At 43.1% G+C, this 57,671-nt stretch carries 59 protein-coding genes, 1 tRNA gene and 4 pseudogenes (1 of these 64 running past the window's edge); 26 read left to right on the top strand and 38 right to left on the bottom strand.

Features of this window, described 5'->3' with window-relative positions:
* Together AAC155_RS16135 and AAC155_RS16130 are read left to right on the top strand one after the other, a co-directional pair.
* Nucleotides 1-809 carry the 3' portion of a Bcr/CflA family efflux MFS transporter gene (locus tag AAC155_RS16135; protein WP_113043306.1) on the top strand. The gene continues 373 nt to the left of window position 1, outside the view, so only the last 809 of its 1,182 coding nucleotides appear in the window; its start codon lies beyond the left edge, outside the window; it ends in the stop codon at nucleotides 807-809.
* A 32-nt stretch (nucleotides 810-841) separates the two neighbouring features.
* The gene (locus AAC155_RS16130; RefSeq protein ID WP_113043305.1) at nucleotides 842-1,630 is read left to right on the top strand and encodes an SDR family oxidoreductase; all 789 of its coding nucleotides are present in this window, start codon (nucleotides 842-844) and stop codon (nucleotides 1,628-1,630) included.
* A gap of 654 nt (nucleotides 1,631-2,284) precedes the next feature.
* On the opposite strand, the gene AAC155_RS16125 is transcribed toward AAC155_RS16130, so the two are convergent.
* The 6 genes from AAC155_RS16125 to AAC155_RS16100 form a co-directional block, all read right to left on the bottom strand.
* On the bottom strand, nucleotides 2,285-2,422 hold the full coding sequence (locus AAC155_RS16125; protein ID WP_158536582.1) for a hypothetical protein: 138 nt from the start codon (nucleotides 2,420-2,422) through the stop codon (nucleotides 2,285-2,287).
* Between the two features lie 927 nt (nucleotides 2,423-3,349).
* Entirely contained in the window at nucleotides 3,350-4,099 is a 750-nt protein-coding gene (locus tag AAC155_RS16120) for a creatininase family protein (protein WP_113043304.1), read from the bottom strand.
* Nucleotides 4,100-4,116: 17 nt separating this feature from the next.
* Nucleotides 4,117-4,986 carry a dihydroorotate dehydrogenase gene (locus AAC155_RS16115; protein ID WP_113043303.1) on the bottom strand — a complete coding sequence of 290 codons (870 nt, stop codon included), beginning with the start codon at nucleotides 4,984-4,986 and terminating at the stop codon, nucleotides 4,117-4,119.
* 107 nt (nucleotides 4,987-5,093) lie between these two features.
* Nucleotides 5,094-5,582 carry a hypothetical protein gene (locus AAC155_RS16110; protein WP_113043302.1) on the bottom strand — a complete coding sequence of 163 codons (489 nt, stop codon included), beginning with the start codon at nucleotides 5,580-5,582 and terminating at the stop codon, nucleotides 5,094-5,096.
* A 129-nt stretch (nucleotides 5,583-5,711) separates the two neighbouring features.
* Nucleotides 5,712-7,637 carry an aminotransferase class III-fold pyridoxal phosphate-dependent enzyme gene (locus AAC155_RS16105; RefSeq protein WP_262978105.1) on the bottom strand — a complete coding sequence of 642 codons (1,926 nt, stop codon included), beginning with the start codon at nucleotides 7,635-7,637 and terminating at the stop codon, nucleotides 5,712-5,714.
* A complete protein-coding gene (locus AAC155_RS16100; protein WP_262405173.1) occupies nucleotides 7,631-7,801 on the bottom strand; it encodes a beta-ketoacyl synthase N-terminal-like domain-containing protein in 171 nt (56 codons plus the stop codon). The genes AAC155_RS16105 and AAC155_RS16100 overlap by 7 nt, the downstream gene beginning before the upstream one ends.
* A gap of 644 nt (nucleotides 7,802-8,445) precedes the next feature.
* Between AAC155_RS16100 and AAC155_RS16095 the strand changes: the two are divergent.
* Nucleotides 8,446-8,562, top strand: a pseudogene (locus AAC155_RS16095) (transposase); the annotation flags it as partial.
* 40 nt (nucleotides 8,563-8,602) lie between these two features.
* On the opposite strand, the pseudogene AAC155_RS16090 reads toward AAC155_RS16095, so the two are convergent.
* Nucleotides 8,603-8,768, bottom strand: a pseudogene (locus tag AAC155_RS16090) (RNA-guided endonuclease TnpB family protein); the annotation flags it as partial.
* A 1,201-nt stretch (nucleotides 8,769-9,969) separates the two neighbouring features.
* On the opposite strand from AAC155_RS16090, the pseudogene AAC155_RS16085 reads away from it, so the two are divergent.
* From AAC155_RS16085 to AAC155_RS16075, 3 genes and pseudogenes are all read left to right on the top strand, one after another.
* Nucleotides 9,970-10,374 (top strand): annotated as a pseudogene (locus tag AAC155_RS16085) (hypothetical protein); the annotation flags it as partial.
* A 131-nt stretch (nucleotides 10,375-10,505) separates the two neighbouring features.
* Nucleotides 10,506-10,925: a hypothetical protein gene (locus AAC155_RS16080; protein ID WP_228903204.1), complete on the top strand. Its 420-nt coding sequence runs from the start codon at nucleotides 10,506-10,508 to the stop codon at nucleotides 10,923-10,925.
* Entirely contained in the window at nucleotides 10,915-11,316 is a 402-nt protein-coding gene (locus AAC155_RS16075) for a DUF1240 domain-containing protein (protein WP_113043301.1), read from the top strand. The genes AAC155_RS16080 and AAC155_RS16075 overlap by 11 nt, the downstream gene beginning before the upstream one ends.
* Before the next feature lie 351 nt (nucleotides 11,317-11,667).
* On the opposite strand, the gene nqrM is transcribed toward AAC155_RS16075, so the two are convergent.
* The 8 genes from nqrM to AAC155_RS16035 form a co-directional block, all read right to left on the bottom strand.
* Complete coding sequence (gene nqrM / locus AAC155_RS16070; protein WP_113043300.1) at nucleotides 11,668-11,895, bottom strand: (Na+)-NQR maturation NqrM; 228 nt, start codon at nucleotides 11,893-11,895, stop codon at nucleotides 11,668-11,670.
* A 13-nt stretch (nucleotides 11,896-11,908) separates the two neighbouring features.
* Nucleotides 11,909-12,937: an FAD:protein FMN transferase gene (locus AAC155_RS16065; protein ID WP_113043299.1), complete on the bottom strand. Its 1,029-nt coding sequence runs from the start codon at nucleotides 12,935-12,937 to the stop codon at nucleotides 11,909-11,911.
* Between the two features lie 79 nt (nucleotides 12,938-13,016).
* Nucleotides 13,017-14,243 (bottom strand): NADH:ubiquinone reductase (Na(+)-transporting) subunit F, encoded by a 1,227-nt coding sequence (gene nqrF, locus AAC155_RS16060; RefSeq protein ID WP_113043298.1) that lies wholly within the window; start codon nucleotides 14,241-14,243, stop codon nucleotides 13,017-13,019.
* A 15-nt stretch (nucleotides 14,244-14,258) separates the two neighbouring features.
* Nucleotides 14,259-14,855, bottom strand: a complete 597-nt coding sequence (gene nqrE, locus AAC155_RS16055; RefSeq protein ID WP_112878722.1) for an NADH:ubiquinone reductase (Na(+)-transporting) subunit E — start codon at nucleotides 14,853-14,855, stop codon at nucleotides 14,259-14,261.
* 7 nt (nucleotides 14,856-14,862) lie between these two features.
* On the bottom strand, nucleotides 14,863-15,492 hold the full coding sequence (locus AAC155_RS16050; protein WP_112878723.1) for an NADH:ubiquinone reductase (Na(+)-transporting) subunit D: 630 nt from the start codon (nucleotides 15,490-15,492) through the stop codon (nucleotides 14,863-14,865).
* Nucleotides 15,485-16,282, bottom strand: a complete 798-nt coding sequence (locus AAC155_RS16045) for a Na(+)-translocating NADH-quinone reductase subunit C (protein ID WP_113043297.1) — start codon at nucleotides 16,280-16,282, stop codon at nucleotides 15,485-15,487. Before AAC155_RS16045 ends, AAC155_RS16050 begins: the two co-directional genes overlap by 8 nt.
* Nucleotides 16,275-17,513 carry an NADH:ubiquinone reductase (Na(+)-transporting) subunit B gene (locus AAC155_RS16040; RefSeq protein ID WP_113043296.1) on the bottom strand — a complete coding sequence of 413 codons (1,239 nt, stop codon included), beginning with the start codon at nucleotides 17,511-17,513 and terminating at the stop codon, nucleotides 16,275-16,277. Before AAC155_RS16040 ends, AAC155_RS16045 begins: the two co-directional genes overlap by 8 nt.
* 4 nt (nucleotides 17,514-17,517) lie before the next feature.
* Entirely contained in the window at nucleotides 17,518-18,861 is a 1,344-nt protein-coding gene (locus AAC155_RS16035; protein WP_113043295.1) for a Na(+)-translocating NADH-quinone reductase subunit A, read from the bottom strand.
* 408 nt (nucleotides 18,862-19,269) lie between these two features.
* Between AAC155_RS16035 and AAC155_RS16030 the strand changes: the two genes are divergently transcribed.
* Complete coding sequence (locus tag AAC155_RS16030; protein WP_113043294.1) at nucleotides 19,270-20,004, top strand: L,D-transpeptidase family protein; 735 nt, start codon at nucleotides 19,270-19,272, stop codon at nucleotides 20,002-20,004.
* Here the strand turns inward: AAC155_RS16030 and AAC155_RS16025 are convergent.
* On the bottom strand, nucleotides 19,975-20,742 hold the full coding sequence (locus tag AAC155_RS16025) for a class II glutamine amidotransferase (RefSeq protein ID WP_112878728.1): 768 nt from the start codon (nucleotides 20,740-20,742) through the stop codon (nucleotides 19,975-19,977). The two genes, AAC155_RS16030 and AAC155_RS16025, sit on opposite strands and share 30 nt — an antisense overlap.
* Nucleotides 20,743-20,892: 150 nt before the next feature.
* Nucleotides 20,893-21,474 carry a D-sedoheptulose 7-phosphate isomerase gene (lpcA, locus tag AAC155_RS16020; protein WP_113043293.1) on the bottom strand — a complete coding sequence of 194 codons (582 nt, stop codon included), beginning with the start codon at nucleotides 21,472-21,474 and terminating at the stop codon, nucleotides 20,893-20,895.
* A gap of 260 nt (nucleotides 21,475-21,734) precedes the next feature.
* Between lpcA and fadE the strand changes: the two genes are divergently transcribed.
* A complete protein-coding gene (fadE, locus tag AAC155_RS16015; RefSeq protein WP_113043292.1) occupies nucleotides 21,735-24,170 on the top strand; it encodes an acyl-CoA dehydrogenase FadE in 2,436 nt (811 codons plus the stop codon).
* Nucleotides 24,171-24,242: 72 nt separating this feature from the next.
* Here fadE and lysA read toward each other — a convergent pair whose 3' ends face one another.
* Nucleotides 24,243-25,535: a diaminopimelate decarboxylase gene (gene lysA / locus AAC155_RS16010; RefSeq protein ID WP_113043291.1), complete on the bottom strand. Its 1,293-nt coding sequence runs from the start codon at nucleotides 25,533-25,535 to the stop codon at nucleotides 24,243-24,245.
* A gap of 124 nt (nucleotides 25,536-25,659) precedes the next feature.
* Here lysA and AAC155_RS16005 point away from each other — a divergent pair, with 124 nt between their 5' ends.
* Nucleotides 25,660-26,595, top strand: a complete 936-nt coding sequence (locus AAC155_RS16005; RefSeq protein WP_113043290.1) for a LysR family transcriptional regulator — start codon at nucleotides 25,660-25,662, stop codon at nucleotides 26,593-26,595.
* On the opposite strand, the gene AAC155_RS16000 is transcribed toward AAC155_RS16005, so the two are convergent.
* Nucleotides 26,578-27,492, bottom strand: coding sequence for a LysR family transcriptional regulator (locus AAC155_RS16000; RefSeq protein WP_011145516.1), 915 nt, complete (start codon nucleotides 27,490-27,492; stop codon nucleotides 26,578-26,580). The genes AAC155_RS16005 and AAC155_RS16000 overlap by 18 nt on opposite strands.
* 105 nt (nucleotides 27,493-27,597) lie before the next feature.
* On the opposite strand from AAC155_RS16000, the gene AAC155_RS15995 reads away from it, so the two are divergent.
* Entirely contained in the window at nucleotides 27,598-28,482 is an 885-nt protein-coding gene (locus tag AAC155_RS15995) for an MBL fold metallo-hydrolase (RefSeq protein WP_113043289.1), read from the top strand.
* Between the two features lie 31 nt (nucleotides 28,483-28,513).
* Nucleotides 28,514-29,155, top strand: coding sequence for a DsbA family protein (locus AAC155_RS15990; protein WP_113043288.1), 642 nt, complete (start codon nucleotides 28,514-28,516; stop codon nucleotides 29,153-29,155).
* Between the two features lie 51 nt (nucleotides 29,156-29,206).
* Here AAC155_RS15990 and AAC155_RS15985 read toward each other — a convergent pair whose 3' ends face one another.
* Nucleotides 29,207-29,893, bottom strand: coding sequence for a prepilin peptidase (locus AAC155_RS15985; protein WP_113043287.1), 687 nt, complete (start codon nucleotides 29,891-29,893; stop codon nucleotides 29,207-29,209).
* A gap of 279 nt (nucleotides 29,894-30,172) precedes the next feature.
* Between AAC155_RS15985 and rsmE the strand changes: the two genes are divergently transcribed.
* From rsmE to ruvX, 4 genes are all read left to right on the top strand, one after another.
* Complete coding sequence (gene rsmE / locus AAC155_RS15980; RefSeq protein ID WP_113043286.1) at nucleotides 30,173-30,904, top strand: 16S rRNA (uracil(1498)-N(3))-methyltransferase; 732 nt, start codon at nucleotides 30,173-30,175, stop codon at nucleotides 30,902-30,904.
* Between the two features lie 9 nt (nucleotides 30,905-30,913).
* Nucleotides 30,914-31,864 carry a glutathione synthase gene (gene gshB / locus AAC155_RS15975; RefSeq protein ID WP_113043285.1) on the top strand — a complete coding sequence of 317 codons (951 nt, stop codon included), beginning with the start codon at nucleotides 30,914-30,916 and terminating at the stop codon, nucleotides 31,862-31,864.
* 109 nt (nucleotides 31,865-31,973) lie between these two features.
* Nucleotides 31,974-32,537 (top strand): YqgE/AlgH family protein, encoded by a 564-nt coding sequence (locus AAC155_RS15970; RefSeq protein WP_113043284.1) that lies wholly within the window; start codon nucleotides 31,974-31,976, stop codon nucleotides 32,535-32,537.
* Complete coding sequence (gene ruvX / locus AAC155_RS15965; protein WP_113043283.1) at nucleotides 32,538-32,957, top strand: Holliday junction resolvase RuvX; 420 nt, start codon at nucleotides 32,538-32,540, stop codon at nucleotides 32,955-32,957. It begins immediately after the preceding gene.
* A 27-nt stretch (nucleotides 32,958-32,984) separates the two neighbouring features.
* On the opposite strand, the gene AAC155_RS15960 is transcribed toward ruvX, so the two are convergent.
* Nucleotides 32,985-34,022 carry a type IV pilus twitching motility protein PilT gene (locus tag AAC155_RS15960; RefSeq protein WP_113043282.1) on the bottom strand — a complete coding sequence of 346 codons (1,038 nt, stop codon included), beginning with the start codon at nucleotides 34,020-34,022 and terminating at the stop codon, nucleotides 32,985-32,987.
* 21 nt (nucleotides 34,023-34,043) lie between these two features.
* Here AAC155_RS15960 and AAC155_RS15955 point away from each other — a divergent pair, with 21 nt between their 5' ends.
* The 6 genes from AAC155_RS15955 (at nucleotide 34,044) to AAC155_RS15930 (ending at nucleotide 39,108) form a co-directional block, all read left to right on the top strand.
* A complete protein-coding gene (locus AAC155_RS15955) occupies nucleotides 34,044-34,739 on the top strand; it encodes a YggS family pyridoxal phosphate-dependent enzyme (protein ID WP_113043281.1) in 696 nt (231 codons plus the stop codon).
* A 25-nt stretch (nucleotides 34,740-34,764) separates the two neighbouring features.
* Complete coding sequence (gene proC / locus AAC155_RS15950) at nucleotides 34,765-35,586, top strand: pyrroline-5-carboxylate reductase (RefSeq protein WP_113043280.1); 822 nt, start codon at nucleotides 34,765-34,767, stop codon at nucleotides 35,584-35,586.
* An 18-nt stretch (nucleotides 35,587-35,604) separates the two neighbouring features.
* Nucleotides 35,605-36,153, top strand: a complete 549-nt coding sequence (locus AAC155_RS15945; RefSeq protein WP_113043279.1) for a YggT family protein — start codon at nucleotides 35,605-35,607, stop codon at nucleotides 36,151-36,153.
* Between the two features lie 26 nt (nucleotides 36,154-36,179).
* Nucleotides 36,180-36,773: an XTP/dITP diphosphatase gene (locus AAC155_RS15940; protein WP_113043278.1), complete on the top strand. Its 594-nt coding sequence runs from the start codon at nucleotides 36,180-36,182 to the stop codon at nucleotides 36,771-36,773.
* On the top strand, nucleotides 36,766-37,896 hold the full coding sequence (gene hemW, locus AAC155_RS15935) for a radical SAM family heme chaperone HemW (protein WP_113043277.1): 1,131 nt from the start codon (nucleotides 36,766-36,768) through the stop codon (nucleotides 37,894-37,896). Before AAC155_RS15940 ends, hemW begins: the two co-directional genes overlap by 8 nt.
* 549 nt (nucleotides 37,897-38,445) lie before the next feature.
* Nucleotides 38,446-39,108 carry a hypothetical protein gene (locus AAC155_RS15930; protein ID WP_113043276.1) on the top strand — a complete coding sequence of 221 codons (663 nt, stop codon included), beginning with the start codon at nucleotides 38,446-38,448 and terminating at the stop codon, nucleotides 39,106-39,108.
* Between the two features lie 496 nt (nucleotides 39,109-39,604).
* On the opposite strand, the gene AAC155_RS15925 is transcribed toward AAC155_RS15930, so the two are convergent.
* From AAC155_RS15925 to trmB, 5 genes are all read right to left on the bottom strand, one after another.
* Entirely contained in the window at nucleotides 39,605-40,555 is a 951-nt protein-coding gene (locus AAC155_RS15925) for a siderophore ABC transporter substrate-binding protein (RefSeq protein ID WP_113043275.1), read from the bottom strand.
* Between the two features lie 117 nt (nucleotides 40,556-40,672).
* Nucleotides 40,673-41,395, bottom strand: coding sequence for a YggN family protein (locus AAC155_RS15920; RefSeq protein ID WP_113043274.1), 723 nt, complete (start codon nucleotides 41,393-41,395; stop codon nucleotides 40,673-40,675).
* 28 nt (nucleotides 41,396-41,423) lie between these two features.
* Nucleotides 41,424-42,350, bottom strand: coding sequence for a glutaminase B (gene glsB / locus AAC155_RS15915; protein WP_113043273.1), 927 nt, complete (start codon nucleotides 42,348-42,350; stop codon nucleotides 41,424-41,426).
* A gap of 205 nt (nucleotides 42,351-42,555) precedes the next feature.
* Complete coding sequence (locus AAC155_RS15910; protein WP_113043272.1) at nucleotides 42,556-42,882, bottom strand: YggL family protein; 327 nt, start codon at nucleotides 42,880-42,882, stop codon at nucleotides 42,556-42,558.
* A complete protein-coding gene (gene trmB, locus AAC155_RS15905; protein ID WP_113043271.1) occupies nucleotides 42,882-43,601 on the bottom strand; it encodes a tRNA (guanosine(46)-N7)-methyltransferase TrmB in 720 nt (239 codons plus the stop codon). The genes AAC155_RS15910 and trmB overlap by 1 nt, the downstream gene beginning before the upstream one ends.
* Before the next feature lie 241 nt (nucleotides 43,602-43,842).
* Here trmB and mutY point away from each other — a divergent pair, with 241 nt between their 5' ends.
* The 4 genes from mutY (at nucleotide 43,843) to AAC155_RS15885 (ending at nucleotide 46,559) form a co-directional block, all read left to right on the top strand.
* A complete protein-coding gene (gene mutY / locus AAC155_RS15900) occupies nucleotides 43,843-44,883 on the top strand; it encodes an A/G-specific adenine glycosylase (RefSeq protein WP_113043269.1) in 1,041 nt (346 codons plus the stop codon).
* Nucleotides 44,884-44,913: 30 nt separating this feature from the next.
* Complete coding sequence (locus AAC155_RS15895) at nucleotides 44,914-45,186, top strand: oxidative damage protection protein (protein WP_112896809.1); 273 nt, start codon at nucleotides 44,914-44,916, stop codon at nucleotides 45,184-45,186.
* Nucleotides 45,187-45,249: 63 nt separating this feature from the next.
* On the top strand, nucleotides 45,250-46,323 hold the full coding sequence (gene mltC, locus AAC155_RS15890; RefSeq protein ID WP_112878762.1) for a membrane-bound lytic murein transglycosylase MltC: 1,074 nt from the start codon (nucleotides 45,250-45,252) through the stop codon (nucleotides 46,321-46,323).
* A gap of 160 nt (nucleotides 46,324-46,483) precedes the next feature.
* Nucleotides 46,484-46,559: transfer RNA gene (locus AAC155_RS15885), tRNA-Phe, on the top strand.
* Between the two features lie 378 nt (nucleotides 46,560-46,937).
* Here the strand turns inward: AAC155_RS15885 and AAC155_RS15880 are convergent.
* The 12 genes and pseudogenes from AAC155_RS15880 to AAC155_RS15825 all read right to left on the bottom strand — a co-directional run bounded on the left by AAC155_RS15880 (nucleotide 46,938) and on the right by AAC155_RS15825 (nucleotide 56,211).
* Nucleotides 46,938-47,939, bottom strand: a pseudogene (locus AAC155_RS15880) (tyrosine-type recombinase/integrase).
* A gap of 78 nt (nucleotides 47,940-48,017) precedes the next feature.
* Nucleotides 48,018-49,181: a helicase/relaxase domain-containing protein gene (locus AAC155_RS15875; protein ID WP_324251142.1), complete on the bottom strand. Its 1,164-nt coding sequence runs from the start codon at nucleotides 49,179-49,181 to the stop codon at nucleotides 48,018-48,020.
* 5 nt (nucleotides 49,182-49,186) lie between these two features.
* The gene (locus tag AAC155_RS15870) at nucleotides 49,187-49,480 is read right to left on the bottom strand and encodes a TraI domain-containing protein (RefSeq protein ID WP_324251143.1); all 294 of its coding nucleotides are present in this window, start codon (nucleotides 49,478-49,480) and stop codon (nucleotides 49,187-49,189) included.
* Between the two features lie 500 nt (nucleotides 49,481-49,980).
* On the bottom strand, nucleotides 49,981-50,907 hold the full coding sequence (locus AAC155_RS15865) for a DUF1281 domain-containing protein (RefSeq protein ID WP_113043268.1): 927 nt from the start codon (nucleotides 50,905-50,907) through the stop codon (nucleotides 49,981-49,983).
* A gap of 128 nt (nucleotides 50,908-51,035) precedes the next feature.
* Nucleotides 51,036-51,224 (bottom strand): hypothetical protein, encoded by a 189-nt coding sequence (locus tag AAC155_RS15860; RefSeq protein WP_082300852.1) that lies wholly within the window; start codon nucleotides 51,222-51,224, stop codon nucleotides 51,036-51,038.
* An 88-nt stretch (nucleotides 51,225-51,312) separates the two neighbouring features.
* Nucleotides 51,313-51,645, bottom strand: coding sequence for a DUF3085 domain-containing protein (locus tag AAC155_RS15855; protein ID WP_065391120.1), 333 nt, complete (start codon nucleotides 51,643-51,645; stop codon nucleotides 51,313-51,315).
* A gap of 65 nt (nucleotides 51,646-51,710) precedes the next feature.
* Nucleotides 51,711-52,622 carry a hypothetical protein gene (locus AAC155_RS15850; RefSeq protein ID WP_113043267.1) on the bottom strand — a complete coding sequence of 304 codons (912 nt, stop codon included), beginning with the start codon at nucleotides 52,620-52,622 and terminating at the stop codon, nucleotides 51,711-51,713.
* Nucleotides 52,623-52,723: 101 nt separating this feature from the next.
* Nucleotides 52,724-54,682 (bottom strand): ArdC-like ssDNA-binding domain-containing protein, encoded by a 1,959-nt coding sequence (locus AAC155_RS15845; protein ID WP_229015708.1) that lies wholly within the window; start codon nucleotides 54,680-54,682, stop codon nucleotides 52,724-52,726.
* 70 nt (nucleotides 54,683-54,752) lie between these two features.
* Nucleotides 54,753-55,226 carry a hypothetical protein gene (locus tag AAC155_RS15840; RefSeq protein WP_113043265.1) on the bottom strand — a complete coding sequence of 158 codons (474 nt, stop codon included), beginning with the start codon at nucleotides 55,224-55,226 and terminating at the stop codon, nucleotides 54,753-54,755.
* Between the two features lie 76 nt (nucleotides 55,227-55,302).
* On the bottom strand, nucleotides 55,303-55,560 hold the full coding sequence (locus AAC155_RS15835) for a hypothetical protein (protein ID WP_228901437.1): 258 nt from the start codon (nucleotides 55,558-55,560) through the stop codon (nucleotides 55,303-55,305).
* 38 nt (nucleotides 55,561-55,598) lie between these two features.
* Entirely contained in the window at nucleotides 55,599-55,976 is a 378-nt protein-coding gene (locus tag AAC155_RS15830; protein WP_113043263.1) for a hypothetical protein, read from the bottom strand.
* 13 nt (nucleotides 55,977-55,989) lie between these two features.
* Nucleotides 55,990-56,211, bottom strand: a complete 222-nt coding sequence (locus AAC155_RS15825) for a hypothetical protein (protein WP_036776922.1) — start codon at nucleotides 56,209-56,211, stop codon at nucleotides 55,990-55,992.
* Nucleotides 56,212-56,355: 144 nt separating this feature from the next.
* Between AAC155_RS15825 and AAC155_RS15820 the strand changes: the two genes are divergently transcribed.
* Nucleotides 56,356-57,671 (top strand): IS4 family transposase (locus tag AAC155_RS15820; RefSeq protein ID WP_113043262.1); only part of this gene is annotated, 1,316 nt, incomplete at its 3' end.

The raw sequence follows: 57,671 nt of genomic DNA, 5'->3' as shown, positions 1-57,671 counted from the left end.
AGACGGAATTATCAAAATCACTGGCAATTTTTTCTATGGCATCACAAGTTTCTCCTGCTTTTGCCCCCATTATTGGGGGATATATCACAGAGTATCTGCCGTGGAAATTTAATTTTATCGCGTTAGCCATCATGATGTTATTAGGTGCGATTTTTGTCAAAATGACACTGCCGGAAACATCTCCGATGAGATCAAGTCGCAATGGTAGACTGGCTGGTTTTCGAATTTTATTATCAGATGTTAATTTTGTTGTATACAGTGTTGTCTCTGCTGTCTTATTTGCCATTACCATTGGTTATTTTACTGCCAGTCCTTTCGTATTCCAGACCCAATTTGGGTTATCGTCATCACAGAACGGATATTTGTTTATAATCTATTCCGCTGGAATTGTAATAGGTTCATTGTTAACAAAAAAAGGATTATCACACGCTACACCTGAATACATTCTTAAAATATCTTTGCCATTATTACTGTCATTCACGGTAATAGCGCTCATTTTTATTCACTTCACTCAGATATTATCAATTGGCTTCATCATTATTTATAGTTTAGCAATAGGGTTGGGATGTGGGCTATCTTCCCCTTTATTACTCGGGATAAGTTTACATGGTCATCCTGAATTATCAGGAACGGGTAGCGCTTTGCAGGGGGCACTCAAAATGGCCGGAGCCGCTATTGTATTATGGTTTTTCTCCAGTGGTCATACAACGACTGCGACTGGCTTGATGTGGGGACTTTTTGCTCTTGCTCTGATTTGTTTCATTTTAATAGCTTGTACCCAGTATTGGGTGTCTGAAACAGAAAACTGATGTTTGTAGAACTATTCTTATATGGAGAGAATATGGATCTTAAAATAACGGGGCGTTGGGCTGTTATATGTGCAGCCAGCGAAGGTCTGGGCTTTGCTTGCGCAGCGGCGTTAGTTGCAGAAGGTGTAAATGTTGTTATTAACGCACGACGAACTGAACAATTGGAAATGGCAGCGCTACAGTTGCAAGAGATAAATTCAGCCGTGTCGATAAGATGGATATCGGGTGATATAACTCAACCGGAAACACAAGAGGCAGTGTTAACAGCTTCACCTATGGTGGATATCCTTATCACAAATGCAGGAGGGCCGCCAACAGGTCATTTTTCTGAATGGAGTCATGATATATGGTATCAGGCAATTAACACCAATATGCTTACACCAATAACTCTGATCCAAGCAGTGATCAATAAAATGGCTGACCGTAGTTTTGGACGCATCATTAATATTACTTCTGGTACAGTTAAAGCACCTCAAAATGAGTTGGGATTATCAAATGGAGCACGAGGTGGGCTAACAACTTTCGTTAGTGGTTTGGCAAAATCTCATTTATTGATGAGAAATAATGTCACTATAAATAATCTATTACCCGGAGCATTCGAGACTCAGCGCTTGAGACAAACATTTAAACAAAAAGCATTAAGATATGGTGATTCACCGGAAAATATGGCAATGCAACGTAGCCAGAAAATTCCCGCAGGAAGATTTGGAATTCCAGAAGAATTTGGAGCCTGTTGTGCATTTTTATGTAGTACCCATGCCGGTTATATAACAGGACAAAATATTCTTATCGACGGAGGCGCTTATCCCGGTGTCTTTTAGCCAAATGATGTCGTGAGTTTTCAGAACAGTGAACGTGAAATTGTGACAGGCACCTTGATGTGCCTGAACAAAAAATCAGTCACAGTTCATACTGAAAATGGCATTCACTGGAATTAATCGGTATAAAATTTTAATCGGTATTTTTACCACTTTCGATGTCTGCTTTCTGTTAAGTTTAATCATACCCGCTATTCATTTTTACTGATCATAATAATCACTTATCTGTTTAATCATTCATTCTTTTTTATCCATTATTTCCCAACGCGCACTAATACTGACCGGCAATCTTGAGTGGTTTTAATAAGTCGTTACCCTTTATGTTTTTTCGGATAATCAACTCATTTTTCAGATTTTAAATCCTACTAAATTAACCATTTTACCTAATTTTTTATTGCGTTATTTTTATAGCTTTTCTCGTAAAATAACAACGAAAAAGCATCTGAATATCCTCCTGTTAGTTATATAAAATCTTTAATAGCTCCGTATTATCACTTTTAAAGTGTTGTATCAGGTTAAGTAAACGTAAAATAATCGGAGGATAACATTGCCGATAAATGTATTAAATATGACAGAGAGTCAGCCGTTTTTAGCCACTCTGTATTTTTTAAATCTGGCATTAATGAATGCACCTGTTTTTTTTCAATCCTTAACTAATCACCGATAAAAAGCATTTTCAATTGTCCAGAAGTGAAAATGCAAGTAAAAAGATAAGCTGAACCATGTTAAAAAGATGATATACCCGTCATCTTTCAAGTTGCCTCTTTGTTGGCTGCACTCGCTCACCCCGGTCACATAGTTATCTATGCTCCCGGGGATTCACTCCCTTGCCGCCGCGATGCATCTTGAAATCCATAGGGTATAAGCTGAATCTGGAACCGGTAAATAATTCTATTTTCCACCTCGTATTTAACGATGCCATTTTCATTAAATTGATACTTTCCATTAAACTGATACTTAGGTTTTTTCAATTTTACTTTAATAATTCTATATTCATTTTTCTACACTTAAAAAACAGAGAGAGTAAATGGTGTGTTAATGACATTAAAATTAAAGCATATTTCTTTAATCATTTTTAATGCTGTTAATCTGGTTAACCTAAAATCTTATCCGCTTTCTTTAACGATTATCTCTGATTTTCCGTAAACTTCTTACAGCCCTGTAAAATAAACTTAAAATCTGCTTTTCCTGTTTTTTTCTCTTCCAATGCTAATATAGCATCGAATTTTTATCCGCAGAAAAAGAATCTTAACCACTTCTTTTTACCTTTGATGATTAAAGTTTTTACCTGTTTTTTCATAATACGTTTACCATTTCTTTCCCGATTTTAAAACCACACTGATAGACAAAAACAGCTTTTCTTAACACCTGCTTTATCAGGAAAAGGAAATCCCACTTTTACAACTATTTTGAAAATAGTCAAAGCGCTTGGATTAAGATTTGAGTTACAATCTACTAACGTTAATATTTAAATCTAAGCTTTAACATATTGGTCACCTTTAAATCTTCAATGATAATCATGGTGTGGTTTTTTCTGATTGTCATGATGACTTTATGCAGGTCGTCGCAGCAAATATTAGCAACACGGGTATACAGAAAACTGCGCCTTATAATCTTCCCCTGAAAGACAAAGTTTTAAGGCGCACCCTGATAATAGAAAGCAATAAATTTTTCCCCAGCAACCAAAACAAAATCGAAAAGAGACAACGATATTACGACTGATTAATCCGCAGTAACCAGTTCCAATATTTGCTGCCTGACATGCTCGAAAATGAGTTCGCCAATCTCCGCACTCGAACCGGATGTTTTAGAAAGAACGCCTCTCGTTGAAAATTCTTTTTTAATCGGCACTTGATAGATCCCAGCACGTGGAGGTTTATCGTGATCAGGTCGCTCAGCTCTCACTAAATCCGGGCGTAAATGCAACATTAAACTCGTTTCTGTTAACCCTGCATGCTCAGCATGCCAACCGGGAAAATCAATTAAATGTTCACGCGTCCAGTCATCAGACACCAAACTCCACCAGCTAAATACGATAACGGAACGATCGTTAAAATGTCCCTCCGCCCGTAATGCGTCTACCGCTTCGAAAATAAAACCTTCATTCTCAAAATGACCATTAATGATCACCAGTTGCTTAAAGGGTAATGAGCACAAGCTCTTAATTGTTTGGCTGATATAAGCAGTAAATGTTGATCCGTCTAGGTAAATCGTGCCAGGAAATTCAAGTCCACCCCCACTTTGTGGCAATGATCTGGCAGACACTGGCTGTACCGGCAAGGTGAATCCATTAATATCCTCCGCCAACACGCGGGCAAAGGCTTCTGGGATCACTGAATCCACATTCAACGGCAGATGAGGCCCATGCTGCTCAATCCCGCCAATCGGCCATATCAATGTCTTACCTTCAACCGCGGCTAAGACCTGCTCACTGGTCAGTTCCGCAAATTCTCTAATTTTATTATTATTCATAATGTTATCCTTTTTCCTCATACTTTTTCTGACGTCATGACTTGCGTATATTCATGAACAATGCGCTGCAATGTTTTATACATATGCCGATGAAGCGCGGTGTAAACCTGCACCGTATTCGCCCCTGCCAGTAGGTATTCATGAACATCATTGCCATCCTGTACGCCTCCCGACCCAAGTATTGGAATCGTCACCCCTCGCTTACGCAGGTTATAAATAGCGGCAAGCACCATTGGTTTGATCCCTGGCCCAGAGTATCCGCAAACCCCATTAAGCAGCGCTTCGCCATTCGCTGTGTCGAATGCAATGCCTGAAATGGTATCGCTCAACGTTATCGCATCAGCCCCCCCTTCTACCGCAGCTTGAACACGCCCATACAAATTATCGCCAAGCGAGAGTTTGACCGCAAAAGGGGTGTCCGTTCGCTCTTCCACCGCTTTGGTGTAGTTGAATACTCGTTCTGGTGTATCTTCCGTGAAGTCGTCCGCATGCAAGCATGAAATGCCTAACTCCAAAGGGGCATCGGTCACTTCCGAGATACGAACAGCCAATGAACCTAACGCCTCAGGTGATTCAGCGTGGATAGAAACTATCACCGGAAGTTGTTCTTCCTTAAATTCACGGAGAAGCATTAACCAATATTCAACGGTTTTCTTCGAATACGTCGTATTGTTCAGCATCCCTGTACTGAACAAATAGGTCTTTTCTGTATGCAATTTTTCTGAGCGCGGGTAAATCGTTTTTGTCACGACTGCCCCTGCGCCGTGAGCGATAAACTGGCGAATATTTTTAGCTTGATCAGAAAGTAGACCCGACCCAACAATAATTGGGTTTTTTATCTTCATTCCTAAAACATCATAGGTTGATTCAATAACTCGATTTTCCATCGTAACTCCACAAATTACCCATTCAAGCAAACTCGCTATTAACCCGCCTTTCAATTCAATAGAAAGTCAATGGAAAGGCGGTATATCCTCAAAAAGATGATCAATAGCTATTCAACTGCAAAATTCCTGAAAATCTCGCCAATCTGTCCCGGATTTTGACGAAAATCGTGAATATCCAATTTCGACAAATTGCAAATATGCTCTAATCCCTTTAACAAATGACTACCACCATTCACAATCGGTAGTTGAGTGATTAATAAGACGGGCCGTTTCAGAGCAGAGGCCCAACCAAGTTCAATATGTGTACCGTCAGTACGCAGTAATTCATCACCTTGATGAACCGGAAGAATGGGCATGAAAAAATCACACTGCCGCATCCATTGGAAATCCCGTTTCGATACCATATCTGGCGTATAACTGGGTGTATCAATGCCAAATTTCTCAGTCAAATGCGCCGAAAATACATTACCATTCAGTGCCTTAACCGTGTTAATCGCCAGTTGGATCGTCGTTCTCAACTCCTCATGAAAACCGTTATCACAAATTGCAAATTGAATCGGCCCACCAATGAAAACACTTTTATTTGCCAACGGCATAACGTTCCCCTTAATTTTCATTACTCAACAGACTATGAGCCGTCGTTTCAGAGCATCGAACTCGGCACAGCCAGAAGATAGGATGCTTAATAATTCAATAAGTTATCACTCACAACAGGCCAGTTTGTTCTAGCTATATCGAGGAAGCAGGTTGTTTTCCTCAAGTTCATCTAAGCTATCTACAAATGCCAAATAAACTTTTTCCAGATGAGTGTCATCATGTGCATCGGATATAAACCAGCAACGCCATTCCCAGATATAAACCCCTCTCATCAACAGGTTGTAGTAAAGCAAATCCATGTTGTCGCGATGTATTAATCTAAAAAATGAGGAAAACGATCTTGCCTCGATAGGAACCCGACGGCTTAAGAACAGTTGGTTCAAACGTGAAACAAATGATTCAGTACGCTGAGTCAGTACTTTGGTAAAAGTTTCCCCTCGCCTCTTGATCTCCTGCAAAGTGGCTTTCGCTGCGGTCATGCAAAGCGGATGTTGAAAATAGGTCCCACCAAAGAATGTCGGCTCCGCTGCGGGGAAACTATCATCGTTGAAATTCCAGTTTCCACCATCAATCGAATCAAGCATATTCTTCCTACCCGTAATGACGCCCAGAGGCATTCCACCACCTATCGTTTTGCCATAGGTCACAATATCCGCTTCAATGCCGAATAACCCCTGGACACCCGCTGGATGAACTCTGAAACCTGTCACGATTTCGTCAAATATCAGCAGAATATCTAACTCCCTGGTCACTTGACGCAAACGTCGCAAATAATCTGGATTGCTAAGCCCTGGGTCACGCGTGGGTATAGGTTCTACCAGCACCGCGGCGATATCGGTTCTATTGGTTTTGAGAAACTCAATGGCCTCATTGGAGCCAAACCCAAACACCGAAACATCAGCAACCATATTTTCAGGTATACCCACCGAAATGGGTTTTGTCGCATTAACTTCATCATATTCACCAGCTCTAGCCAGTACGGCATCCCAATGTCCGTGGTAACTGCTAGAAAAGAGCACAATATGATTACGGCGAGTAAGCGTTCGTGCTGCCCGAACCGCATTCATCACCGCTTCCGTTCCACTATTGACGAAAGCAACGCGATCCATGCCGGTAATCTCTTTGATAAGTTCAGCCACTTCTAAACCTATCTCATGCCGAGTTCCCAAACCAAAACTGTTGTCTATTTGCTGAGTGAGCGCTTTAACTACAAAGGGTGGGCTATGGCCAAACAAATGCGCACCGAACCCCATCGTCATATCAATGTAATCATTACCATCAATATCCTTGACAACAGGGCCGGCAAACTTGGTGCAGACAATCGGGTAAAGTAGCTCTTTTATGGAGGGTTTAAAGCCAATTCCAGAACGGCTATCTGCAATATTTTTACGTACCGCTACCGAATGAATTTTTGATTTAATCGTTCGCTCGTTATATTTAGATATGAATGAAGCCAGATACTTTTTTCTCTCCTCAGATTCAATCGATGATGCACTTCTTGACATCCATTGGAAAAGGCGTTCTTTCTTAACCGGTGGAATATTGGGTGTATCGGATTGTTCAGACCTTTTTTCTTGATCAGCCAAGGCGGGTTGAGTGACCGAATGGTTATCTGCCGTAACCTTATTTTTATCCGCCATCAAGATATATTCACTGAGTTGACGAACCGTTTGTAATTCTGCGAAAAATTGCCGCACTGAAAGTTTTATACCAAATCGTTTATGGATGGGCTCCAATGCTTCGAATAACAAGAGTGATTCCGCACCCAATTCAACCAACGGTATTTCTAGTTCTATCTCTTCTTTCGGTAAACCAAATGTTTCTGCAAAAATAGCGATTATTTCTCTCTGAATAATTTCAATATCACTCATATCAACCTCACTTTCCTCAAAATGAAGACGATCTCTACCGGTTTTACTGTTGCAAGCCATATGCACAGCCACTAGTGAACCTGAGCAAAAAGTGCCTACGCTGACAGCAGGCCCTAAACAGTTGAGTTTATACGCCATACGCGTTGCCAAAGCATCTACAGAACTTCCACCAAACATCAGCATGGCGTCAGCAGAAGAGGGGGCAGCGTCGGTACATCGGCTTGCCAGGTACTCCGACGAGAACCGATAAAAACTGAACAGAGCCCTGCATCTGCCCCGCTGGAATAACCGCTAAGTTCCAGCGCCTTATGGCAAACCTCCAGACAAATCCGTTGCTGAGGGTCCATGACCCCCACCCTCTGGCTAAGCCAGCCTCATTACGGAGAGGGCAAAGTTTGTGCTTGGTGTTACTCCATCAATCAACGGCTTATCAGAAATAGCGTTTCAACTTTTCAACCAATCAACAATGATCATGATCCAGAGAAAGGCTGTGCTCTACTTATGCAACTATAAAAGATGAAGAATGACAGGTATGCTATTGATACATAAATTAAAATTTCTATTCATATAATTGCCCTAACTGAACACGCATAATCTTCACCTTTCCATTGCAAGCCCTACGATTAAAACGTTGTGCAGACTCCACACTCTTCTGCATGCAAACTAGTCGGATAACACAGCGTTTACTTTTGACTACCAGAGAAAGCGAACATGCAGAGTAAAAAAACGGGAATTAATAGCCCGGCTACCCCGCATGGAATGATAATTAGCGTCATTTACTCAGAGACTAAAAACACAGTGACGATTTTAAAAGTAGCAATAAAAAAAGAAACCTCCACGAATCAATCCAAATATTTGAGCTAAGCCAAAATAATTAATATATTATTACTATTAAATAAGTAATCTGATTAACGTCTTGCTTTAACCATACCCTCACTTTCCGGCTTTTATGAATGCCATAGTTATCTAAAATCAATGTTATGTGACTGCTCCCCGCCGTAAAACGGGTGTCGCACAGCGAGGGAAAACCCGTACCGGCTGGTTTTATGGCTTTAAACTTCATCTGGTTATCAATGATTGTGGTGAACTTTTGGCAGTTAAGTTGACCTAAGGAAATAAAGATGAGCGTCATCCTGTCAAAACGCTGGTACAAGGGTTAACAGGGATGGCTTTACTGGCGCTTCCATGCCGTCATTGCAGAGTATTGAGGCGTAAATACTTGCCTGTTGCAATGCGAGTGATTGTCATGCTTTTCACTTCCCCGTTAATTTCACGATGCAGCTGGGCTTCTACCGGCGGTAATTTCGGGATTTTTTTGCCACTGCCAGCAAAGGCTTCAGGTCTTTACGCGGGTTTATGTTGACGTAAACGTGTTATTGTCAAAATAACCTCCAATCAATGTGCAACTTATCTCACATATTGATTATTATCACATAGTTTCACAAAATCACACCCCGCTCGTCGAACTGGATTAACCCAATTACAAAAATATAAAATTATATTAAAACGTTTAATAGGGTGAACCTCATGATGGAAAAAGAACAATAACGTTTATCAGATTACAGATTAAAAACATAGGCGCTCCATTAATACCATATTTTAAAAAGAGACAACGTGACTAAAAACGGTTTTATTTTCTGGCATGTTTAATGCGCTTATCTGTCACAATGCTAACCCTCTGTCTATTTTACATTTATCTAACCGACCTGAAAATTTAAAAGCACTAATATAAAGAGATTAAAGCTTTATAGAAAAGATCGATTTAAATCAATAAATTAACTTTTCAGATAAATAGTAAATCGCATTTAATCGAAAGCTATTAAACATTAAAAGAAAATTGAAAAAATCAGCGAGAAAAAGAATATAATCTAAAATAGGTTCATATTAAAGTGTTTTCTTGCCGTTATTTTACAAAGAAACCATAAAAAATAGTAAAACGATTAATTTAGCCGGATTTAAACCCTAAAAAATAAGGAATTATCTGAAAGAACATAAAGGGCTATCTTTATATCATCAGACTATTTAATCACTGATTTATGAAGATAAACCATGATGATTAAACTTGAAAAAAAAGCGTTTCTGCCCGAAAAAAAGGTAAATAAAAAGGTGATTTTAATACCGAATACCTTTTTTAAAGCTCATAGGCTTTTATTTACCTGTTCGAGTTAATAGTTTCACTTATTAACGATGGTTGGGATAACAGAATTTAAAGCATTTATTTATCATTTTCACACTTATATTTATTCCCGTCTTGTCAGGTTAAATCACTTGTGAGTGTGTGGCTTTTTTCCATTACTCAGTTTGAAACCTTTAAGTAACTTGAACCTATGGGCGTTGCGCTTATCCAACTTTTTGCTATTATGTAACCAATTTGGATTTTTTTTACGCAACGATGTTATACTCAAATCGGAAACTCCGTCCGTTAAATACCGATGTGACGACTTTTGATTTTAAGAATATTAAAGGAAACTTCACGATGACACATAAAAGACACAGCCCCTCTTGGGAAGGCTATATGGGAGATTTTCTAAGAGGTAATGTTGGGATTAATCACTTAAATCCCCAATATCAATTCTTTGATGCTATTGGTTTTGAGAAACAGTTAAACGAGAATACAACGTATATTGCGTTACTATCCTTAGAGGAAGCGAAAGATGTTTTAGAGGATATTGATTCTCCAAAAGCAAAAAGCCCATTTATGAAGAAAATGTTTTCGGTTGCCGATCCTATATCACCCTATGCAGGTAATATACGTGATGCTTTCGACTTTATAAATGTAGTAGGAGAATTTAAAAAATTAGGGATTAAAGCCACAGAGTATGTTGGCAAAAATGGGCAAAGATATATTAAAATTTCAGGTCATGCGGGGCTTAGAAAAATCATCACCGCTTCAAGATACAGTGCTTCTAACATGAAGATTATATACCCTATGGATTTCAAGATGCATCGCGACGGCAAGGGAGTGAATCCCCGGGAGCATAGGTAACTATGTGACCGGGGTGAGCGAGTGCAGCCAACAAAGAGGCAACTTGAAAGACGACGGGTATATCTATGGGGATAGGGCAACAGGGAACAGATAGTGGCATAGTTAAGGGAGTTAAATTCAATATCTTATTCTCCGCAGCTTATCGAGCGGTTGAATACATCTTTAAGGATGAATACACACTGGCTGATTTCTTAGGAAATATTTCAGTAGATATGGCAAAAGCAGCAGTGGCAGCCTTTACTTCTTGGGTTATTGGGGCTGTTCTCTCAGCTTTCTTTGTGGCTGGTGGTAGTGTAATTGCTGTGGCTGGTATTATGCTTGCTGTTGGTATTGCAACGGCATCTATACTTGATTCTATAGATAAAAAATTCAAAATTAGTGAAGCTGTTATTAATTTGATCAAAAAAGAAATAGAAAGAAAACCAAAAACGCCAGAAGCTAATTTCAATCAATTTCTTCATAACTGGGGGAATTATGGTAAATAAAAAAAAGATTATGCATATCATTGGCGCTTTTGCTATTTTTACTTTAGCGCTATCAGGTTTATTTTTAACTGGGGGAAACTTAGTTTCTTTAATTAAAATGGAAGATAAAATAACATTCTCAGGTCCTGTTTTTATAATGTTCTTTTCTTTTCCTCTGCTTTCATATAGCATGATTTTTGTTATTTTTTTTAATATAACAGGCCGTTGCCCAAAATATCACGATAATTTTATTAACTTTTTTGGGATGATAACTGTCATCTCATTTTTTTCGAGTTTTCCCCTATCTTTCTATGTAGATTACAAATTAAAAAGCGAGAATTATTTGGTATGTGAAAGAATATCCTGGGCGTCACCTAATACCTATGTAAAAGATATTAAGCTATGTGATTAATATTATCTTATTTAATTTATTCATAACTGGGGTAACTTTGGCATCTATTTTTCGCAAGGATTTATTAAACTAACCCCTGTCGATTAAATAGTTTTAAAAGGTACAATTAAATAATCTGAATTTCATATTTATATGAATTCAGGTTGCTCACTTTATTTTAAATCCTATATTAACGGAGTGTGCATTTAAAAAACCCTTCACAGTAAACCGCTTAATGTGAAGGGAATTTTATCAAACTAGCATCTCTACTTTTTATTTACTTTATCTCAAACTACGCGAAATCCCCCTACTAAAAATTCGCTTTGCTCTCAATTAGCATTCAAGAAGGAGTATTACGCAGACTTGTTAAACTCAGATAATCCGATGTTTCTCTAATTGAACCTGCCGCGCCGCTTCACGCGCCATACGTTTCTTACGGGCATCACAAGGTTCTGGACAATCACATACTTTCTCTACGCCAATACTGCTTAAACCACCGCAGCTCCCTTGTATACTCTTACGTTTAATCATATAGCCCAACGACATTCCCGCAAAAGCCAGCAGGAAAAAAACGAAGGCGGCAATAAATATTTTTAGCACTTCCTTCCCCTTCTCATTGATTTTTCTGTAGGTATGGCTCAAAGGCTTTACTATAACGCTCTTCAAAACCATTTTTCGTTTTTATAATCATAAAAACCGGGATATTCAGATTTTCTGCAATTTTCATCCCTTTTTCCGGCCCTAAAACATTCAGTCCAGTCGAAAGCCCATCAGCATTCATACAAGCTGGAGCAATCACTGTAATAGAAACTAAATTATGAGAAATAGGGCTCCCCGTTTTTGGATCAATTGTATGTGAATAGCGCACACCATCTTGTTCAAAGTAATTACGGTAATCACCAGAAGTCGCTATCGACATATTCCCAGGCATTATCACTTCCTGAGCATTTTGTGCCATGCCAGTGTCAGATGGCTTTTCAATCGCAATCCGCCACGGCAGATCTTTACCACTATGGCCTGATGTACGGACTTCACCGCCAATATCAACCATATAATCTTTGATATTCTGCGATTCCAGATATTCAGCAACAACATCTACGCCATAACCTTTAGCGATAGATGATAAATCGATATACAGTTCTGGAACGGTTTTAATCAGGTTATTACCTTCTACCACCAGTTTATCAATCCCAGTCCATTCACGGCGTTTTTCCAGTTCGCTTGCAGAAGGTGCTTTCGTCACGTGCCCCTCAGGACCAAATCCCCATAAATTAACCAATGGGCCAACCGTTACATCCAACGCGCCATCCGTCAATTTATTAATGTAGATCGCTTCTTTAACCACTTTGGCTGTCGCGGCTGATACCGGGAATGGCCGATCAATTTGACGGCTTTGATTAAAACGACTCAATTCAGAATCAGGGCGATATGTCGACATCTGGTCGTTAACCTCTTCCAGCAAACGATCTATCTCTTTTTGCAGAGCTTCTGGCGAAGGCGCCGACGAACCCGTGACAAATTTAATGGAATAGTAAGTCCCCATTGTTTGCCCATGAATATTTTTCTGCTCCAGACCATCGCATGCCGCCAGCAGCAGTACTGCAAATATTAACGCTATCCAGCTACTTATCTTTTTACGCACAGTTAATTACTCTTTCCAAATTGTTAGCGCCCACAAAATTGTGGGCGCCAGTCATAAAAATCAAACTATTTATGGCCTATCAGCCACCGAAATCATCCAACATGATGTTTTCATCCTCGACACCAAGATCTTTCAACATCTTGATCACCGCAGCATTCATAACCGGAGGCCCACACATGTAAAACTCACAATCTTCTGGAGCCGGATGATCCCTCAAATAATTCTCATACAGAACATTATGGATAAAGCCGGTGTGACCATCCCAGTTATCTTCTGGCAGTGCATCAGATAGGGCTACATTCCAGGTAAAGTTTTCATTTTCAGCCGCCAGTTGATCGAAATCCTCTGTATAGAACATTTCACGTTTAGAACGGGCGCCATACCAGAAGCTAATCTTACGTTTGGAATTCAATCGCTTAAGCTGATCAAAGATATGAGAACGCATTGGCGCCATACCTGCGCCACCACCGATGAAGATCATTTCCGCATCAGTATTTTTCGCGAAAAATTCACCGAATGGACCAGAAATAGTCACTTTATCACCGGGCTTTAGTGACCAAATATAAGAAGACATAATTCCCGGCGGCGCTTCTGAATTTTTTGGCGGCGGCGTCGCAATACGAACGTTAAGCATGATAATTCCGCGTTCTTCTGGATAGTTTGCCATTGAGTAAGCACGAACTGTTGGCTCTTTCACCTCAGAAACAAAACGGAACAAATTAAATTTATCCCAATCCTCACGGTATTCTTTCGGCACATCATAATCCTCGTAACGAGCAATATGTGGCTGCGCTTCAATCTGGATATAACCACCTGCACGGAAAGGCACAACTTCCCCATCAGGGATCTTCAATTTTAGCTCTTTAATGAAAGTGGCTTTGTTATCGTTGGAGATAACTTCACATTCCCATTTCTTAACACCGAATATCTCTTCCGGTAACTTAATTTTCAGGTCCTGTTTTACATTGACCTGACAAGCCAGACGGCAACCCTCTTTCGCTTCACGTTTACTAATGTGAGAAAGTTCTGTTGGCAGAATGTCGCCACCGCCATCTTTAATCTTTACGCGACACTGACCACAAGAGCCACCACCACCACAAGCAGAAGAGACAAAAATCCCCTGGCTTGACAACATATTTAGCAATTTATCACCGGCAGGAGCGGTAAAGCTCTTTTCCGGATCACCATTAACTTCAACCCTAATATCCCCAGTGTTAACTAACTTTGATTTTGCGAACAAAATCAGCGCCGTCAGTACCAACACAATTAGGGTAAACATCACTACGCCTAAAATTATTATATCCATGAACGCTTCTCGCCCTTATAACTGCACACCAGAGAAGGACATAAAACCCAATGCCATCAAACCCGTAGTGACAAAGGTGATCCCCAATCCTTTCAGCCCTGCCGGAACATCAGCATATTTCATTTTTTCACGGATAGAAGCTAGCAGAACAATCGCCAACATCCAGCCTATACCTGAGCCAAAACCATATACAACGGATTCCGAAAAACTATAATCACGCTGCGCCATGAAAGAGACACCACCAAAAATTGCACAGTTAACGGTAATCAGTGGTAAAAAAATGCCGAGCGCGTTATAGAGTGAAGGGAAATAACGATCAAGGATCATTTCAAGAATCTGAACTAATGCAGCAATCACGCCAATAAAAGTAATAAAGTTTAGGAAACTGAGATCAACCCCTTCAACCAATGCACCGTCACGCAATACCAAGTTATACACCAGGTTGTTGGCAGGAACAGAGATCCCCAAAACCACCGTGACGGCAATACCCAGACCAAACGCCGTTGTGACGTTTTTCGATACGGCCAAAAAAGTGCACATACCGAGGAAGAAAGCCAACGCCATATTCTCAATAAAAACGGCGCGAACAAACAGGCTTATAAAATGTTCCATGCTGTCATTACTCCTTCTCAACCTGAGCCGGTTTCAAAGTCCTCAGACCCCAAATCAGCATACCAATAATGAAAAACGCGCTAGGGGCTAACAGGAACAAACCATTAGGCTGATACCAACCGCCATTCTGTACCGACTCCATCACAGTAATTCCAAACAGTTTGCCGGAACCAAACAACTCACGCAGGAAACCAACCATTACCAAAATAACACCGTAACCCAGACCATTACCGATACCATCCATAAAGCTCTCAATGGGTGGAGATTTCATCGCATAGGCTTCCGCACGTCCCATCACGATGCAGTTAGTAATGATAAGGCCAACAAATACCGACAACTGCTTGGAAATTTCATAAGCATAAGCCTGCAAAATCTGATCTACCACGATAACCAGTGATGCAATAATAGCCATCTGGACGATGATTCGCACACTGCCAGGGATGTAATGACGGATCAACGAGATAAAAAAGCTGGAAAAGGCAGTAACCAATGTTACCGCTATTGTCATTACCAACGCCGTTTCTAACTTGGTTGTTACCGCCAGCGCTGAGCAAATCCCCAGAACCTGCAATGCAATCGGGTTATTATCCAAGAGTGGCCCAAGAAGGACTCGCTTTATTTCTTTACTATCAGCCATCTTTCAACGCTCCTTCGCGTACTTTTTTCAGGAACGGACCAAAACCGTTATCCCCTAACCAGAAATTAAACATATTCTGGACACCGGCAGAGGTGAGAGTCGCACCAGACAAGCCATCAACACCATAAGGGTCATCGGCAGCAGCCCCGCCACGAACAATTTTGATCGCCGGATTGCCTTCATCGTTATACAGTTTTTTACCTATCCACTTTTTACGCCATTGTGGGTTATCCACTTCTCCCCCCAATCCCGGCGTTTCGCCATGTGAATAATAAGTGATACCGCGAGCCGTTTTGCCGTCTACATCAACGGAGATAAAAGCATGCATAACAGACCACAGGCCAGAACCATAAATAGGCAGAACGATTTCGCGAGTTTTACCCTGTTCATTCTTCACCAGATAGACCTCGGCCATATTGGCGCGACGGCGAATTTTCGCCAAATCCTTTTCAGGTGGTAATGCAATACTGGTATCATCACTGCGCAACGCATCGTTCAGGTTAAACTTGCTCTGACTGCTTTCAAGCGTTGCCGTCTCCAGATTCAATAACTCAGTTTTAATGCGGCTTTTGAACGCTTCTTTAACCTCATCGGCACTCATCTGTGGATTGAGTAACCCCGCAACATCGAGGATATTACGCTGTTTATCCAGCAATTTTTGTTCCTGTTGCTGAGATTTCAGCCCTACCGCAGAACCTGCTACCACAATTGAGCAAACGAGACATAGCACAAAAACAACGATAAATGTTCTGCCGATGCTGTCATTATTTTTTGGTTTATCATTAGCCACGGGCTTTTCTCCGCTTAATATTGGCCTGCACTACCAGATAATCAAACAATGGCGCAAACAGGTTTGCGAACAGAATCGCCAGCATCATACCTTCCGGGTATGCCGGGTTAACAACTCTGATCAGAACGCACATTACACCAATCAGAACGCCGTACCACCATTTACCTTTATCGGTAAATGAAGCAGACACTGGATCGGTCGCCATAAAAATCATACCAAAAGCAAAACCCCCCAGAACCATATGCCAATACCACGGCATAGCAAACAGTGGGTTAGTATCTGAACCGATAGCGTTAAATAAGTAGGAAGCTGCAACCATACCTAACATCACCCCGGCGACAATGCGCCATGAAGCAATGCGGGTAAACAGGATAATTGCACCACCGATGAAAATCATCAGAGTAGACACTTCACCGATAGAGCCAGGAATATTACCAATGAAAGCATCCATCCAGGTAATAGACTGACCGGTAACGGTATTCACTAATCCCTGACTACCACCAGCCGCCCATTGAGATAACGGAGTCGCGCCTGAGAAACCATCAACCGCAGTCCAGACTAAATCTCCCGAAATCTGTGCCGGATAAGCAAAGAACAGAAAAGCACGGCCAGCCAGTGCCGGGTTCAGGAAGTTACGGCCTGTACCACCGAATACTTCTTTCGCAATGACAACACCGAATGTAATACCCAGCGCCGCCTGCCACAGAGGAATAGTTGGTGGAACAATCAACGCAAATAAAATAGAAGTAACGAAAAATCCTTCGTTAATTTCATGCTTACGGATAAGGGCAAACAGCACTTCCCAGAAGCCGCCAACCACAAATACAACGATATAAACGGGCAAAAAGTAAGTTGCACCAAGCAACATTTTACTGTTCCAACCCGCATCCGGTGTCAGTGACGCCCCCAAAAACTGAGCAACCCGATAGTGCCAGTCAGATGCCAAAAGTTGTTGTAATTCTGCGCCACTGTATAAATGATACAACGCAGGAATCGCCTGCTGACCAACGTTATACATTCCCCAGAACATTGCCGGGAATACCGCCAGCCATACCATGATCATCATGCGCTTTAGATCGATAGCATCACGGACATGGGCACGGCCAGCAGTTACTGTACCCGGTGTATAGAAAATCGTCGTTACCGCTTCATACAACGGATAATATTTTTCTAATTTGCCCCCGGGCTCAAAATGGTGCTCAATTTTTTCAAAATAGTTTTTCAGGCCCATGAAATCATCCTTCCTGCTCAATCTTAGTCAGCACTTCACGCAGTACCGGACCATATTCATACTTGCCAGGACAGACATAGGTACAAAGCGCTAAGTCTTCCTCATCTAACTCCAGACAACCCAGTGCCTGAGCACTATCGGTATCACCCGCCAGCAGATCCCGCAGTAAATGGGTTGCCATGATATCCAAAGGCATAACACGCTCATAGTTACCGATTGGTACCATAGAACGTTCACCACCATTCATTGTCGTTGAAAAAGCAAAGCGCTTATTTTTCAGGAAATGACCAATGGTGGTGCGGGTGATTGAAAATTTATCGATACCCGGCATTATCCAACCAAATAGCTCTTTTTCGCGACCTTCAAGCAAAACGGAAACCAAAGTGTGGAAACGACCAAGATAGTGATGAACCTCATCTGACTGAGTACCGCACAATACGGAACCCGAAATAATACGGTTTTCACCCTCTTTAAGCTGCTCCTGAGTTAACTCAAGCAGATCAGCCCCTAAGCAAGTACGTATAAGACGGGGTTTCTCAACCTGTGGACCGGCCAGTGCAATGACACGATCAGTATAAAGTGTACCGGTAGTGAATAATTTTCCGATAGCAATCACATCCTGATATCCCAGGTGCCATACCGTTTTAGTCGCACTGACGGGTTCAATAAAGTGAATGTGAGTTCCAGCTAATCCCGCAGGGTGCGGACCAGAGAACTGATTATAAGTGATTTGTGCATTATTGCCGACACTCGGCAAGCTTCCTGCACTATGGCAAACATGGACTTTACCTTCGGTCAGTCTAGTCAGCACATTCAGACCATCAACAAAAGCCTCTTCATCGGTAGCAATAATAACCTGTGGATTTGCAGCCAGAGGCTGAGTATCCATCGCGGTTACAAAAATTGCTTTTGGCGAGGAGCCGGGAGCAGGAGTTCGACTGTAAGGACGGGTACGCAGTGCAGTCCATAACCCAGAATCAATCAGATTCTTTTCCACTTGTTCTCGGGATAACTGAGAAAGTTGGGAACGATCATAACGGTCAAAATCAACCTGTTCATCTCCCGTTATCTCAATCACAATTGACTGCAAAATACGTTGTTCACCACGGTTAATCGCCACAATCTGCCCACAGGCCGGACTGGTAAAAACCACGCCTGGATTCTTTTTATCTTCAAAAAGAATCTGGCCCTTCTTAACATGCTCACCTTCCTTAACCAACATAGAAGGACGCATTCCAACATACTCTTCACCCAACAGTGCTACATGGCGAATCGTCGGACCGTCTTCTATTACTTGAGCAGGCGCTCCTGCAATCGGGAGGTCGAGTCCTTTTTTAATTTTAATCATAAGATTTGCACAAGTTTATCAATTAAATCATATGCTACAGATTACCTGGTGGTAACATAGCTACTCTATAAAAAGCCCCTTAAGTCACGAAGCGTGCCCAGGTGATAATTATTACGATTTTCTGTTAATCTCCGGGCGGCAATTTTAACATCTCCCTTCTTAGACTGTCTGACTAATCAAGTGATTTAGTTCAAGCAAACAGGAATAATTTTGGCGCTGAACCATTAACAGTTCGCAAAAAACGAATATTTATATCACCTTTACCGACAACAGATTATATTTTAACCTAACAATCACTTTGTAGTGATAAAGTTATCATCGTCATTTTCTATTCACAAAGTCGATAACTCATGGCAATCTTAAGCTAAATTTTTAGTCAGTCCGCTACGTCGCTATTATGGTAGTCACATGAAAAAAACCGCGGCTTTTTCTGCAATAATATTGTTGTTATTTAGTTCATTTACTCCTGTCTATGCTGAGGATATTTTAGTCCAATTGAAGCAAAATTCTCCCGCGCAGACCGGCTCTCCTGTCTTTATCCAAATATTCAAAGAAGAGCGGATACTGGAGCTTTATACTAAAAATGGTCATGGAAGCTACCAACTGTCTAAAAGCTACCCCATCTGTAATTACTCTGGCGGCCTTGGTCCCAAAACCACAGAAGGTGACCTGAAAAGCCCGGAAGGTTTCTATCGTGTAAAACCCCATCAGCTCAATCCAAATAGTCGATATTACCGATCTATTAATCTCGGTTTTCCAAATGAATACGATAAATTCAGAGGCTATTCCGGTAACTATTTAATGATCCACGGCGAGTGTAAATCTGTCGGTTGTTACGCTATGACTAATGGTTACATGGATGAAATCTACGATTATGTAGAAAGTGCATTATTGCGCGGGCAGTATGAAATTAATATCAGTATTTATCCATTCAGAATGACACCGCAGAATATGTTACGCCACCGTTCATCCTCCTATTACATGTTTTGGCTACAATTACAGCCAGCCTATGAGTATTTTGTAAAAAATCACCGGCCAGCAACGATTAGCGTCATTAACGGCCAATATGTGGTTAATGCTACACCTGAAAAATCGCCACTTTTGCAGCATCAATCACAATATGCGTTCACCAAGATGAAATAGTGCATAGCGACCCGGCTCAATACGATTCCAAGCTTCATTACCCGTCAAAGGTTGAGTAACAATGACAGAAACAACATCATCCGGCTGTGTATGTTGTTGAAAATCAATTTCAATATCCTGATCCAGAAGTTTTGCTTTTCCAAACGGTGCCCGACGGGTAATCCAATAAAGGTTGGTTGAACAATATGCCATCACAAAACGCCCATCCGACAGCAACATATTGAATACGCCTTTTTTGCTGAGTTCATCTGCGAGTGAGGCGATAAAACGAAAAACCTTAGGCCAGTTCGAGGGAGTTCTTGGATATTTTTGTGAAAGTCGCTGTAAAATCCAGCAAAAAGCATGTTCACTATCCGTTTGTCCAACGGGACGATACTGACCGGTTTCAAGCTGCCGATAGCCCCGAAGTTGCCCATTATGGGCATAAGTCCAGTTGCGTCCCCACATCTCACGAATGAAAGGATGAGTATTTTCCAACGCAACATTACCGCGGTTAGCCTGCCGGATATGAGAAACCACCACTCTAGATTTAATCGGGTACTCTTGTACAAAGCGAGCAACGGGCGAATTGTAACCGGGTTGATGATCTTTAAATGTGCGACAGCCCCGCCCCTCATAAAATGTGATCCCCCAACCATCTTTATGAGGCCCAGTATGACCCCCCCGTTGAATCAGACCACCTAAACTAAAGCAGATATCTGTTGGCACATTTGCACTCATGCCAAGTAACTCACACATTGCCCACCTCTGTAGCCTATAATACCCGTCATCTTTCAAGTTGCCTCTTTGTTGGCTGCACTCACTCACCCCGGTCACATCGTTATCTATGCTCCCGGGGATTCGCTCCCTTGCCGCCGCGATCCATCTTGAAATCCATAGGGTATAAAATCAAACTTTAACCATTTCTTTTTCAATAAGTTGAATCAGGATATGAATAACTTTGATATGAATTTCCTGAATACGATCTGCATAACCAAAATGCGGGACACGAATTTCCACATCAGCGGTTCCTGCCATTTTACCGCCATCCTTGCCTGTCAGCGTAATGACTTTCATGCCTCTTACGCGGGCAGCTTCTACTGCTTTGATAATATTACCGGAATTACCGGAAGTAGAAATACCCAGTAACACATCCCCCTCTTTCCCAACCGCTTCCACATAACGAGAAAAAACAAATTCATACCCGAAATCATTACTGACGCAGGAAAGGTGGCTGACATCAGAAATTGCAATCGCCGGATAGCCAGGACGATTTTCGCGGTAACGGCCGGTTAATTCTTCAGCAAAATGCATCGCATCACAATGCGAACCTCCATTACCGCAGGACAATACCTTGCCGCCCGCTTTAAATGAATCAGCCAGTAATACTGCTGCTTTTTGAATTGCTTCAATATTTGCATCGTCACTTAAAAACTTTGCCAGCGTATCCACGGCTTCGCTCAATTCACTACGGATCAGGTCTTGATACATAGGCTCCTCACTTCGGTCAGGTAATCTTTAATGTTGTGCCGAAGGGCAGTTTACCGGATCAAGAGAATTGAAAGAAGACAACATTACATTTCTGGAGAATTAAGCCGCCACCGATCACCATGAGTTTGTGAGCTACATTGTAATTAAGATGTAAAGATATTGCTAAAAGCAATTTCCTGGTCTAAAAAAGAGAAGAACACCACAACAGGTCCGACCTCTGATGACTTATCTGACCCTGAGATTAACCAGGAGCTTTTATTATGACCACATTGAGTATTATTCTATTCTTAGTATTGATTGGGATACTTTGCTATCACAAAGTCAATCTCAGTCTTAGCAGCTTACTGCTCCTTGTCTATACCGTCTTGATGGGCGTTATTGATGCATGGAGCTACTGGATGTTGTTACCCATGGCCATTATTCTGTTCCCGCTGAATTTTGCGCCAATGCGCCACTCCTTACTGACTGTTCCGGCCTTAAAAGCCTTCCGTAAAGTAATGCCAATTCTATCTCGCACGGAAAAAGAAGCTCTTGATGCAGGTACTACCTGGTGGGAAGGCGAACTGTTCCGCGGTAAACCCGACTGGAAAAAATTACATGACTATCCAAAGCCTCAGTTAACCGTTGAAGAACAAGCATTTCTGGATGGCCCGGTAGAAGAAGCTTGCCGCATGACCAATGATTTCCAGATAAGCCATGAACTTGCTGATTTACCACCTGAGTTATGGCGTTACCTGAAAGAACACCGCTTCTTCGCCATGATCATTAAAAAAGAGTATGGCGGTCTGGAGTTCTCAGCCTATGCTCAAGCACGAGTCCTGCAAAAATTAGCAGGTACATCCGGCATTCTAGCAATTACCGTAGGTGTACCTAACTCTCTCGGCCCTGGTGAATTATTACAGCATTATGGCACCGAAGAGCAGAAGAACCACTATCTACCTGGGCTTGCCCGTGGTGAAGAGATCCCATGTTTCGCACTGACCAGCCCGGAAGCTGGCTCTGATGCCGGATCAATCCCAGATACAGGCGTAGTCTGTATGGGAGAATGGCAAGGTGAACAAATTCTCGGTATGCGCCTGACCTGGAACAAACGTTATATCACACTTGCCCCTATCGCTACCGTACTCGGTCTGGCTTTCAAACTGTCTGACCCTGACCATTTATTGGGTGATACAGAAGAATTGGGCATTACCTGTGCATTGATCCCGACCAATGTACCAGGAGTAGAAATTGGTCATCGCCATTTCCCATTGAATATTCCATTCCAGAATGGTCCAACTCGCGGTAAAGATATCTTTGTTCCGATCGACTACATTATTGGTGGGCCAAAAATGGCCGGACAAGGCTGGCGTATGCTGGTTGAGTGTCTGTCTGTTGGCCGCGGTATCACTCTGCCATCAAATGCAACCGGCGGTTTGAAAAGCGTTGCGATGGCGATTGGCGCATACTCTTATATCCGCCGCCAATTCAAAATGCCAATTGGTAAAATGGAAGGGATTGAAGAACCACTGGCACGCATTGCCGGTAACGCCTATCTGATGGATGCGGCTTCAACGCTTGCAACAACCGGTATTATGCTAGGTGAGAAACCCTCTGTGTTATCCGCTATCGTCAAATATCACTGTACTCACCGAGGCCAAAAATCTGTTATTGATGCAATGGATATTGCCGGTGGTAAAGGGATTTGCCTTGGTCCATCCAACTTCCTGGCCCGCGCTTATCAAGGCGCACCTATCGCCATTACCGTTGAAGGCGCTAATATTTTGACCCGCAACATGATTATCTACGGTCAAGGCGCTATCCGCTGCCATCCTTATGTACTTGACGAAATGGCCGCGGCTGAAAATAACCGTATTAAAGATTTTGATAAGGCATTGTTTAGGCATCTTGGTCACGTTGTCAGTAACACGTTACGCAGCTTCTGGCTTGGCTTAACCAACGGCCGCACCAGTAGCACGCCGGTCAATGATGCAACACGCCGTTACTATCAACAATTAAACCGCCTGAGTGCCAACCTTGCGCTATTATCAGATGTGGCAATGGGGGTATTAGGTGGTAGCCTGAAACGCCGTGAACGTGTCTCCGCCCGTCTTGGAGATGTTCTGAGTCAAACCTATCTGGCTTCCGCGACATTGAAACGCTACGACGATGAAGGTCGTCAAAAAGAAGATTTGCCGCTAGTTCATTGGGCCGTTCAAGATAGTTTGTATCAGGCAGAACAAGCGATAGATAATTTACTGAGTAACTTCCCTAATCGTCTGGTCGCCGGCCTGATGCGTGTTATCGTCTTCCCTCTAGGGCGTGTACATTCAGCCCCATCTGACCGTCTGGATCACAAACTGGCCCAGATCTTACAACAACCGTCGGCTACCCGTGATCGCATTGGCCGTGGTCAATATCTGACACCAAGCGAGCACAATCCTCACGGATTACTGGAAGAAGCCCTGCATGATATTATTGCCGCAGAACCGATCCATGCCCGTTTGAGTCGCGAAGCAGGTAAACGCCTTGGTTTTACTCGACTTGATAAACTGGCAGAACAAGCGCTGGCAGAACGTAAGATCACGCCAGACGAAGCCGAAATTCTGAAACGTGCCGAAGCAAGCCGTCTACGTTCTATCAACGTCGATGAGTTTGAAGCAGAAGCACTGGCTGTTCCTGCCCGCGTTGAAAAACTGAGAACAGAAGCCGCCTGAAACTGACGACTAAAGAGAGTTAAGCACTAAATTAATCACGGGGCGATATCTTAACAAATATCGCCCCGTATTTTATGACGTAGAGGCACAAGATACTTCTTCCAATGCTAACAACTCTTCAATCGTTTGACGGCGACGAATTAATTGGGGGCTACCATTAACAAACAACACCTCAGAGATAAGCGGACGGCTGTTGTAATTGGAGGACATTGACGCACCATAAGCACCCGTATCATGAAAAACCAGATAGTCGCCAACCCGAACCGGCGGCAACGTTCTTGGCGCAACACCCCCGCCTTCAACCTGCGTAAAGATATCACCGGATTCACATAACGGCCCCGCAACTAACGTTTCCTGCAATGGCAATTGCTCAATCTTACGTCCATCAGCAGGCAAAACTGAGATATGGTGATAACTGCCATACATTACTGGACGCATTAAGTCATTAAATCCCGCATCCACCAGCACATAATTACGGTTCCCCATCTGCTTAACCGCCCGAACTTCTGTCATCAGAACGCCAGATTCCGCCACCAAAAAACGTCCCGGTTCAATTTCCAGCTCAACTTTATGACCTAAATGCTGCTCAATCCTTTTACGCGCATCATCCCACAACCCAAAATAATGAGCGATATCGATTCGTTCATCACCCTGATGATAAGGCGTCGATAAACCGCCGCCGGCTGAAATTGCCTGAATATCTTCATCACAAAGAATAACCTGTTCAACCATCGCATTACACACACTGGCAAGGTGATGATAATCAACACCAGAGCCAATATGCATATGTAAACCAAGCAATTTCAATCCATAGTGGCGGATTTTCTCAATTGCCAGTGGCAGATCCTGATACCAAATACCATGTTTACTGTTTTCCCCCCCCGTATTCGTCTTCTGGCTATGACCATGACCAAACCCAGGATTGATCCGCAGCCACACCGGGTGCCCTTTTTTATATTGACCAATCTGTTCCAACATATCGATAGAACCCGCATTAACCGGAATATCCAATTCAGTTACTCTTTGCAGCGTCGACACATCAATTAAATCAGCAGTGAAAACGATGTCTGCCATTTCTTGTCCTGGACAAAACCCTGCCCGTAAAGCACGCTCAATTTCTCCTAATGAAACGGCATCAACTTTCACACCATATTCACGCATCAGGCGCAAAATATGAGTATTAGAACAAGCTTTCTGCGCAAACCTAACCACATCAAACTGACATAATGATTTGATTTTTTGGATAATTTTTTCACTATCGTAAACCCATAATGGAGTACCGTACGTTTCTGGCAAACAACTCAAATTCTCCGCTATCAGATTAGGACAACTATTGCGGGTAAAATTGTAGGTAAAAGCACTCATCAGGGTTTCTCTCACAAAGTCAACAGATAACCCATTATTGGCAGTAAAAAACAGGAATAAAAATATCCATTTCGTTATAGTTTATTCATCTGTGATATAGAATTATCTTTCGAAGGAACAATTTATGTCTTCTTGTTCATGGCGCCATATTGAAATCTTCCATGCGGTAATGACGACAAAAAACCTGACAGAAGCGGCTATTTTATTACAAACATCACAACCAACCGTCAGTCGCGAATTAGCACGATTCGAGCATCTAATAAAATTCAAACTATTTGACCGAGTAAAAGGCCGCCTGCATCCGACAGCACAAGGATTGCGCCTTTTTGAAGAAGTACAGCGCTCTTATTATGGACTTGAAAGAATAATGAATGCGGCTGACAACATACGTAAATTTCAACATGCTCAGCTTTCCATTGCCTGCCTGCCGGTATTTTCTCAATCACTGTTACCGAAAGTTTGCCACCACTTCACCCGTCAATACCCTGACACTAATTTAACCATCATTCCACAGGAGTCACCTCTACTGGAAGAGTGGCTCTCAGCTCAACGCCATGATCTGGGTCTGACAGAACATTTGCAGACACCACCGGGTACACAGAGAGAAACACTGATCACACTAAATGAAATTTGCGTATTGCCTGCCGCTCATCCTCTCAGTCATAAACCGCTATTGACTCCAGAAGATTTCAACCAACAAAATTTCATCAGCCTTTCAATAACAGATAGTTACCGTCAGCTCATTGATGGAATATTCACAGAACACCATATTCGCCGCCGCATGATTATGGAAACTCACAGTGCTGCATCAGTATGTGCAATGGTGCGAGAAGGCATTGGTGTTTCTATTGTCAACCCACTGACCGTACTCGATTATCTAGACAGTCATGGCAAATCTGAAATATGCGCTCGCCCATTTAGTATTAACATTCCTTTTACTGTCAGCCTGATAAAACCCATTCACCGTCCTTCTTCCGCCCCAGTCGATACTTTTATTGAGCACCTAAAAGCACAAGTTGCTCTGTTTCCTCAGAAACTAAAGTCAGCTTTTCAGCATTAGTGCTTGCCAGTATGGAGAGGAAGCAAACCATTGAACCAGAAAATCCAGTAATGCCCTCAGCGTTGCGGGCATATTTTGACGGCTGGCATAAATACCATAAATTCCCATAGCTTGAGGTCGATATTCTGGCAACAACTGAATCAATTTTCCTGACGCCAAATGCGAAGCAACAGAATAATAAGGTTGCATGGCGATTCCCGCACCTTGCAATGTTGCTTCCATTAACACCATCGATTCATTGGCACTCAAAGTACCGCTAACAGGAACAGAATATTTTTCCCCTCGATGTTCAAATAACCAAAGACTTTTACCAAAAAAGTTATAAGTCATACAGTTATGCAGGGCTAAATCAGCAGGCTTTTGCGGGAGCATTTTTCCCGCCAGATAACAAGGGGCGGCACAAACCACAGAATGACATGTCGATAACGGTCTGGCGATCAAATTCGGTTCCAGATTATTCGTGATGCGTAACGCTAAATCTATCCGCTCCTCGACCAAATTTATTGCCTTATTGCTTATTTGCATATCAATAGCTATCTGAGGATAAATCTGCATAAACTCAGGAATCGCTACAGACAACGCGCTTACTGCCAGAGATTGAGAACTGCTTATCCGCAAAAGACCACTCAGCTCCTGCGCTTCTACTGGTTGATGAACAGGTATCTCTTCCGACAATTGCAATAACTTACGGCTGCGCTGATAGGCGATCTCTCCTGCTGATGTCAGGCTGATCTTTCTCGTCGTACGATGTAACAGACGTACTCCCGCCCACTTTTCCATTTCAGCCAAATAACGGGATACCATTGCCCGCGACATATCTAACCGTTCCGATGCAGCAATCATGCTGCCTTGTTCTACAATTATAGTGAACACTTGCGCAGCAGTGATTCTATCCATCAATTAGCTCGATTTATGCAACAAATAATTACCAATTATGCGGTTTTTCCATCGAAAAACGCAACTTATTATGAACCTCGTTCACACAACATCAGGAATTCAATCATGACTCGCAAAACAACACTAAATATTGCGCTGGCAGGTATCCTTTCCTTGGGTACCATTTCTCTGGCACAAGCCGCTGATCTCAAACTGGATGTTTATAATCCGGGTGAGAAAAGCCTATTTCCTGTCTCTTCTGAAATCATCAGTGGAGATAAAGAAGTTGTACTGATCGATGCTCAGTTTCAAAAAAATGATGCTGAAGCACTGGTCAAAAGAATTAAAGATACCGGAAAAAAGCTGACAACCATTTATATCAGTCAGTCCGATCCTGATTTCTATTTCGGCCTTGAAGTACTGACCAAAGCATTCCCTGATGCCAAAGTCATTGCATCACCAGAAACAATTAAAGAAATCAACAAGACCAAAGATGGCAAACTGGCTTATTGGGGAGGTGTCCTGAAAGAACAGGCACCCAAAAAAGTCATCGTGCCGCAACTACTGGAAGGTCACACTTTTACAGTTGATGGTGAAAAACTGATCGTCGAAGGTCTTGATGGCCCTGCGGCTGACCGTACTTTCGTTTGGATACCAAAACTAAAAGCGGTAGTAGGCGGTGTCACCGTTTCAAGCAACATTCATGTCTGGATGGCGGATACACAGACTAAAGAGTCTCGTAAAAACTGGATGCAGACATTAGATCGTATCAAAGAGCTAAAACCGACAATTGTAGTTCCGGGACATTTCCTTGGTAACACGCCAATGACGTTGGAATCCGTTCATTTCACGCAGAAGTACCTGACTATTTTTGAGAAAGAGCTGGCAAAAGCGAAAGATTCAAAAGCGCTAATAGCTGCAATGGAGAAACACTATCCAAAACTTGGAGACAAATCCAGTCTCGAATTAAGTGCTAAGGTGCTGAAAGGCGAAATGAAGTGGCCCCAATAAGTGAATTAACCCTTTTTCAGGAATAAGTAATATGCCCGGAATGACTCTGCATTATATCTATGATCCACTATGTGGCTGGTGCTATGGCGTTTCCTCTCTGATACAAGCAGCAAAAGAGGTCGCAAATGTGAAAATTGAATTGCATGGCGGCGGAATGCTAACAGGTGATAATAGACGCCAAATAGACAGCACATGGCGTGATTATGTCCTTAGTCAGGATAAACGGATCGCAAGCCTGACCGGGCAAATTTTCAGTGAGCAATATGTTACACTGTTAAATGATAAGTCACTGATTATGGATTCATTACCACCAATATCAGCCATTCTTGCAGCAGAAAAGTTGGCTGTTAAAGGTGTCGAAATGTTACTGGCAGTACAAAAAGCGCATTATGTTCGTGGACTAAAAGTCAGCGAAACTGAAACATTATTGAATTTAGCAAATGAACTACAGCTTGATTCAGAACAGTTCCAGCAAGAGCTGATATTGAATAATGAATCAGAAAGTCTCCAACATATTAGAGAAAGCCGAGAACTATTGGCAAAAGTTGGCGGCTCAGGCTTCCCTACGTTTATTTTAGAAAATAACAGAAACGAGCTATCTATTATTTCTCTTGATAAATATTTGGGACAACCTAAACGTTGGCAAGATATGCTGATTCACTATCAGTTTTGATACCACAATTTTTTAATACCACAATTTTAACTACTGGCGCCCATATCTTATTTAGCTATCGGGCGCCATCCAAAATAATCCATCCATTCCCTGCAAGTTCAGATAAATCATTATGATCGCAGAAATAGCTATATAAGGACCAAAAGCCATAGCATCCTGATAATTTTCTCGCATTCTCCATTGCCACACGCATCCAATAATACCAAACAATGAGGATAAGAACATTAATAAAGGAATTGCACCAACCCCCAACCAAGCACTAACCGCCGCCATTAATTTAAAATCGCCATATCCTAATCCCTCTTTATGACAGATTATTCTGAATAACCAATAGAGCGACCATAAAACCAAATAACCCGCAATCGCACCTGTCACAGCTTGTTCAATAGACACAAAAGTTTGATTTAAATTCAATAATAACCCTAACCATAAAAGTGGGTAATTTATTATATCTGGCAACAACCTAATTTTTACATCAATAAAAGAAAGTATAATTAGCATCCAAGTAAATATCAAAACAAACATTAAAACAATATATGAATGAAAACTCAATGAAAAATAAATCACAAAAAAAGCCGTTATAAACAGTGTCACTAATTCAATCTGAAAATAACCGAAAGCTATTTTTTCATATCCATAAGTAATTTTAATAAATACAGATATCGCTTTATTCAGAATCATTCCAGACACTATTCCAATAAAAACAGCCAAAACAATAACCTTAATATTAAAATCCATTTAATAAAACACCTCCAGCTTAATTATACAATGAATATTTTAACCAAATAATAAAACAAATATTCATTATGTTTTTGGCATAAAAAGATAATAATAAACACCACTACATTAAAACAACAAAATAAACATAAAAAAGTCAAATAAGATATAAATATGCGAGCAGACTCGCAACATTTATTCAGAGATAACAATCCGCATCGAGATAACTTGATAATTGGATTAAGCCTCCCTTATCATACCCTCCATTATTTATGGCCTTATGTATAAGGAAAGAAAAACATGCGTATACCCCGCGTATATCACCCGGAATTACTCTCATCGAATACTGAAATTTATCTGAGTGATGAGGCGGCTAACCATGTTGGGCGGGTACTCAGAATGACTCATGGCCAACAGTTACAACTGTTTGATGGCAGCAATCAGATCTTCAACGCTCAGATTACCGAAGCTAGCAAAAAATCTGTCAAAGTACATATCAGCAATAGCGAACTCGCCGATAATGAATCACCACTTAATCTCCATCTGGGGCAAGTCATATCCCGTGGTGAGAAAATGGAATTCACCATTCAAAAATCTGTAGAATTAGGGGTAAATGTTATTACGCCTTTAATTTCTGAACGCTGTGGTGTAAAGCTGGATGGAGAACGGCTGGCTAAAAAACTTCAGCAGTGGCAGAAAATTGCTATTGCTGCCTGTGAGCAATGCTGTCGTAACCGTGTACCTGAAATTCGCCCAGTGATGCAACTTGAGCACTGGTGTGCAGAAAATGATGGCAGTTTAAAATTAAATCTACATCCACGAGCCAGCCAAAGCATCAATACCCTACCTTTACCTGTGGAAAAAGTGCGTTTACTGATCGGCCCGGAAGGCGGATTATCGATAGATGAAATTGCCATGACAGCTAATTACCAATTTACTGATATCCTATTAGGACCACGGGTACTGAGAACAGAAACGACAGCGCTCACCGCAATTACTGCATTACAAGTGCGTTTCGGCGATTTGGGTTAAGGAGAAAGAATGATCAAACTCGGCATAGTGATGGACCCCATTTCATCCATCAACATCAAGAAAGACACCAGTTTTGCCATGCTATTAGAAGTACAACGTCGCGGCTGGGAACTCCATTATATGGAGATGAGTGATCTCTATCTGCACCAAGGGGAAGCCCGCGCACGTACCCGCTTATTGCAGGTAGAAAACCATCCACAACAATGGTACCAATTCGATAGAGAACAAGATCTAGCACTGGAAACATTGGATGTCATCCTGATGCGCAAAGATCCACCATTTGATACTGAATACATTTACGCCACTTATATTTTGGAACGCGCGGAAGAGAAAGGCTCTCTCATTGTCAATAAACCACAAAGCCTACGCGATTGTAACGAAAAACTCTTCACAGCCTGGTTCCCTGATTTAACACCAGATACATTAGTGACTCGCAATGCCGCTCACTTACGTGAATTCCACCAGAAACACGGAGATGTCATCTTTAAACCACTAGATGGTATGGGCGGTGCATCGATATTCCGCCTGAAAAAAGATGACCCAAACGTTAGTGTTATTATTGAAACTCTAACAGAACATGGCAATCGCTTCTGCATGGCGCAGAATTTCTTACCGGCCATAAAAGAAGGTGATAAACGAGTATTAATTATCAATGGCGAACCCGTTCCTTATTGCCTGGCTCGTATCCCTACCCAAGGTGAAACCCGTGGTAATCTTGCTGCGGGTGGCCGTGGTGAAGCTCGCCCGCTTTCAGAAAGTGACTGGGCTATCGCCAGAGCTGTTGCTCCAACTTTGCAAGAAAAAGGGTTAATCTTTGTTGGTCTGGACATCATTGGTGACAAACTGACTGAAATTAATGTCACCAGTCCAACCTGTGCACGCGAGATAGAAGCCGCTTTCCCTGATATTTCAATCATTGGCATGTTAATGAATGCAATTGAAGAACGATTAGAGAAATAAAAAATTCTTTTCACGAATTTGCCTGTCAAGGTTTGTCATTTATACTTTTAGCCCACATACTGTTGGGCTAAATAATCCTTACACAGCCAGGTTAATTACTAGAAAAAAAATGAATCTACAGCACTATTTTCTTATCGCCATGCCTTCATTATCTGATCCCTATTTCAAACGCTCAGTTGTTTACATATGTGAACACAATGAAAATGGGGCAATGGGATTGGTGATAAATAAACCTATTGAGCAAATCTCCGTTCGGAAAGTTTTACAAAAGCTGAAAATATCACCAGAAGATCGGGATGAAAGTATCAATCTAAACAAGCCTGTTATGACTGGTGGCCCACTTGCTGAAGATCATGGTTTTATATTGCACACACCAAAACCAGGTTTCAATTCAAGTATCAGAATTTCCGATGACACAATGATCACCACCTCCAAAGACGTCCTTGAAACCTTGGGTACACCACGCCAACCAAAACAGATATTGGTCACGTTGGGGTATGCCAGTTGGGAAAAGGGTCAACTTGAAAAAGAGATAATGGAGAATAGCTGGCTAACAGCAAACGCTGATCCACACATTATTTTCAACTCACCCATTGCGGACCGCTGGCGTGAAGCCGCATCTTTGCTCGGAATCAATATCTATAATATTGCCCCACAGGCAGGACATGCATAGATGAATAACCGTACAATAATGGCCTTCGATTTTGGCACCCGCAGCATCGGCGCAGCCATTGGACAAGAAATCACGGGCACCGCCAGAGCATTAACCTCGTTTAAAGCCACAGATGGTATCCCCAATTGGGGGCAAATCGAAAAATTACTTAAAGAATGGCAACCTGATCTGGTTATCGTTGGCCTTCCCCTCAATATGGATGGCACTGAGCAATTCGTCACAGTGCAAGCACGTAAATTTGCAAACCGGCTACATGGCCGGTTTGGCGTACAAGTTCAACTCCAAGATGAACGCCTGACAACGGTTGAAGCCCGTGCCCATCTGTTCGACCGAGGGGGTTATAAAGCCTTAAATAAAGGAAAAGTAGATGCTACTTCCGCTGTTATTATTCTGGAAAGCTGGTTTGAACAACACTATTAACAGCAACCATATAACCGCAATTCGCAATTAACTGATAGCATTCTCTTTGATCTTCCTTTCTGTTTGCTCTGCCAGTAATCCCTGTAATTTACGCTGCTGCCAGCCTTGCTCATAAGTTTGCATCCCACTGGCAGCGCCCGTCTGCATAAGTGTTGTTATTTGATGATTTTTTCCTTCTCGTATCAGATGACTCACTGCCTGATTAACTACCAATACTTCATATATAGCAACTCGTCCTCCTCCTTGGGCAGAGACTAATTGCTGTGCTATCACAGCTTTCAGGCTGCCTGCTAGCTGGCTACGTACCCACCCTTTTTCTTCAGCGGAGAAAATATCCACCAGCCGGTCAATTGCCTGTACAGCACCTCTGGTATGCAAAGTCGACAATACCAAATGCCCAGTCTCTGCCGCGGTTAACGCCAAGCGTATTGTCTCTTTATCCCGCAACTCACCCAACAACAATACATCAGGATCTTGCCGGAGAGCCCCTTTTAACGCTTCCTGATAACTAGGAGAATTCAATCCAATTTGCCGTTGTTGTATCAGACAATTGCGACTATGGTGGATAAATTCCACGGGATCTTCCAATGTAATAATGTGCTGACAACAGTGGCTATTCAGCATATCCACAATGGCTGTTAACGTTGTCGACTTCCCGCTGCCTGTAGCACCTGTTACCAGGATCAACCCACTCTCTTCCCGCAAAGCCATTTCACGGATAATTTCAGGTGCTTTTAGCTGTTCCAGAGTTGAACACTGAGAGTGAATTAAACGCAAAACGACTGACAACCCGGAGTGTTGACAAAAAATGTTGCCCCTCAATCGTTGGCCATTTTCTGTTTCCAACGCAAAATCCACATGTCCACTCGTTAATAGCTGTTGTCGCTGATTTTCTGATAAAAACTGCCTACTCCACTCTTCCAGCAATAGATTATTTACAGATGGCAGTTGAGTTTGCGGACAAAGCACTCCATTTATACGTAATACAGGAACTTGCCCAATACAAAGATGCAGATCTGAAGCATTATGCTTTACACTAAGGGCCACTAGCTTATCCATATTCATTTTTTAATCTCCTGAGTCACCATGAACAATATTGAACAAAATTTACAAGATGTCAGGACCCACATAGCCATTGCCGCACAGAAATGCGAACGCGTTCCAGAAGAAATTACCTTGCTTGCAGTCAGTAAAACCAAACCTGTGGAAGATATCGAAAAAGCAATCGCTGCCGGGCAACGCCAGTTTGGTGAAAATTATGTGCAGGAAGGTGTAGAAAAAATTGCGTATTTTGCAAATTGTAATGATTTGATATGGCACTTTATCGGTCCGTTACAGTCTAATAAAAGCCGTTTGGTGGCAGAAAATTTTAACTGGTGCCATACCATTGACCGCTTGAAAATAGCACAACGCCTGAACGAACAACGCCCGGAGGGAATGGAACCGCTGAATATTCTTATTCAAATAAATATCAGTGATGAACGGAGCAAATCAGGTATTCAACTTGATGAACTATCAACGCTGGCAACCGAAGTGAACAAACTACCGAATGTAAGGCTCCGTGGTTTAATGGCAATCCCGGCACCAGAACCTGACTATGAACATCAATTAATGGTTTTCAGGAGGATGGAACAAGCCTTCCTTAACCTGAAAACGAAATATCCTCAAATAGATACTCTTTCAATGGGGATGACTGATGATATGGCTGCCGCTATTAATTGTGGTTCCACATTAGTACGAATTGGAACAGCAATTTTCGGTGCACGTCAGTATCACAATTAACCATTTCAATGCTACGAGGTATTCAATGGAGAAACGTAAAATTACCTTTATTGGTGCAGGTAATATGGCTCACGCCATCATAGCTGGATTAGTAAAAGGAGGGTACCCTGCTGAGCTGATTAATGTCTGCGCACCAAGTCATACTCGCCGCGATGCACTAGCAACAGAGTATAGCGTTAACAGCGGTAGTGACAATATTCGCTACGCACAGGAAGCAGACGTTGTTGTTCTGACGGTAAAACCGCAAGTCATGGCAGATGTCTGCCAGCCTCTGAAAGAAAATGTAGATTTCAGTAACAAGCTGGTTCTGTCTATTGCTTCAGGTATTTCCGTTGCACGTTTTGATGCTTTATTACAAGACAAACTCAATATTGTTCGTATCATGCCAAACACGCCGGCATTAATTAGTCAAGGGGTGAGCGGATTATTCGCATCTGAGCAAGTCAGTCAGTCTGACCGTGATTTCACTCAAGCATTAATGAACAGTGTTGGTAAAACCTACTGGGTAAAAGATGAAAATGGCATCAATGACGTTATCGCCGTAGCAGGCAGTGCACCCGCTTATTTCTTCCTATTTATGGAATCAATGCAACAGGAAGCAGAACGTCTAGGTTTTGATAGCCAAACAGCCCGTGAAATTGTTTTGCAAACGGCAATAGGTTCTGCGGCACTGGCCGCATCAAATGTAGATCTCCCTTTTGCAACCCTGCGTGAACAGGTAACATCTAAAGGCGGTACTACTGCGGAAGCATTACGTATTTTTTATGAAGGCAAATTGCCGGAAACCGTATCCAACGCTATGCAGGCGGCTATTCGCCGGGCACAGGAAATGGAAAAACAATTTTAATTTTATCAAGGCTGCTAAATGCAATTTTTAACCTTTATTCTATTCACAGTTCTGGATTTATACATCGCTGTTTTATTACTTCGTGTATGGATGCAATGGGCTCGTTGTGATTTTTATAACCCATTTGCCCAATTTATTGTGAAAATGACCCAACCGATCGTTCGGCCATTACGCCGAGTTATACCGTCTATTGGTTCTCTCGATACTGCCTCCATTGTTGTCGCTTACGTTCTGGTATTGTTTAAATTGATCATGCAACTTTGGTTCAGTACCGGTGCGGTTGCTTTCCTCACACTTTTCATCCCTATCGGGTTAATTGAATTGCTGACAGCAGCAGGTAAACTGATATTCTGGTTGGTGCTGGCACGTGCTCTACTAAGCTGGATAAGCCAGGGACGCAATCCGATTGACTATGTTTTGATGCAACTAACAGAGCCATTGATGGCACCTATCCGCCGCATTATGCCAACAATGGGCGGCCTTGATTTTTCAGCAATGATCGTCATTTTGATCCTATACGCACTGAACTATCTCCGCGCTGATGTTCTTTCATGGCTGATACAGTAAATAAGAATTAAATTGAGCTCAAAATAATGCAAAAAGTCGTTCTGGCAACCGGCAACCCCGGAAAAGTTCGTGAACTGGCACAATTACTGGCTGATTTTGGTCTGAATATTGTTGCTCAAACTGAGTTAGGCGTAAATTCAGCCGAAGAGACCGGGCTGACATTTATTGAAAATGCCATTCTTAAAGCCCGCCACGCCGCACAAGTTACCGGCCTGCCCGCAATTGCTGATGATTCTGGTCTATCTGTAGACATCCTTGGCGGCGCTCCGGGTATCTATTCAGCCCGCTATGCAGGTGAAAATGCTACTGACCAGCAAAATTTGGAAAAATTGCTGGATACGATGAAAGATATTCCTGACGATCAACGTCAAGCTCAGTTTAACTGTGTGTTGGTTTATATACGCCATGCAGAAGATCCAACGCCTCTGGTATTTCATGGTCGCTGGCCGGGGATTATCGCTCATAAGCCTGCCGGTAATGGCGGGTTTGGTTATGATCCCATCTTCTACATACCAAAATTAGGCTGTACTGCCGCTGAATTAACGGGTGAACAAAAAAATGCTGTTTCGCATCGTGGTCAGGCACTAAAGATGATGTTGGATACACTACGTAATGCTTAAACTTCCACCACTGAGTCTTTACATCCATATTCCATGGTGTGTACAAAAGTGTCCTTACTGTGATTTTAACTCTCATGCCTTGAAAGGTGATGTTCCACATCAGGAGTATGTTGACCACTTATTGGCAGATCTGAAAACAGATCGGCCAATGGTCAATGGACGGGAAGTTACCACTATCTTTATTGGTGGAGGAACCCCTAGCCTGCTTAGCTCACAGGCAATGCAACAATTGCTGGATGGCGTTCGTGCTCTCCTGCCGGTATCGCCACAAGCTGAAATTACGATGGAAGCCAATCCGGGTACTGTGGAAATCGACCGTTTCAGCGGTTACCAGCAAGCGGGTATTAACCGAATATCCATTGGCGTGCAGAGTTTCAGCCCGGATAAACTAGTACGTCTTGGCCGTATTCACGGGCCGGATGAAGCCAAACGGGCAGCACGTTTAGCCGCCAGTCTGGGGCTACGCAGTTTTAATCTAGATTTGATGCATGGTTTGCCGAACCAAAGTCTTGATGAAGCGCTGAATGATTTACGTCAGGCAATTGCATTATCACCACCGCATCTTTCATGGTATCAGTTGACTATTGAGCCTAATACCAGCTTTGGTTCTCGTCCTCCCGTTCTACCCGACGATGATGCTTTATGGGATATCTTTTCACAAGGTCACCAATTGCTGACAGCGGCAGGTTATCAGCAATATGAAACTTCTGCTTATGCCAAGCCAGGCTATCAATGCCAGCACAATCTCAACTACTGGCGTTTTGGGGATTACCTTGGTATTGGCTGTGGCGCTCATGGAAAAATCACATTTGAAGATGGCCGTATCCTACGCACAGTGAAAACCAAACATCCTCGTGGATATATGCAGGGGCGCTATCTGGATAAACAGCATCAGGTAGAAAATGAAGATCGACCATTTGAATTTTTTATGAACCGATTCCGTCTACTGGAAATGATGCCAAAACAAGATTTCAGTGATTTCACCGGGTTATCTGAAACCTCAATTCGTACTCAAATTGAACAAGCCTTAGCCGCTGGTTATCTCTCTGAAACAGCAACACACTGGCAAATTACGCAGAAAGGCAAACTGTTCCTAAATTCATTATTGGAACTATTTCTTTAACACAAAAATCGCCTTCGGAAAATTCAACTCCACAAAGATTATCTTTGCATAAAATTGATACCTCCATTGGTTTCGTTTCTATTCATAATACATTTCCCCCGCTGAACTTCAGTGGGGACTCCATTAGATGGTAGTGACTGATTGACCAGTGTCGGATTCCTACTCCTTTTGGAGGACTGATTACATCCCAATTAATATCAAAATAATAATTCACAATTTAATTTTCAATAATAAAAACTCAATATACATAAAAATAAACAAAAAAATATAATACAAAAAATAATAATATAAAGATTTATGAATCTCTCGTATAAATATATTTATCCATGTAGATAATAGTTAATATCGACCATCAGCAAGTATATTAATTGAAGTTTAATAAAAACACATTATACACAAGAATTAAGTTTAATATATGTGAATTACAGCACAATAATATCATTTAAATTATCTCAAATACGACTATATTTAATTTTCTCTTTATTATATTCTTATTAGCACAAGCATTCTCAAAAATTATTCTTAACTTAACTTGAATTGGAATAAAAAATGAACGTTGAAAATAAAGAAATGTTATATACTTTATCCAAAGAAGAGCTGGCTACAGCACTGACTCCGTATTATAAAGACTTTTATGATCAACTTTCCGATTATCAAAAAGCAAATATCAGCCTTGATATGGTTGTAAATGATGCTCACAAGAGATTATTCCTTAATAATTTAACTCATCTTCGCATTGATAGAGAATTAAAGCCAATTGAATACGCCGGTGTATCACCATGTATTCTTGCAATTGGTACGGTTGTTGCTGATGCTTTTGGTCTTGTATTCCAATTTTTAGGTATAAATGAAGCTGAAACTCGTGCAGCCACACGCGCATTATTAAAAGAGTTAAGCCAGGATACTCTACGTGGATTACTTGCTACAATCGAAGACTTTAAAAATGCGACTTCTCTTCTTGATAAAGCGAAGATGATTTGGTCATTAATTTCTGAAATTAAGAATGCTGTAGGTTTTTCTGGAATAATCAAGGCATTAAAGGACTCAATGCATTGGTATGACTGGGTAATTACTGGGGTAACCGCAGCAGCACAATTAACTATATGGTTTGCTACAGATGGAGCCGCATTTATTGCAGAACTAGCTCTGGCTGGTGCTGCTATAGCTACATTGGGGATTGATGCGGCAAACGCAGTTCATGTTTGTTCATAAGACCTTTATTTGTAATCTTATTTAACTATCAAGGAACTTATTATTTATTATAAGTTCCTTGATAGTTAAATATCATTCTCCATATTATAAAATCGAATAAATCAGACATTAAAATATAAAATAAATAATAATTTCATCTTGTAAATTCAATATGTAAATTACTATTAATATTTTAAAAAAATTATTTTTTCACAGAAAGTAAATTATCATCTGAAAAAATATTTAGATTAATTTTGGTTATTTTAAAAATGACCAATGTAAATAATTTCTCAGCTTACTTACATATGATATAAATATATTTATTAATAACGAAGTTAGCTATGCTGCCGGGGATTCGCTCCCTTGCCATCGCGATGCATCTTGGAATCCATAGAGTATAGCTCAAATCAAACCTGACAGTTACCAGCATAAAAAACCGATAACTGTCAGACCAAACTAAAACAATCCATTGTGGAACTTCAATCACTGTTCAAATTCAAAATGGCACATGACCTGATTAAAGGGCATCAGCCACCGCATTAACTTGTGCTGACAGACTTTCCAAACCACCGCCAGACAAATACCACAGATCAGACTTCAGATAAGTAATTTTGCCATTCTTGTACGCTGAAGTGGATTTCACTTTATCATCTTCAAACTTCGCTTTATCTAGCTTACCAGCACCAATTGCTTCACTGCGGTCAATAATTAAAATCACATCTGGATTGGCTTGAGCAATCATATCAGAAGTCACTACAACGCGTTTGGTTTTATCTTCACCAGCAGGAATAGCTAATTCCGCTTTCTGTGCCTTAACCACGTCATACACGACACTCTGGTTATTCAGCATTAATTTATCTGCGTTATGCAGCAATACTAAAACTTTTGCATCAGCAGATTTAGCTTTATCCTGAGCTTTAGCAATAGTTTTTTCCAGATCGGCAATCTGATCTTTCACTTCACTCTGTTTACTAAATAATTCACCTAATAACGTTATATTACTTTCAACTGAAACCAAATAATTTTTGCTATCAGTTCCCAAATTAATTGTCGGTGCTATTTTTGACAGTTTTTCATAGAAAGAACCTTGACGACCAGTAATAACGATCAAATCAGGTTTAAGTTGCGCCAGTTTTTCCAGATTAGGATCTTTCATCCCCCCCGCATTTTCTACCTCTTTAGGTAAGCTATTACGGAGATATTCAGGCGTATTACCAGTAGGTAATGCAACAACCCTATCTGATAAACCTAATTTAACTAATGAATCATAAGTGCCGAAATCAAATAAAACAACTTTCTGAGGATTCTTTTTGACCTCAGTTTCACCGGAAAGGTGCTTAACTATAACCTTATCATCAGCCTGAGCTGTAACAGCATTTGGTGTAACTACAGCAGATTTCTGACTAAATGCGGAATGGCTTGCAACAGCAAATAACGATACCAGAACGACGGGGATTATCTTTTTCATATATTGCACTCCAAGAAAGAATATTTAGTAAGCATTTGCATTCTAGGTAGCGAAAAAAATATGTCAATCTAAATAAGAATCAATTTCAAATTGATTCTTATTTGTGATTATCAGCAACTATTTAATAAAATTCAGTAATTCAATTCGTTGTTGCTCAAGGCCACTGATCTTACCGCAAACCTCTTTGCCAAAACGCTGGAAATCTTCCTCCTGAGCCCGCCATTCAGCTTTCAAATTATTCTGCAATCCACCCAAACTACCAAGCAAAGATTGTAGTGCCTGATTATTATCACCATTTAGGCTAAATTGCTTATTGCCAATCTCATTAATACTGTCCTGTAACACTCCACCAAGACTTTGCTCAATTAAGCTACGGCTATCTTTTTCAACCTGCTTAATCGCTTGATGGTGGAATGCCATGCCATCAGAGCGAGTTTCAATAATTCGGTTTATTTGCTGATTAAGCCCTGACTCAAGATCAGACAACCGATTACGCACATTGCTATCCTTACCGATAGTATCTACTACGACTTTATCCAAGGATTTACGGGCCGTTATCAGGTGTCTTCCGGTTTCTTGTTTAATCCAAGGCAAATCCTGCCGCAAAGCCTGCTGATAACGTTGTGCTTTCTGACGCTGTTCTGTATTTAAACTTAAGTTCCTACCATCACGAATTACTGAACCATCAGGTGAAATCTGGAGATTGCCACTTGCCCCCACAACTTGAACTGATTGAGAAGTAATAATAATGTCATTCTGTGGATTTACCTGGCATTCATAACCTGCTTGAGTCTGAGCAACAAATAGCAAAGATGCAGCAATGATAATTTTGCGTAACATGTTTTCTCCTAAGAAAATCACCTGAAAGTTAAAAAATGGATCGCCCAACACGATCGGCTAACAATTCTAGGGCAGCGCAACCGGCCAAAGAGTTCCCCGATCGATCCAATTCCGGTGACCAGACAGTAACTGTAAACTCTCCCGGCACGACACACACGATCCCACCACCAACGCCCGATTTTCCTGGCATACCAATCCTGAATGCAAATTCACCGGAACCATCATACATACCACAGGTCATCATCAGTGCATTAATCTGCCGGGCCTGACGAGGACTAAGAATCTGCTGCTCAGAACCTATCGTACTCCCCTGATTCGCCAAATAAATGAAACATTTAGCAAGCTCAATACAGTTCATTTTCAAAGCGCAATAATGAAAATAAGTTTGCAGTACCGCGAGCACATCGTTATCGAAATTACCGAAGGATTTCATCAGATAGGCAATCGCTGCATTGCGGTGAGAATGTTCCATTTCAGAACGGGCAACTTTGCTGTCGTAACAAATATCAGGACAACCAGCAAGTTTGCGCACCACTTCCAGCATACGCTGTTTAGGTGCACTCAATCGCGACTGCAACATGTCACATACAATTAATGCACCCGCGTTAATAAAAGGGTTACGAGGTTTGCCTTTTTCCAGTTCCAACTGAACTAGTGAATTAAATGGCTGACCAGAAGGTTCCTGCCCGACTCGCTGCCAGATCTCTTGTTCCTGATAACGTGTCATGGCTAAAGTCAGACTTAATATTTTAGAAATAGATTGAATCGAAAAACGCTTCTCAGCATCTCCTGCATGAAATATCTGCCCATCGATGGTACAGATAGCTATTGCCAGATTATCAGCAGGAACTTCCGCCAGTGCAGGAATATAATTTGCTACTTTCCCTTGGCCAAGCAAGGGACGAACTTGTCGCAAAATATCCGACAATAACGTATTAGAGAACGTTGTACTCACTGATTTTACTCCAGACAGGGGCACCGATTAAAGGTGCCCCTGTTGTGATTCACGCAAGCTATTTTATAGCGATATACCCGTTATCTTTCAAGTTGCCTCTTTGTTGGCTGCGCTCGCTCACCCCGGTCACATCGTTATCTATGCTCCCGGGGATTCACTCCCTTGCCGTCGCGATGCATCTTGAAATCCATAGGGTATAGATTAATCAATCCCACCAAACATCAAACAATTCAGAGGTCATAACATCTTCCATACCGCGATCTTTCAGCCATTTTTCAACCAATTGGCGGTGTTCTTCTGTACACTTACCAATTTTTTGCAAACAGATTAAGCCTTCCCAATTCAGATAACCGCTGGCATCCAATGCTAAGCCATTGGATTCAATCAGCTCATCAATAAATGCATCAACAGTGCTATCGATAACATCTACAGGTGTATTAGATGGGAAATTCCACTTAACAGAAAAACCCAACTCTTTAAATTCATCAATATGCATCTTTTTACGCAAACGACGACTGCGGTTTTTAGCCATTACTTAATCCTCTTAAACATTATGTCCCATACGCCATGCCCCAACCGCTGACCGCGCAATTCAAATTTCGTTATCGGGCGTGAAGATGGACGCGGCACATAATCACCATTTTCAGACAAATTAAGGTAATTATCTACGCCATTCATCACTTCCAACATATGTTCAGCATATGGCTGCCAGTCAGTCGCCATATGGAATACGCCCCCCGCTTTCAACTTGCTTTTTATCAGTTCCACAAATGGTGGCTGTACAATCCTGCGTTTATTATGACGTGCTTTATGCCACGGATCCGGAAAGAAAAGCTGTACCATTTCCAAACTATTATCCGGGATCATGTTTTCCAGCACTTCAATCGCATCATGGCACATCACCCGCAAGTTACCGATATTTTCATCTTCAGCGGAAGCCAGACAAGCACCGACACCAGGTACATGAACTTCAATTCCAAGAAAGTTTTTCTCGGGATTCTGGCTTGCCATAGTGACAAGTGATGCTCCCATACCAAAGCCAATTTCCAGCACAATGGGGGCTTCACGCCCAAAAAGTGCCTTCATATCTAGCTTTTCCGCCTGATATTCAACACCCATTTTTGGCCAGAGATCATCAAGTGCTTGTTGCTGACGATTAGTTAACCGGCCTTGACGACGAACAAAACTCCTAACACGGCGCAATGGCCTGCCATTTTCATCAAATTCCGGCGAAATTACGTTATTTATCATGGTATTTCTGTCAGTTTTAAAGACATTTATTCAGGCAATTATGGCTGCTTTACCGGCAAACCACCTAAAGAGAGCGCATTATCCAAAGATGGGCGATTTTAGCAAGTCCAATAATGACAAGTACAATTTTAATCCCAGATTGCGCAGTGCTGCAAAAACAAAGTTCCGGTTTACAGTGAAGTAACACTATGTTGCAATCCTGTTCACGAAACACTGATATTCCCTAAAGATAATTATCCCAATGATGGAAGCAAAGCAATTCTCCAAAGTGGTACTGGATTGGTACCATAGTTACGGTCGTAAAACCCTGCCCTGGCAACTGGAAAAGACCTCTTACCACGTCTGGCTTTCAGAAGTGATGTTGCAACAAACTCAGGTTGCGACGGTCATTCCCTATTTTCAGCGCTTTATTTCACGTTTTCCCGATGTGACTTTACTTGCCGCAGCCCCCCTTGATGAAGTCCTTCATTTATGGACCGGTCTTGGTTACTACGCCCGCGCTCGTAATTTACATAAAGCAGCACAACAGATTGTGGAGCGGCACCAAGGGAAATTCCCGACAACTTTTGAAGATGTGGTTGCCCTACCCGGTGTTGGTCGTTCAACAGCAGGCGCAATTCTTTCACTTTCTCAAGGTAAACATTTCCCCATTCTTGATGGCAATGTTAAACGGGTATTGGCCCGCTGTTATGCCGTGGAAGGTTGGCCGGGTAAAAAAGAGGTCGAAAGCAGCCTCTGGCAAATCAGCACCAATGTAACGCCAGTACAAGAGGTGGAATATTTTAATCAGGCCATGATGGATTTAGGCGCAATGGTTTGCACTCGCAGCAAGCCGAAATGTGAAATCTGCCCATTAAATCAAGGATGTATCTCTTACGCTAACCATAGCTGGACAAAATATCCCGGTAAAAAACCTAAACAGAGCATTCCTGAGAAAACAGCTTATTTCTTGCTGATACAGAATAATGATTCTGTCTGGCTAGAACAACGCCCACCAACAGGGATCTGGGGTGGTTTGTTTGCGTTTCCTCAGTTTGAGAGCATGGATTTGCTAAACGGCTGGCTAGAACAATCAGGTATTTCTCACAGTAAACATGAACAACTCACCGCATTCCGCCACACATTTAGCCATTTTCATCTAGATATTGTGCCGATAAAAATAAATATCTTATCCTTTACTACCTGCATGGATGAAAATACAGGACTTTGGTATAACTTACAGCAACCCGCAACTGTTGGGCTGGCAGCACCAGTTGAATATCTATTACAGCAACTGAGCTGAATCCCACTCCCACTATTTTGAGGATTTATTATGAGCAGAACTGTTTTTTGTACTTTCTTACAACGTGAAGCCGAAGGACTGGATTTTCAGCTTTATCCCGGCGAATTGGGCAAACGCATTTTCAATGAAATTTCCAAAGAAGCGTGGGGACAATGGATGAGCAAACAAACCATGCTGATCAATGAGAAAAAACTCAACACCATGAACCCGGAAGATCGCAAACTACTTGAACAGGAAATGACCAAATTCCTGTTCGAAGGTCATGATATTCAAATTGATGGATATACCCCACCAGAAAAATAATATTTAGCTTTCATCAGAGCCACTGGCTCTGATGTTGTATTCAACACCAGATGGCAATGTAAGATGAAAAAACTGTTAGCGTTGTTTGTTATTGCCCCAATTCTTATTTCCTGTACCAGCAACAAAAATAGTGAATACCGCGAAGAATATATAAAAGATACCAATGGTTTTGATATTTTGATGGGCCAGTTTGCTCATAACATTGAGAACATTTGGGGGTTGCATGAAGTATTAATTGCAGGCCCAAAGGACTACGTTAAATATACCGATCAATACCGGACCCGCAGCCATATCAATTTTGAAGCTGGAACGATCACGATTGAGACAATTTCTCCAATTGACCCTACAACCTATTTACGCAAGGCCATTATCACGACCTTATTAATGGGTGATGATCCAGGTTCCGTTGATCTTTATTCTGACACTAACGATATTCAGATCAGTAAAGAACCTTTCCTTTACGGACAAGTTATGGACAATAATGGTCAACCGATTCGTTGGGAATGGCGAGCAACACACTTTGCAGATTATCTGATTGCCAACAAATTACAAAAACGCCAATCCGGTTTACATGTCATTTGGTCTGTCACTATACAACTGGTACCAAACCATTTGGACAAACGTGCTCATAAATATCTGCCACTGATTCGTCAAGCTTCCATTAAATATGGCATAGATGAATCCCTAATTTTGGCAATTATGCAAATAGAATCCAGCTTCAACCCTTATGCAGTCAGCCGTTCTGATGCGCTTGGATTGATGCAAGTTGTACAACATACTGCTGGCCGTGATGTCTTTAAAATGAAAGGTAAATCAGGGCAACCAAGCCGTAGTTATCTATTTGATCCAGGAAATAACATCGATGCCGGCACTGCATATTTATCGATATTACAAAACAGTTATCTGGTTGATATCACTAATGCAACATCTCGCCGCTACGCAGTAATAACGGCTTACAACGGTGGTGCCGGTAGTGTATTAAGAGTATTTTCTAGCGATAAGAAAAAAGCGGCTCAAATTATTAATAACATGGCACCGGGTGACGTTTATGAAACCCTGACAACCAAACATCCATCGGCAGAATCACGTCGCTACCTGATGAAAGTCAATACTGCCCAGAAAAACTACCATCATTAACACATTAAAATATTAAGAAAATAACGGAGAGCAAATTTTCTACTCTCCGTTATTATTTTGCTTATATTTCTAGCCAATCGAATAATTTCAAAGCACAAGTCACTATTTCCAAAGAAATCTATTGACGGGCTCTACCGAATACGGTTTAATGCGCCCCGTTGCCCGGATAGCTCAGTCGGTAGAGCAGAGGATTGAAAATCCTCGTGTCGGTGGTTCGATTCCGCCTCCGGGCACCAATTCAAAGTGCGCTTGTTGGGAGATAGAAACTTAACGGGCGTTCGATACTGGGACCTAAGTGCATCGTTACAGTTGACTTAATCTTGCGTCACTTCGATATAAAGTATAAAGGTTCTAGATTCAGGATATCTGAGAGATCAGATGTCCTTTTTTCGTTCGAGCGCAATATTTACAAGTTCTATTGCAACTGTCAAGCCATCCAAACTAAAATCAATGAATTAATTAACACGATGTTGTATGTCGGTTACTCAACTTTCCCCATTGATCAGAAAAAGGTCAATTATGAGGGATTACATCAGTTAAAAAAATTCCCCATCTTGCGACAGGGAATTTGTACAGAAAAAACAAGTCCAGGCAACAGCAAAAATATTTTCGGTTTACCTGATTAATATTTCGCCTTTTTCTGACTCAGCATCGATATAAAGCATTAATTCACGCTCCAACGCACGCCCGGCAGTATCCAGATTGATATCAATATATTCCATCGTCGTGGCAATACTGCGATGCCCCAGTAATCCGCGCACCATTTGCAAATTACGATCAGGCGCTTTCATCAGTTCAGTTGCCAGGGTATGCTGGAAACGGTGTGGACCCACATCAAATCCACACTCTTTTGATAAGCGCCGAAAGAATGATTTTATCGTCTGTAACTGGTCGGTTTCGTTTCCTTTGTCTGTTTTGGCGGTAAAATAGTCCACACAAAACAGGGGATCACTCAATTTTGCCCCAGCAGCCTGAGCACGCTCCAGCAAAATCTCCAGTCGCGGATACAACCATTTCACCACCGGCACCTGATGTTCATAATGGTTCTTACTCCCCTCGGAGCAAAGAATAATCCGACGCTCATGCAGGTCAATATCCCCCAACCGGATATGTAATAACTGATTTTGCCGCATCCCGGTATAACGCAATGTATCCAGTACCGTCAGCCAGTACCAGGTCGGATATAATGCACAGCGGGCACGATGGTTATCCCCTGCCTGTCGCTCCCGCTCTTCAAATTGCCCCATCGTGAGATACAAGGCCGTCAGTTGTTTTTTGGTCAATGTTTTCTTTTTATTTTTGTTCGCATTGACCACCACACCATTAAAGGGGTTTTCCGTTTGGGGCAGTATTTTTTCTTCTATCGCAAAATTAAACACCGCCCGCATATGCGCAATCTTACTGTTCCAGGTCACACCTTTCAGGCCAGACTGATGCAACACATATCTGCGTCACGTCAGGACCTGTTGTCGGGTCACTTGAGCAGGCCGATTGTCCACACCTGCAAACACCTGGAAGGTATTCACCACCTTGCGATAACTTGACTCCGTATCCGGCCGCAATATTTTGGCAAAGAAATACTCATCCAGCAGGTTATCCCAGGTCATACTGTCCATCTCTACTTCCTCACTTCATCAATTTAAAAACCCATTGCGGGGCGCAGAAAATAACATATTATTATTAAAGATGCTTTTTCATGAAATCATGAGAAAAGGGCTATCTTCCGGTACAGAATGGCCACGATAAAGCAACGTGTTTTTGATTAGGTAGCCATGAATACGTTGATAGGAGCCAGCCCGATCAGCCGAATCATAAAGATGACAGCAACAAAAACACTTTCCACCACTGACTCGATGTCGTCCCAACCGCTCAAATGCGGTTTGTACCCGTTTCCATTTTTCGCTAACCTCTTTGCCATCCACCTGCTTCTTCTCACTGAGAAACTGGAAGAAAATGGCCGGCACACTCACAAACACAAAACCACTGACCAGATGTATCCGGGCTTTCGGCGTATTAATGGTCATCACCCCATGCCTTAATCCAGCGGACAGCCAGTCCCAGAATTGCTCTCCAATACAGGATGTCTCAATCGCATTTTCGTTCTGCAATGTTGCCTGAACCGAGTGTTGTGAAGGCACCGGCGTGTCTGGAGGTACGATTTCTGCTTCACTCGCCATAACCTGTTCTGTCACTGTGCCCGCGACATTCATCCCCATTAATGACAATAGCTGTTGCGTGCTCTCATCAACAGACTTCACGGCTGATGAAACAATTTCAGTCATCGGGTTATCTTCCTGCCGTCTCTGAGAAGGCAGAACACTTTCCATTGCGGTTGATAAAGGCGTAGCAGAGACATCAGGATTGCCTGAAACAATAACTTGCGGTAATGCAGCCGTGACAGATAATATTTCTGATATTGTCGGTGCGCCCGCTTTATTCAAAGCTTCTGTCATTATCTGATTGATTGCGTCATCTTCCTTCATATCACCGGATAAAATACAGAACAGCGCAGGCAAGGCATGAGGTACTGACGCCAGCCAGGTCAACGCCTTAGCCGGCAGCAATCGTCCGGCGAGCAACAGCCCGAAATGACAGGCAACCCTCGTCTCCACTGGAGGAGTTTTGAACCGGAAACGATACGGCCCCTGCGGCACAACCAATCCCGGGTACCAGGGTTGGCCTTCATCCAGTTCTCCGTCAAACTGGGCCAAAACAGGTAAAAAATGAAATAACGCAGCGTAAAACACCACCGTGCTCCATATCACACTTTGTTCTGCCTGCGTCTCAGGGGCCACACCCGGCGGTAACATCTGTCCTTTCGCCAGACGTACGGCAAATGCAGTACATTGCAAAGTCACATCTATCAAGCCCCCAGGTGGGCATAAGACCCCTGCGGTGCCGCCGGAAGTTGTTGCATCAATGCAACACACTCATGTAACGGGGCCAGCCACAATGCCTGATAGTGTGTTTTAGGTAATGCGCTATTGTCCCACAGACACTGTAAACACTGCCGTCGCCGGGAAGTATCCAGCAACAGTCTGGACTCAGACGGCAAAAAGTAGCCTGCTTTGACCGTTTCTGGGATGGCGGTGGGTTGTGGAAGTGACTTTTTTCCTGCGGATGTTCCCGCCAGCAGGATGTTAATTTTTTTCAACACGATTAATCTCCTCTTTTTTCCCCAAAACCCTAATACATCCTCTGACAGGGACAAGGCAAAACTCTTTTCCGGGAATAAAAATTAATCAATGAAAACCGCACGCAATGATTCAAACGTTCCCAATTCCGTCACGGGTAAACGAAGCGTGTATCCGGTTATTTCGTTGAATCAGTCATGATAAGTACAAAAGGCACATGGCGACTCATGCAAGAAAGGATTAAGGGAAATAGAATGTGTCCAGTGCATCTGGGAAGCACTGCCGATTCAGACCAAAACGTGTCAGGGATAAACAAAACAACTTCAATCGATTTATTTCTCATCTCCGTCCTGTTCGGCCCAAGAACCGGACACTCCCCCTCAGAGGAATATTCCCCCAATGGGTAAATCGCCGGCGTCATATCCGCCGGCAGTAGTGTTATCAGACGCTCAGGTAAACCTGAACCTGTTTTTTATGTCAATTCACCCAAGGAATTTCCCTGCGGGATAACATTGTCAGCGCACTAACATCCGTCATATGAAATATTGCCGAGAATGTAGGCCGGCCCGACCACTTTACGGATACCGCCCTCACCTTCCTCACCAAATTCCAGCTCATCAAAGCTGCCAGCTTCCCACTGCCCATTCTGGTACTTGTCGTAACCACAAAAGCCACAGACATCCTCAAAATAATGGGTAATATGGCAGTGATATTGCCTGGATAAAGGCACCATAATTTTTTCATACCATGGCTCCCAGGGTGCTGTATCAAAATCCCCGGTCAGACTACCATCATCATTGTACTTCCAGGCTATTTCATAACCTCGCGGCCGTGCCATATCGTACAATCGGAAATACAACTCATGAGTCGTTTCGTGATCCCTTAACAATCCACCGCAAAATCCATTGATTTCACTCGCAAGACGGGTCGGTATCAGCAGAAACAAGTCACAAGGAACTGTCTCTGTCAGCCTGTCATCAAGATGAGACCACAGCATTTCCGTGTCATGCTCTCCGTTCCAGTCAACCAGACCGAACCAGTCGCAGGACTTTTGGTTAAACAAAGCTATAATGGTTTTCTGCGCTACCGGGAGCAACGTCTCCCATTTTCGCGCAGCCAGACCACTTTGTTGGTATAGCCTGTCAATCTGTTGGCTGGTGACTTCATCAAGCGCAACATTCTCTTTTAACAAGGCCAGCCATTGCTCAAACGCCTGGTTTTCCGGTGAGCCGTCTCCTTTTCCCTGCGCTACCAGCGCCAGATAAAGTGGATAATCTGTCGTTTCAGTGGGTTGCAGAAGACCGGCACAGCCCGCGACAAACAGCTTAATACTTTGATGGATAGCCTGCCCGTAATAGGGAATGACGTCTCCCAATCCCCATTGTTGCAGAGCCTCCAGTTGGTCAGGTTGGCCTGTGATATGCAAACGATTGGCGTAACACTTCGGCATAGTAAAAAATCCTCTTTTTTACCTGAAACAGGGCATACCCTGTGAAGGCTATACCCCCACAGGCAGATGATAAGTTCAGCGATGTGAAAAAAGGCTATCCGGCTTTCGGATAGCCCTATCCGAATTATTTATAGCCGGACAGCCGGTCTCCACAATTTTGTGGCCTGTACATCAGGGCGCCTTCTTTTTCCAAACGCCGCGATAATCCTGCCCGTCATCACCCGGTACAAATCAGGCCGGAAACGCCTGCCATGACGACGGGCGACTTTATTCTTGCGGACAGTTTTTGGGGCTGTTTTGGTCTTAATCTTTTTCATCAGTAACGCTCCGAAATAAAAACGGGCGTTATCCCCTGACGGGAAATAACGCCCGTCAGGGTGAAAATGACTGCCGGCATCCCGGCAATCAGGGATAAAATTGTGTGATAATTTGTGTGGCTGTCAGCGTCACCTTCAGATCACATTTGTCATTCAGTAACCGGTTGAGTGTCAATACGGAGAAACCCAGCTTTTCCGCAAAATCATCTCCGCCCACCGCCTCCCGGGCACGTTCATACCAGCCTTCGTCCTTCTCTGGATGATAACCGCACGCATAAGCGACAAGATGTCTGCCGTTTTGCATCGTACCCATATCAGACATGATATAAATGCCCTGATCCTTGACCAGCAACACGTCACACTGATGGGCTATCGCTTCCCGCAACACGGGCTTCAGGTCTTTAGCCTTAAAAAGTAACATCGTCGTTCTCCTGAGGAGAAACGTTCCCATTGAGGGAACATTTCCCCCAATGGGTTAAATTTTAGTTATGCTGCCAGCCTCTGTACTGGCGAAGACAGGTTCACTGAACGGGTTTTCAGCACAAACTGCTCATCTACCCAGGTGATTGCCTCATCCACCACATCCCGATAATCTCTGACTGTTGGGTTGTTAACATCTTCAATGTCTACATCTGATCGAAAACTCTCTATCACACGATCATTTTTGTATACCACATCAACCCGAAACTGGACGGGTGTCATCAATCCATCGGAGACCGCATCGATATAGTCTTCGAGATACCCTGACTCAAATTCCTCTGCCTCAATATTGTGCAAATCCTGTGGCCCCATTAATACATCGATGTAACCGATAGCGGAGGAAAAACGCCGGATTAAACGGGGTTCAACCTGTAAGTAACGAAGAAATTGACCCAAACGTTCAAAACAATACAGACACGTTTCTGTCAACTGCTTATCCAAATAGTCCATAAAACGTGTCCAGTACTGTTGCGTTTTACTGAACTGTTCCAGCGTGATTTGTTCCTCCTCCGGCAAGTTATCCTGTGCCGTCAGACGGAGAAACTCCTCCGCCGACATATTCAGCAAAACGGCTGTGTCGGGTCTGATAAGGGTATCCACACGACCACTGCTTTCCGGATGGGTATAGGGCATCAGCATCGGATCCTGATAAGCATGAGATATCGCATCCATTCCCCGTATCCATAACGTCAGGATACGCTCACTATTTCTGCATCTGGCCCGGTTTGCCGGATCCTCAGACAAACTGTCCAAAAGATGAGTCATGATGGGCAAAAGTAACTCTTTGGTAAACTTTATATAGGTATTGACGTAATCTCCCTGGCTCTCATGAAACAGATAGAAAATAGCGTCGTCATCCAGCTCCAGCCCCATTCGCTCTGCGAATTGATGCCGAATATAAAAACGTAATAAAGACATAAGGGAAATCTCGTGATTGACGGGGTTCCCCCTGTAGGGGATATCCCCTATCGGGTTAATGTGATGCCACCCAATGGTGACTTTGAATTAAAGATGTGATGTCAGCCAGCCTTGCGCATCACTATTTCGTCTTCAGCTTCCTGACGCTGACGTTTGAACTGCCAGAAGCCTAAATGGTACATTGGCGTCACCATTTGCTGAGACATGACATGAGTGAGTGAATTGCCTACCGTGACCACGGCCGGAACACCCAGCAACGACAGTTGGATATACGTCATCATCGCGGCAACCGGGTCGATATCGACACAAAACGCCAACATCTGCTGCTGAGGATTAAACCCCGCTTCCAGCAGAGTCTGATGCATCGCAATAATCATCCCGCCGGCGCCACAAGCCGGGTCAGACACCGTGATATATTCATGCTCTCCGGATCCCAACTTCGTCAAGCCTTCAGTGAACTGCATTCTGGCCATCATATGGCTGACAGGAAACGGCGTAAAATACTGACCAGCCCGGTCATGACCTAATTCCAGCGCCATGAAAATAGCCCCCAGAAAATCACCGACTGCATACTCCAGCCCCGTAATAACTTCACTCAGCAAACGACTCAGCCGGAATGCATCTTCACGGGAATAACGTTTAACCCGCTGCATATAGTCCGCTTCAAATTCCTCATTTTGCAACAGCGCGTTATACAATGAACAGGCGGCCATATGCACAAAATCACAGAACACCTGCCAGCGGTTTTCATGGGGTGCAATCTGGTTAAACAGTCTGATAAAAGCCTGTTTATGTGGATTCGGTTCCCGGTAAGTTGCCGCTAATGGCAGCGCCACAACGTTATCGTCAGGCGGATCATTATCTTCATCCGCATAACCACGGTCAGACGCCACCGGCGGTAACAACAACCATTCAGAATGTGATGATCTGTCCGGTTCACCAGTATCAGCGGGTTCTGTCACCGGGATCCGAGCATAGTTTAGATACGATGGCTGGCTGGCGAATAACGCCAATGCCTCGCTGGCCTGCCCCAACTCTTCCGGAAACAACCTGCCTTCTGGCTGGTCATGCCGTTCCCAGTGATATATTCGGGCTAAAGCACTGACAGCCATCAGCGGTGTGATACCCTCATCAATATGGCGCTGAACCACCTCATCATATTCCAGCATGGTGTCATTCAGCGGCAAACCATAGTGCTCACTGAGCAACACGGTAGCTATCTGCTGCCACAATTCCACCTGGGTCGGTAACTGCTGTCTCCGGTCTTGCAAATAATCCATGGCACGGCGGGCATCATTAGCCACCTGAAATAACCACCACGGATCTGAACCCAAAGCGTGTTCCCAGGGTACTGTATTATCAGGATAGACCGAGTTACCCCGAACACCGGTTAATGCCGCCACAAACGCCGCGCCCAATGCTGTCACCCATTGTTCCCGAGCTTCATCTAACTCACTTCGGGTTGTCAGGCCAAAGCGGTTTAACCGGGACGGATGGCCAGTGGCATAAACCAGTTGATGCAACAAGTCATGCCAGTATTGTGAATCTTCAACGTAGTCCCGCTGGACAGGCAGCTCAATACGATCATGCCATGGTCGGTAAACGGGCATGATGCCCGATCGATGAACCACCGGGATCCCACTGGCCGTCACCAGTTGCTGAACAGCGGTAAAACCGGGAGCCGGACGGGGAGGTAAAGGACAACCGGGTTGAAGTTCTGTCGGCAGTCCTTCACATTGTTCCAGATTAATGACACGTATCAGCGACATTGAAGGCTGGTAACGGACGATGGTTGTTGGTTTTTCACCGTTGACCACCCATCCGCCTAACGCTCTTAACTCATCACCGGTTAACCAGCGGTTAGATATCAACTGCCGCTGCAACATAGTTTGCCAGAGCAACAGCACATTGATACCGCTAAACGGTTGTCCGGTCAGCGCATGCTGCGGCAAACCGTACTCACTGGCCGCTTGCCAGGGCGCCCATCCACTTTCCAGGCTGTCTGTAAGACGTCGGGTTATTAACCGGCAGATATCATCCGGTAGGTAAGAAAGGGTCATCATCTTTCCTGTCTAAAATTAAGGAAGAGACCCGTCCACAGGGAGTCGTCTCTCCCCGGGGGATAAATAATTAGCGCATGAAATAATTAGCTATTCTGGCCGGTAACGCGGTCAGCCAGTGATAAACTGCTGACAAGTCAACTTCGTAAGCGTGAAACATCAAACACACGCCTGTCACCAGCGACGTCAATGCTATCCCGGTCAACAGCCAGCGACGACGCTGCCTGAGTTTTTTCTCCTTTAACTGAACCTGTTGATACAGGAACAGCCCCAGCGTCTGCAACTCACTGAACCGGTGAAATTCCTCACGCCGTAAGGCTTCAGAAGCCTCATCGTAACGCTCAAGCTCGGTCGGATGATGGCGAGCAAGAAAACAGCGGTAACCATGATTTCTCAGCGTGTGATAGTGATTGTCGAATTGTGCCTGCAACCACTGATTAAACCGGCTACGGGTTTTTTTGAATATCTCCGGTTCAGTCAGCGCCTGCACTGACAGAGACTGGGACGATTCCCGAATGTATTCTTTAGTCGTCATTGTACTCATAGGGTTAACTCCTGTTGTAAAAAAATGACTGACGGAGTTAACCCTCACGGGTTTCCCCGTCAGGGTGATCAATAAATTAGGCGTCCAACGCAATCAGCAACCGATCAGATTCATGTTTAAGCCGCAGCGCTTGCCATAAGGGGGCCTTCATGTCGCCGTCATGCGGCAAACAGAAAAAACCAAACGTCACCTCACAGACTCCCGGCTTTGCTGCCGACCAGGCTTTGAATGCCTGGTAAATCAGTTGATGAAACCGCTCTGTTTCATATTCTGGCGCAGACGGATAACTTACCATTCGCAGCCAGACTGGCTCTTCAATCGCCACAGCTGGCATCACCGCCCGGGTAACGGCAATCAACGTCTCATTGACCATTATGCGGCCTCATCATAAGCTTTCGACAAACTACGCTGTCTCAGCAGACGCGTGAGCATCTGTTGCGCCGAATCCACCGCTTCCGTTTCGTCGATAAGGTACCGCTCGCCATAAAACGGCTCCGGACTCTCCTCACCGAAATACAGCAACTCCACACCCGGTTTGTAGCTGTGTCTATCTCTGACCACAACCGGTCTCCCGCACGACTTCGCGTCATCAGAAAGTTGCCATTTACCGGCATACACCGTGTGTCTTCGCGCATGAGCTGCTGGTAACCTCACCGGTCTTCGCCGTAACAACCAGGACAGCACATGGTAAAACGACAAAGAAATCCAGCGAATCACGCCCCAAAGCACTGTCACAAAGATCATTAGCATGGTTCGTCTCCTTTTATCCCCATAACAACCGGAAAACCAGTAACAACACACCCAGCGTTAAGATCCCTGCAAATTTAAGCAGCGTTATCACGCTCAAAAGTTTGAAGAGTGCGTCACGATCACGGTAGTCACATTCATCACGGATCAAATCGCGGATGAGGGATTGTTGTTTCGGGGTTAATGTCTCTGAAGCCGGCAGGATTATCGGATCAGAAGGTGAATGAAAAGCAGGCATTAACAGCTCCTGTTACCGGAAACCCGCCCCTGACGGGGACAAGCCCCTGTCTTTCCTACACAAATATTTTAACCTGCCCCCTCGTTATTGAACTTTTTCCTCATAGATTGATCTCAATAACAAACCCGACTTGAGGTAATCTTTATGTTTTCAACCTGCGCTGAACAATGGGCAAATGACACGTTTCAACATGCGGAATTAGGTGATAAACGCCGTACCAACCGCCTGGTGAAAGTGGCCTGTTCGTTGGCTAACCATATAGGACAATCGCTCGTGCAATCTCTTGACTCTCCTGCCGATGTTGAAGCGGCCTACCGACTGACCCGAAATTCCGCCATTGCGCCTCAGGCCATCGCCGAAGCCGGATTTACCGCCACCGTCGCTCACGCTCAACGTTATCGTTGCCTGTTAGCGCTGGAAGACACGACAACCCTGTCATTTTCCCACGCGTCGGTCGCCGATGAACTCGGCTATACCACCTCGACGGAAAAATCCCGGGGCATGCAGGTACACTCGGTGTTGTTATTTGCGCCTGAAGAACAACAGGTCGTGGGGTTGATAGAGCAACAGCGCTGGTGTCGAGATGTCAGTGATTATGGCAAAAGCCGACAACGCGACACACGCCCTTATGAAGGGAAAGAGAGTTATAAGTGGGAACGGGCCTCACAAGCCGTCGACAGCCGGTTAGGGGAGCAGATGGCCAACGTGATTTCTGTCTGTGACCGTGAAGCCGATATCATTGAATATCTGCGTTATAAAACGAGCCAAAAACACCGTTTCGTCATCCGTTCGATGCAAAACCGGCGTATTGAGGAAAGTCAGGATAAACTTTATGACTTTATCAGCCAGTTACAGAGTGCTGGAGAACGATTAGTTCAGATCAGACAGAAAGGCGGGCGTCAGGCGCGTGTCGCGCATTGTGATATCCGTTATGCCGAAGTGACGTTGAAAATCCCCGAAGGAAAAAGCGGTGAAGCGGTGCGGATATTTTATGTCGGTTGCTACGAAAAAGGTCCGGAGGATGGGCTTTGCTGGCATCTTCTGACCTCCGAACCCGTCAACAGTCAGGAAGACGCCCATAAAATATTCAGTTATTACGAGCGCCGCTGGCTGATAGAAGAATTTCACAAAGCGTGGAAAACGGGCGGCACGCAGGTAGAAGCGCTGCGTATGCAAAGCAAAGATAATCTGGAGCGGATGATAGTGCTGCTGGCCTTTATTGCGGTACGGATACACCAGCTGCGTTTTAAGGGTCTGAACAAAGAAGAAGCAGAGAAAGAGAGCTGTGAGACAGTATTAAGCCCCCTGGCGTGGAAATTACTGTGGTCAAAACAAGAAAAATGCCGTGTGCCGAAAAAAGCCCCGAGCTTGCATTGGGCCTTCATCAATCTGGGAAAACTGGCCGGCTGGTACGATTCCAAACGCACGGGTCGAGTCGGATGGGAACGACTTTGGGAAGG

Source organism: Photorhabdus sp. HUG-39 (assembly GCF_963878365.1).
GTDB classification, from domain to species: domain Bacteria; phylum Pseudomonadota; class Gammaproteobacteria; order Enterobacterales; family Enterobacteriaceae; genus Photorhabdus; species Photorhabdus kayaii.
Note: the sequence above shows the minus strand (reverse complement) of the source record. Positions and strands in the feature narration are given on the sequence as shown.

Excerpts from the sequence above, each read along its gene's own strand:
- AAC155_RS16130 (WP_113043305.1), top strand. The coding sequence starts at position 842 with ATGGATCTTAAAATAACGGGGCGTTGGGCTGTTATATGTGCAGCCAGC.
- AAC155_RS15960 (WP_113043282.1), bottom strand. The coding sequence starts at position 34,022 with ATGAATATGGATAAGCTAGTGGCCCTTAGTGTAAAGCATAATGCTTCA.
- AAC155_RS16110 (WP_113043302.1), bottom strand. The coding sequence starts at position 5,582 with ATGCCGTTGGCAAATAAAAGTGTTTTCATTGGTGGGCCGATTCAATTT.
- nqrF (WP_113043298.1), bottom strand. The coding sequence starts at position 14,243 with ATGGATATAATAATTTTAGGCGTAGTGATGTTTACCCTAATTGTGTTG.
- lpcA (WP_113043293.1), bottom strand. The coding sequence starts at position 21,474 with ATGTATCAAGACCTGATCCGTAGTGAATTGAGCGAAGCCGTGGATACG.
- AAC155_RS15955 (WP_113043281.1), top strand. The coding sequence starts at position 34,044 with ATGAACAATATTGAACAAAATTTACAAGATGTCAGGACCCACATAGCC.
- nqrE (WP_112878722.1), bottom strand. The coding sequence starts at position 14,855 with ATGGAACATTTTATAAGCCTGTTTGTTCGCGCCGTTTTTATTGAGAAT.
- AAC155_RS15985 (WP_113043287.1), bottom strand. The coding sequence starts at position 29,893 with ATGGATTTTAATATTAAGGTTATTGTTTTGGCTGTTTTTATTGGAATA.
- AAC155_RS16105 (WP_262978105.1), bottom strand. The coding sequence starts at position 7,637 with ATGCTGATGTTTGGTGGAAGTTCTGTAGATGCTTTGGCAACGCGTATG.
- mutY (WP_113043269.1), top strand. The coding sequence starts at position 43,843 with ATGATGGAAGCAAAGCAATTCTCCAAAGTGGTACTGGATTGGTACCAT.
- AAC155_RS16000 (WP_011145516.1), bottom strand. The coding sequence starts at position 27,492 with ATGGATAGAATCACTGCTGCGCAAGTGTTCACTATAATTGTAGAACAA.
- AAC155_RS15990 (WP_113043288.1), top strand. The coding sequence starts at position 28,514 with ATGCCCGGAATGACTCTGCATTATATCTATGATCCACTATGTGGCTGG.
- AAC155_RS16035 (WP_113043295.1), bottom strand. The coding sequence starts at position 18,861 with ATGATTAAAATTAAAAAAGGACTCGACCTCCCGATTGCAGGAGCGCCT.
- AAC155_RS15895 (WP_112896809.1), top strand. The coding sequence starts at position 44,914 with ATGAGCAGAACTGTTTTTTGTACTTTCTTACAACGTGAAGCCGAAGGA.
- AAC155_RS16115 (WP_113043303.1), bottom strand. The coding sequence starts at position 4,986 with ATGGAAAATCGAGTTATTGAATCAACCTATGATGTTTTAGGAATGAAG.
- AAC155_RS16100 (WP_262405173.1), bottom strand. The coding sequence starts at position 7,801 with ATGGACCCTCAGCAACGGATTTGTCTGGAGGTTTGCCATAAGGCGCTG.
- AAC155_RS16120 (WP_113043304.1), bottom strand. The coding sequence starts at position 4,099 with ATGAATAATAATAAAATTAGAGAATTTGCGGAACTGACCAGTGAGCAG.
- AAC155_RS15945 (WP_113043279.1), top strand. The coding sequence starts at position 35,605 with ATGCAATTTTTAACCTTTATTCTATTCACAGTTCTGGATTTATACATC.
- AAC155_RS15970 (WP_113043284.1), top strand. The coding sequence starts at position 31,974 with ATGAATCTACAGCACTATTTTCTTATCGCCATGCCTTCATTATCTGAT.
- hemW (WP_113043277.1), top strand. The coding sequence starts at position 36,766 with ATGCTTAAACTTCCACCACTGAGTCTTTACATCCATATTCCATGGTGT.
- AAC155_RS16025 (WP_112878728.1), bottom strand. The coding sequence starts at position 20,742 with ATGTGTGAGTTACTTGGCATGAGTGCAAATGTGCCAACAGATATCTGC.
- rsmE (WP_113043286.1), top strand. The coding sequence starts at position 30,173 with ATGCGTATACCCCGCGTATATCACCCGGAATTACTCTCATCGAATACT.
- AAC155_RS16080 (WP_228903204.1), top strand. The coding sequence starts at position 10,506 with ATGGGGATAGGGCAACAGGGAACAGATAGTGGCATAGTTAAGGGAGTT.
- AAC155_RS15825 (WP_036776922.1), bottom strand. The coding sequence starts at position 56,211 with ATGCCTGCTTTTCATTCACCTTCTGATCCGATAATCCTGCCGGCTTCA.
- AAC155_RS15855 (WP_065391120.1), bottom strand. The coding sequence starts at position 51,645 with ATGTTACTTTTTAAGGCTAAAGACCTGAAGCCCGTGTTGCGGGAAGCG.
- AAC155_RS15925 (WP_113043275.1), bottom strand. The coding sequence starts at position 40,555 with ATGAAAAAGATAATCCCCGTCGTTCTGGTATCGTTATTTGCTGTTGCA.
- proC (WP_113043280.1), top strand. The coding sequence starts at position 34,765 with ATGGAGAAACGTAAAATTACCTTTATTGGTGCAGGTAATATGGCTCAC.
- AAC155_RS15940 (WP_113043278.1), top strand. The coding sequence starts at position 36,180 with ATGCAAAAAGTCGTTCTGGCAACCGGCAACCCCGGAAAAGTTCGTGAA.
- AAC155_RS15865 (WP_113043268.1), bottom strand. The coding sequence starts at position 50,907 with ATGCCGAAGTGTTACGCCAATCGTTTGCATATCACAGGCCAACCTGAC.
- AAC155_RS15995 (WP_113043289.1), top strand. The coding sequence starts at position 27,598 with ATGACTCGCAAAACAACACTAAATATTGCGCTGGCAGGTATCCTTTCC.
- trmB (WP_113043271.1), bottom strand. The coding sequence starts at position 43,601 with ATGATAAATAACGTAATTTCGCCGGAATTTGATGAAAATGGCAGGCCA.
- gshB (WP_113043285.1), top strand. The coding sequence starts at position 30,914 with ATGATCAAACTCGGCATAGTGATGGACCCCATTTCATCCATCAACATC.
- AAC155_RS15840 (WP_113043265.1), bottom strand. The coding sequence starts at position 55,226 with ATGAGTACAATGACGACTAAAGAATACATTCGGGAATCGTCCCAGTCT.
- AAC155_RS15850 (WP_113043267.1), bottom strand. The coding sequence starts at position 52,622 with ATGTCTTTATTACGTTTTTATATTCGGCATCAATTCGCAGAGCGAATG.
- AAC155_RS16040 (WP_113043296.1), bottom strand. The coding sequence starts at position 17,513 with ATGGGCCTGAAAAACTATTTTGAAAAAATTGAGCACCATTTTGAGCCC.
- AAC155_RS15860 (WP_082300852.1), bottom strand. The coding sequence starts at position 51,224 with ATGAAAAAGATTAAGACCAAAACAGCCCCAAAAACTGTCCGCAAGAAT.
- ruvX (WP_113043283.1), top strand. The coding sequence starts at position 32,538 with ATGAATAACCGTACAATAATGGCCTTCGATTTTGGCACCCGCAGCATC.
- AAC155_RS15835 (WP_228901437.1), bottom strand. The coding sequence starts at position 55,560 with ATGCCAGCTGTGGCGATTGAAGAGCCAGTCTGGCTGCGAATGGTAAGT.
- AAC155_RS16050 (WP_112878723.1), bottom strand. The coding sequence starts at position 15,492 with ATGGCTGATAGTAAAGAAATAAAGCGAGTCCTTCTTGGGCCACTCTTG.
- AAC155_RS16005 (WP_113043290.1), top strand. The coding sequence starts at position 25,660 with ATGTCTTCTTGTTCATGGCGCCATATTGAAATCTTCCATGCGGTAATG.
- AAC155_RS16075 (WP_113043301.1), top strand. The coding sequence starts at position 10,915 with ATGGTAAATAAAAAAAAGATTATGCATATCATTGGCGCTTTTGCTATT.
- mltC (WP_112878762.1), top strand. The coding sequence starts at position 45,250 with ATGAAAAAACTGTTAGCGTTGTTTGTTATTGCCCCAATTCTTATTTCC.
- AAC155_RS16030 (WP_113043294.1), top strand. The coding sequence starts at position 19,270 with ATGAAAAAAACCGCGGCTTTTTCTGCAATAATATTGTTGTTATTTAGT.
- lysA (WP_113043291.1), bottom strand. The coding sequence starts at position 25,535 with ATGAGTGCTTTTACCTACAATTTTACCCGCAATAGTTGTCCTAATCTG.
- AAC155_RS15930 (WP_113043276.1), top strand. The coding sequence starts at position 38,446 with ATGAACGTTGAAAATAAAGAAATGTTATATACTTTATCCAAAGAAGAG.
- AAC155_RS15910 (WP_113043272.1), bottom strand. The coding sequence starts at position 42,882 with ATGGCTAAAAACCGCAGTCGTCGTTTGCGTAAAAAGATGCATATTGAT.
- AAC155_RS15830 (WP_113043263.1), bottom strand. The coding sequence starts at position 55,976 with ATGCTAATGATCTTTGTGACAGTGCTTTGGGGCGTGATTCGCTGGATT.
- AAC155_RS15920 (WP_113043274.1), bottom strand. The coding sequence starts at position 41,395 with ATGTTACGCAAAATTATCATTGCTGCATCTTTGCTATTTGTTGCTCAG.
- fadE (WP_113043292.1), top strand. The coding sequence starts at position 21,735 with ATGACCACATTGAGTATTATTCTATTCTTAGTATTGATTGGGATACTT.
- AAC155_RS15845 (WP_229015708.1), bottom strand. The coding sequence starts at position 54,682 with ATGACCCTTTCTTACCTACCGGATGATATCTGCCGGTTAATAACCCGA.